This window comes from Treponema sp. Marseille-Q4132 (genome assembly GCF_014334835.1).
Taxonomy (GTDB): Bacteria; Spirochaetota; Spirochaetia; order Treponematales; family Treponemataceae; genus Treponema_D; species Treponema_D paredis.
Window position 1 is genome coordinate 749,727 of sequence record NZ_CP060591.1, and the last position, 57,671, is coordinate 807,397.

Consider the following 57,671-nt stretch of genomic DNA (forward strand, 5'->3'; position numbering starts at 1 on the left):
ATCGAAAAGCCGCTCTCGTTTTTTTGCAACAACTTCTTCGATCGTCGGAACGGATTCTTCTTTGAGTTCGCCCTTCGTGCTTTTTCGGATCGCATTTTGCATATAGCTGAGTTTGCGCTTCCGCTCTTCGGGACGGACAAAGGTGATCGCCGTTCCCGCAGCTCCCGCCCTGCCCGTACGGCCGATACGGTGCACGTACGTCGCACCGTCGAACGGAAGTGAATAATTGACGACATGGCTTAAGCCCGTGATATCGATGCCGCGGGCGGCGACGTCGGTCGCGACGAGGATGCGCGTTTTTTTTCGGCGGAATCTCGCAAGGATTTTTTCACGCTGGCTCTGTGCAACGTCTCCGTGAAGAGCTGCAACTTCGTAGCCGCGTTCGTCGAGCTGGCGCGCAACGGTGTCGGCGTCCATTTTCGTCTGTGTAAAGACGAGTCCGTAAAAATCGTCGGAAATATCGATGAGGCGCACGAGGGCGTCTATCTTTTCGCTTTCGCGGAGCACCCAAAATTTCTGTTCGATGAGCAGCGGCTCGTCGACGACGCCTTCTTCTTCGACGATTTCGTATTCGCCCATAAACTGAGAAGCGATTTTGAGAATCGGAGCAGGCATCGTCGCGCTGAAAAGCAGGATGCGGCTCGCGGGATTGGCTTTTTCGAAAATCGCTTCGATGTCTTCGATGAAACCCATATCGAGCATTTCATCGCCTTCGTCGAGAATAAAATAATCGATTTTGCCGATGTCGAGCGTACCGCGTTCGATGTGATCCTGAATGCGGCCGGGAGTGCCGACGACGATTTCAACGCCGCGTTTCAAATCGCGTATCTGCGACAGCATCGACGCGCCGCCGTAAACGACGCAAGTGCGCGGAAACGTTCCGTCGGCGAACGACTGCATTTCGGTGCACGTCTGAACGGCAAGTTCCCGCGTCGGCTCAAGGATGAGCGCTTTGACGTGATCGCTTCCTCCTCTCAAGCGCTGCACGAGAGGCAAACCGAATGCGGCCGTTTTTCCCGTTCCCGTACGCGCGCGCGCGATGACGTTTGCGTCTCCGCCCAAAAGGCGCGGAATTGCGAGAACTTGAATCGGAGAAGGAGTGACAAAGCCTTTACGGGCTACTGCGGCCAAGGTCTGTTCGTCCAGACCGAGGTCTTCGAAAGAGATGTCTTCTGAATCCATGTGTATACCTGTACCCTGCGGACAAACGCCCGCCCCTGATTTGTGTGACGGGACTGACAGGAAGCACTCAAGATCCGGAAAATCGATAGATGCGGCTTTACACGCCGCGCATGCGTCCATCAGACACAGCACACATAGCTTTACTCTAACGTAAATAACAAACAATTACAAGTGAAAATCGTGATATAATTTTAATTATTTCGCATATATTACCGTTTTTTAGAAACGCTTTACGGCATCCGGTTTGATTTTTTTGCCGTTCTGTGGTATACTGTGCCGATATGGCAAAAACTACGAGTCCGAAAAAATCGGCAAAACCTGAGGCGAAAGCAAAGACATCGGTAAAAGCGAAAAAAGCTCCCGAAAAGTCTGCAAAAGCAGCATCCAAAACCGGTGCAAAAACAAGCGGAAAATCCGCAGCAAAGCCGGCGGCGAAAAGCGCTGCAAAAACGGGCACCAAAACTGCGGTAAAAAAATCGGCAAAACCTGAAGCAAAAGCAAAGACATCGGTAAAAGCGAAACAACCCGCGAAGGCGGCATCCTCAAAGGCGGCGGCAAAGAGCGTTTCGAAAATTTCAACGGCGAAAAAAGCCGTCTCAAAAAGCACGCCTCCGAAAACGGGAACAAAAACGAGTGCAAAAGCAGCTCCTTCGAAATCCGCTGCAGGAAAAGAGGCTGCAAAAAAATCAAAGATTTCGAGATTCCGCGTAAATCAAAAAATCGTCTACCCCAGTCAGGGCGTCGGAAAAATAACTGCCATCAATGCCCAGCTTTTTAACGGCGAAATGGTACCGTATTACAATATCTATATCGAAGCGTCGGATATGACCGTCATGGCGCGCGTCGAATATGCCGAAGAACTCGGTATCCGCGCCATCGTTTCCGCTTCCGAAGCGGAAAAAGCGCTCAACCTGCTTTCCGACGATTTCGAACCGATCACGTCGGATTGGAAGCTCCGCTACCAGATGAACCTCGACCTGCTCAAAAAAGGAAGCATCAACGACATCGCAACGATCGTGCGCTGTCTGTACAACCGCAGCAAAGTAAAAGAACTTCCGATCCTCGAACGCAAGCTCTACGATTCCGCGCGCAAACTGCTCGAAGATGAAATTTCGTTTGCGACGGGAAAATCGCTCAAAGAAGTCGAAACGCTTATCCATATCAAACTTGAGCCGCCGGGATCCGCGCCCAAAGTCAAGCACGTCATCAATATCGACGATGACGAAGACGACAACCTCATGGACGACATGAACACCGGCTCGAACGAATCTGACGACGGAGATTCTTCAGGCGATGACGATTCGTCCTACGACGACGATTCGTTTTAACGTGTGAATGTCAAGTTTTGAAAGTATGATCTGATAAAGTGTGCTTTCGGCAAGAACCCGTCCGCTTAGCCGCGGTCGAGCTTTTAGGGCAGGCTTTCGTAAGCCTAACGCTCGAAGCGGCACGCAGCCGGAACCTTGCCTTTCGCACAATTTTACTTATTTTCAAAACTTGCCATTCGGATGGAGAGCGAAACGGATGGAAAATTTCGAGTTTTATTAAACTCGAAATTAAACCTAATAGCATGAATGTCAAGTTTTGAAAGTAAAGCATCATAAAAATGAATAAAAGACATAAACTCCCCGCCGCCGTCATCATCGTCGCGGCGGGCGCTTCTTCGCGCATGGGCGAAGGCGTGCGGAAGCAGTACCGGCCGCTCGGATACGGCACCGTTCTTTCCGAATCGGTTAAGCCGTTTTTAAAAGCGCTCGACTGCGCCTCTCTCGTTATCGCAATCCCTTCCGATGAAGATGATGTTCTTGCACGCGATGCGCTTTATGCGGATACGGAAATGGAAACACTTTTGCAAAAAACAAAACCCGTTTTCGTGCGCGGAGGGGCGACGCGGCAAAGTTCGGTAAAAATCGCGCTTGAAAAAGCCGCAGAAAAAATTACGGACGGTATCGTTTTGATTCATGACGCCGCCCGCCCCTTCGTCACCGAACAAATCATCGTTCGTACCGCACAAGCGGCGATCGAATACGGAGCTGCCGTCCCTGCCGTTTTGCCGACGGACACGCAAAAAATCATCAACGCCGAAGGTTTTATTCTCGAACACCTGAAGCGGGAACGTATGGCTGCGGTTCAAACGCCGCAAGCTTTCGATTTTATGCGCTTGCTCGCTTCTCACCGCAAAGCGGAAAGCGACGGAGAAGCATATACGGATGACACTGAAATTTGGGGAAAATACGAAGGAGACGTTATGACGGTGCAAGGTTCGCCGGAAAATAAAAAGATCACCTATGCGGAGGATATACGGATGACCTCCTTTCGAACCGGCTTGGGCTACGATATGCACCGCCTTATTCCGGGAAGAAAATTGATTATCGGCGGAGTCGTCATTCCGTTCGACAAAGGTGAAGACGCGCACTCCGACGGCGACGTTCTCCTCCACGCCGTAACCGACGCGCTCCTCGGAGCGGCCGCGCTGGGCGATATCGGAAGTTTTTTTCCGCCTGAAGATGCCGCATGGAAAGACGCCGATTCCGTTTTTTTATTAAAATCCGTTTGGAAAGAAATACGAAAGCTCGGCTGGCACCTTATTAATATGGACTGCGTGATAAAACTCGAGCGTCCGAAATTTCTTCCGTACCGCCGGCAAGTAATCGATTCGATTGCACAGGCTCTCGGAGTCGAAAGCGCTTCGATCTTCGTAAAAGCGAAAACGGGTGAAGCGCTCGGAGATGTCGGCAAAGGAGAGGCCGTAGAAGCATGGTGCACTTGCCTTCTCGGCAAAAACTGAATACGCGCCGACGGCAAAAAACCGTAAAAGATATTCGGTTCGAAAAACTTGCCGCTCTCGTTTTACCTGCGCCGCACTTTACCGATGCGGCGCGTTTTTTATTCGGGCATCTCCAGCACCATTTCGATTTCCGTCTGCGTGCGCTTCATTGACCTCGCGATTTCTTTTACCGTCCATCCCTGCTGTTTAAGCTGTTTGATATTGTCCCTGTCCTGCGGAGACAAGCGTTTATCCTCTTTTGCAGGATGCTTTTCCAAATCTTTTTTCGTCAGCTGATTGAGCAGTTTGAACTTCGATTCGATATCGGTTTTAAGCTCTTCAAGGCGCGCTTCGCTTCTGCCGATACCCTGGCGCGCCGACGTAAGCGCATCCATGCGTTTATCGGCTTCGTCGAGAATCGCATCGAGAGATTCGAGTTTCGCCACCGCCTGCGCAAGCTTCGGACCGCTCTTCAAAAGTTTGTCGACGTCTTTTTGCACGTCTTTGATTTCCTTGGGAAGCGATTCGGTTTGACGTGTGCACTGCTTCAATTTGTCTTCAAGCGTTTTCAAAGAATCGAAGGATCTGTTGACGTCTTCGTTCACCCGTTCGATTATCGTCTGTTTTTGTTCGAGCCTGTCGTAAGAGCCGCTAAGCGAATGCAGTTTTTCCTGAAAATCGCGCACCGCAACTTCAAAGTTTTGAAGCTCGTCGTACGACGTCTGTAAACCGCTTATCTTTTCGTCTATAGACCCTGAAAGATTTACCATCTTTTCGTATTTTTGTCCGATCGAATCGACACGCGCTCTTTGCACATCGAATTCTTTCAAGCGTCCGTTTATATCGTCGTACATTTTATGCAGCGCTTTGAAATTGTCGGCAAGAGAAAGAGCGGTTTCATTGTACGATGCGAGCCGGCTGAAATCTTCATCGAGAGCCGAAATACGTTCGTCCAGCGATTTTTTCATCGCTTCCGCTCTTTCATAGAGCTGCATTTGCGAACGCACGTTTTGGATTTCACGGTTCAGCTCTCCCAAACGGCTTTGCATTTCATCCTGATCGCTTTGCATTTTAAGCACGAACTTAGCCTGATTTTCGCTCGCTTGAGATTCAAACGAATTGATTTTTCCGCGAAGGTCGCTCAGCGTTTTCGCAGAATCGGCGCTCTGCCTGCTCACACGAGACTCGGTATCTTTGAGCATTTCTTCGTACATGGATTGCAGACGCGCAAGCATTTCTTCGGAACGCGACTCATACATATCGAGCGATTCATCGGTTTTCGCCTGCAGTTTGCTGACCGAAGAAGAAAGAGCGGCTTGTTGCTCTTTCATATCCGCGGAATAATTTTGGAAATCCGCGAGAAGCGATTCGCGCGCTTCATCGATTTTATTTTGTGAAGACGATTTCAGCGTATCGAGCTGATCTTTAAAAACGGCGCGAGATTCGTCGAGCTGCTGTTTAAGCTGCTGTTTCCACGTATTCAGTTCGGAACGTGCGGCATCGATCGTGGACGCGCTCGTCTCCTGCTGATCGCTTACGGCTTCTTCGATTTTTTTCAACCCGTCGCTCAATTCCGATTTTACCCGCTCAAGCTCGTCGTTCATCTTCGCTTCGTATTGACCGGCGACCGTTTTTAAATACTCGTCCGAAATCGTCTGCGTTTTATTTACACGCTCCCTCGTTTCTTCTTCAAAACCGTCAATTGTCTTTGCAAGGCCGTCTATCCTCTCGCGAAGCGAGCCGTTTGCCTCATTGAGACCGGAAGCGATACGGGCAAGCTGTTCGTCGTTTTTTTCCTGAAGAGAATCGAGCTTGGCTTTTAAATCTTCGCCGTACTTCATTTCAAGCGCACGGCGGTCGTTTTCATAATCGCCCGTAAAGAGCGCAAGCTTTCCGTCAAACGAATTTTTCCACACCGCCAAATCTTCGGTGATTTTATCGCTGCGCGTTTTCAAATCGTCGTCGATGCCTTCTTCAAAATCTTTCAGCTTTGCACTTACGTTTCCGAGCGCCGATTCTTTGAGCGCGTCTACCGTCTGTTCCAGAGCTTGCAGCTGCGATTGAAGCGCTTCGGAATCCGCCTGTACGGAATCGGAAAATTCCTTTTGCGCTTTTTGCTGACCTGCGGTAAACGAATCGAAATCGGAGAGCACTCGTTTTCGTATTTCGTCCATCGCTTTGCGCAAATTCGCTTCAAGCGAATCGATATCTTTACCTGACGTTTCGAGCCTCGAAAACTGATACGCCAAATCTTTTTTATACGAACCGAACTGAGAATCGATCGCATTGAGCGCATCGGACTGCTGCTGTTCGCACTGTTTCGCGATTTTGTAAATCGATTCGGAAAGCGTTTTGTCGAAGTCCGCAAGTTTCGCCTCCGACTGCGCACGGAATTTTTCGATCCGTTCATCGATGAGCCGAATCTTTTCCGCAAGTTTGGGTTCCGCGTCATCGGCTTTTTTTTGCGCTTCGTCGCAGGCAGCGCGAAGCTCTTTGATCGCGTCTTCGGCATCGCGTACCGAATCGTCCGTGCGGCGGGAAATTTCGACAAGCGTTTCGGAAAGCGAAGTTTTAAACGCATCGATTTTATTTTGCACTTGCCCCTGATATTTTTCGAGACGCTCGCCCGAAACGGCCGAGAATTTTTCAAAGGCGGCCTTTTCCTTTTCGTCGGCGGCGGAAACGGCGTTCGCAAAGAGGTTGTTGTACCGCGACTCGATATTCTTCACTTCCGATTCGAGCATCGCACGCAGTCCTTCAAGGCTCTTTGCGTTTCCGGAAACGTTTTGCGAAATGAAATCGGACGTCGCCTTCGCTTCCGAAAGCGATGCCGCAAGCTCTCTTTTGATTTTTTCGATCTGAGAAGCGTATTCGGAACCGAGTGAATCGATTCGCGCATTGATGTCGGCTGCAACCGATCCTTCTTTTTCGTCGTATGCCGCCGCGATCGACGCCGCCTGTTTTTCAAGCAACGAAGCTTTTTCTTCATACGAAGCGTTCAACTTTGAAAAGAGCGCGTCGAATTTCGCATCGAGCGAAGCGATACGTCCGTCGTTTTTTCCGTCTATCGATTCGAGCTGTTTGGCATATTTTCCCTGCGCCGAATCGATTTTTTCGTCGTAACGCTTTGCAAATTCGTCGATATGCTGTTTGTATTTTTCGTCGAGAGAAGAAAGCTGCTTTTTAATATTCGAAACGATATTGCCCGTCGAATCTTTAAACGCCGCAACGGTTTCGGAAGTTTTTTGCGTAAAGGCGTTATCGATTTCGGCAATTTTCGCTTTATAAGTTTCGGACAAAGCGGAGTACCGCTCGCCGAGTGCCGCATCCGTTTTCGCCGCAAGCTCTTTATATTTTTCCGAAAGCGCCCCATACTGCGCGGTAAGAGCCGCATCCGTTTCGCCGGATTTTTTCGTATGCTTTTCGGAAAGGAGCGCATACTGCTGATTGAGTTTTGTACCGTAATCTTCGAGCTTCTTTTTATATGCATCGGTAAACTGCACATACTGCGCGTCGTATTTTTTTATCATTTCGGCGGTACGGCTTCCGATCGCGGCATCGATTGAAAGCGCTTTGCCGGAAATCTCTTCGAGCGCAGCGGCAATACCCGAATCGACTTTGGACGAAAGGGCGTTCATTTCATTTTCGTATTTGTCGGAAAGCTCTCGGTAACGCTCGCGGTATTTTTCATCGACATCGGATTCGACTCCCGCAGCCGCTTCGATCGCTTCATCGACTCGCGAGTTCACCCGGCTTTCAGCTTCGGCGATACGTTCATCGACGAGGGCTTCGATTTCGGCGATCTTATCTTCGATCGCTCGTACGTAAGTGTCGCTCCTCGCCTGCGCCTGTTCGCTCAAATGACGGAATGCGGTATCTTCAAGCGCATCCGCTTTTTTCGCCGCCGAATCGTATACGCCTTCTATCTCCGATCGGAAGCGGCCAAGCGCATCGTCGGCCTGCTTTCCGAGAGAAGCGATATGTTCGGCAAGTTCCTTCGAGCGCGCATCGTATTCCTGCAGCAGTTTCGTTCCGAGCAGTTTCAGCTGTTCGCCGTTTTTTTGCGAAAACTCTCCTGCAATATTCGGAATCTTTTTTTCGATTTCGTCGATCGTCTTTTTTTGCGCATCGATGCGCGCGTCGAGCTTTTCAACGATGAGCGCTTCTTTTTTCAGCCTTGTCAGATTTTCTTCGACGTTCGCCGTCATCTCCGCGAGAGATGCAAGCGATTTGTCATAGCCGTTGATCTTCGCTTCCGCAGCCGCGATCGCATTTTTATATTTTTGCAGTTCATCGGCGCCCGCCAAAAAATCGTCGCGCTCTTTTTGGAGGCGTTTGATTCCCGCAGTCGCCTGAAGATATTTCGTTTCGAGCTCCGCGCCCGCGCCCGCTATATTCGCATCCTGTTTTTTAAAATACTCGTCAAAACCTTCGAGCCGCTTATCGGCATAACGCTTGACCTTTTCCATTGTGTTGTTATCGCCGTCCAGTTTTCTGAATACGACGGCGATTACCGCGGCGACAGCAGCCGCTATCAAAATTGTGACGATATCCACTTTTCCCACCCGTGCGGACTAAACCGCTTTATCGATTATATCACATTTTCTATTGTAACACAATTTTTCTCAATTGACGATAGTCGCAAAAAGAAATATCGGCTTTTCGACAAGACATACCGAAAAGATTCCGCCAGCGCGGTTCGAAATGCGCAGCTTTCATACCCGCATCCTTTGCGCCGACGACATCGTATTTGACGCTGTTTCCGACATATAAAATATGTTCCGGCGAAACGCCCAGTTTTTCGGCAAGCACGCGGAAAGGATGAGGCGACGGCTTCAGCGCACCTGTGGTTTCCGTCCCCAGCAAAACGTCGCAGTATTTCCGAAGCCCCCAGAGACCGCCTTTTTGTTCGGGAGGAAAATCCGACATAAGCGCAATTTTCAAACCCGCATCATGCAGCGCATGAAACGTTTCTTCGACATGATTGCACAGGGGGATCGATTCGAAAAACGGAGAAAGCCCTTTATATACGATCCGCTCGAGCCGCTCTTTAGCCGCATCGATGCCGCATCCGATCCGCTTCGCAAGCATTTCAGCCTGCGTCGCGTAAAAATCGTCAAGCACGCCCATATCGTGAATCTTCGAACGCACGATCCCGTACTGCAAAAAGAATTGATTGAATCTGAAAAAATGAAACATCATGCGCGCATGAAGATCGAGCGGCTTATACAATGTGCCGTCGATATCAAATGCAACCGCCTGTATGTCTCCGATGTTCGCTGTGAGCACTCCGCACCTCTTCTTTCAAGCTTACCGTAAAATTCGACGATTAACAATAGCGGATGAAAGTGCAGACGGCTGCATTCGAATACTCGACATTCAAAACTTTTATTCTGCGGTATATTTATATAGAACTCTTTTATGATTTCGAAACGCATACACAATTCCGTTATCGGTATCGATTTTTATCTTTTTGATTTTTATCGCGCTTCGTTTTTTTGAATGTAAATTTTCATACAGACATAAAAAACCGCTTTCGTCTATGAGCCAATATTCGACAGGTGCACTTGCATAGATACCCTTCTTTCCGTATGTACACAGCACATAATTGCTTCCGTCGGAATCTTTTTTAAACACGAACTGTTCCGTATCTTTTTTCGAGACGAGTTCAAATCTGTGGTTGACGATTTCATCTTCATTCCACGCGGGTATCGCATGGGAACTTTTATACAGTTGAATAAAATCCCGTATTTTCAAAACGATTACGCTTCTGTTTTCCAAAGACAAATCTTCACAAGATTTGTCTTTACAGGAAACCGAAATAGGTAAAACCAAAAACAATACCAATAGTAATTTTGCCGTCATATCGGTTGCATCACGCAGTCTTTATCTTCCGCCGACAAGGTCTTTGCGCCTCGTAAACAAGCGTCCGCCCCTGTTTGAAAATTATCGGGTAACGAAGCACCCTTACAAATCTTTTGCATCTTGAAAATATTCCGCGTAGACTTGCAGATGAACGTCTTTATTTTCTTCGGTCGTCACAAAAATATCGTAAACCTGCACATTCCTCAGCCGAGAAAACATTGCAGGATCCGGAGCTTCCTGCGTTCCGTGCATTTCAGCATCAAGATCTTTTTCGTCGATCACGTCGAGCATTTTTGAAAACCGTATACGGTTCTTTTTTATCGCATTGTTCAATTTTTTCAGGGCCGATTTTTTTACATTATACAAAGTGACCGTATATGCAATTTCATCGCCGCTCGCGTCAAGCGCCTGCACCATCGAAGTGCATTTTAATCCCGTAATGTGAAATTTTTTATCATTTGCCGAAGCGATTGTTAAATCCGCATTTTCATTCGGGATGATGTTTGTTTGAACGGCAGTAATGCCCAGATCTTTTATGATCATGTCTTTAAAAAACAGGGCGACATCATTGTTTACTTCCGTAAGTATTTTTTCGGGTTCATACTCATTGGCAAAGATGCCGTTGTATCCGATTGCCAGTAAAATCAACAACAAAAGCTTTTTCATTTTTCCTCCTAATCGTTTTCCGCCGCAAATAGGGTTATTTTATTACAAGCATCTTTTTTATCATTCGGGTAAGATTCAAGCCCGATCAGGGTAAAAAAAACTGTCCGAAAACCGAAGCTTTCGGACAGTATCCAAACGGTTTTTTCCGCGAGCATTTCAAAACTTCCGCTTGAAGCGGTACTGATGCCCTACTCTTCGGCAAATCCGGCTGCGGCTTTTTCGGCGCGTGCAGCAACTTCTTTGCTTTGAATGTCTGAAGGCGCCTGTTCGTAGCGCGCGAATTCGTAACTGTAGTCTCCGCGCCCTCCGGTCATCGAACGGAGTCCCGTACAGTAATCGAAGAGTTCCATCTGCGGAACGTCGGCTTCGATGATCTGTCTGCCGCCGGGTGCGGGATTCATGCCGAGTACGCGGCCCCGCCGCTTCGTCAAATCTCCCATGACGTCTCCGGTGTACGCATCGGGTACGACGACTTTTAAATTAACGATAGGCTCAAGCAGTACGGGACTTGCTTCCATAAAGCCTTTTTTAAACGCGAACTTCGCCGCGGTTTTAAATGCGATTTCGGACGAATCGACCGGATGATACGAACCGTCATAGAGCGTCGCCTGCACGCCTACAACGGGGTAAGCAGCAAGCGGGCCGCGGGCAGTCGATTCGGCAATGCCTTTTTCAACGGCGGGAAAATAATTTTTCGGTACGGAACCGCCGACGACTTTTTGGTCGAACGCGTACGGCTTTGTAAAATCACCGGTCGGAGCAAAGCGCATTTTGACGTGTCCGTACTGCCCGTGCCCGCCGGTTTGTTTTTTGTATTTGTGTTCGACGTCGGAATTCTTTTTTATCGTTTCGCGGAACGCAACTTTCGGTTTTTCGATCCGCAAATCGATCTTATATTCGTCTTTCAAAATACTTTGAATGACGTCGAGGTGCAAATCTCCCATACCGTACATGAGCATCTGTCCGTTGACGGAATCGTTGACCGTTTTAAACGTCGGATCCTCCGCGGAAATTTTTGCCATCGCCTGCGCGATTTTATCGACATCGGCTTTATTGACCGCGTGATAGCGGAGATAGGTATAGGGAACGGGAAGATCCTGTTTCGGATATTGAATCGGCGTCGCCTTCGTCGAAAGCGTGTCTCCCGTTTTTACGCCGCTGAGTTTTGCGACGGCGCCCAAATCGCCGGCATGGAGTTCGGATATTTCCGTCGCTTTATTGCCCTGCATGATGTAAAGCTTTCCGATTTTGAATTCGGATGCCGTCGATGCGTCGTAGACGAGATCGTCGGTTTTGAAGATGCCCGAACGGATTTTAATAAGACTGTATCTGCCGAGGAAGGGATCGACGATCGTCTTAAATACGAATGCGGTTTTCGGCTTGAGTACGTCGAAGTTCGCTTTGAAGATTTCATTCGTGCTCGTATTGATGCCGGACACTTTGCGGCTTTCGGCTGCAGGCATGTACTTTTCGATATCGTCCATGAGGTTGTACACGCCGTGCACTGCCGTACCCGAACCCATGCATACCGGCACGATGGAACCGTCCTGTATGGAAAGACGCACGGCTTCCCGTATTTCCGTTTCGGAAAATTCTTCGCCCGCAAAAAAGCGTTCCATAAAATCTTCCGACGTTTCGGCAACCGCTTCCATTAGGATAGTATGATAAGCTGCCAAATGCTCTTTCGAATAATCGGGTATGTCGGTCGGTTCGACGACGCCGATCGCTTTATAGCGGAACGCTTTTTGCTGAATGACGTTGACGTAGCCGGTAAACTTGCCCTCGTCGCGGATCGGCATATTGAACGGAGCTATTTTTTTGCCGTAGACGGCAGTCAAATCTTCGATCGCTTTTCTGTAGGAAACGTCGTCGATATCCATATCGGTTACGAAAAACATGCGCGGCAGATGATATTTTTCGCACAGCTCCCACGCTTTTTCGGTACCCGCTTCGATGCCCGATTTACCCGACACGACGATGATCGCGCCGTCGGCGACGCTCATCGCTTCATCGACTTCGCCGGCAAAATCGAAATAGCCGGGAGTGTCGAGGATATTGAATTTATAATCGTTCCACTCGACGGGAACGAGAGAAGTTCTGATCGATATGCCGCGCTTTTGCTCTTCTTTGGTAAAATCGCTGACGGTGTTTTTGTCTTCAACGCGGCCGAGCCTCGTCGTCAGTTTGCTTAAATAGCACATAGCTTCGACGAGCGTCGTTTTTCCCGCCCCTCCGTGTCCGAGAACGGCAACATTTCTGATTTTATCGGTTGTGTAGACCTTCATGATGCACTTTCCTCCAAAATTTTATAAATATATAGTATTGTACTACGGTATCGGCGAAAACGCAAATAATTTTTTTTCGGAGATTGCAAAAGATGGTAGGAAATTGCGGAAGATCGAAGGTTTACTGTGAAGCGGCGCGGAAATCCGAAAAGGTCTTACTGCGGGTTGAACGTTGCGGTCGTACGCATGCGCGTAAGATGAATAAAATCGTTTCGGAACGTGCGCGAGAATTCGGCGAGCGTCGATTCGGCGTCGTTTCGGAATACGGCGCACTGAAATTTTCCCGCATCGTCAAAATACGGAAAGAAAATTGCGCATTGGTTGAACGCGTGCACTTCTGGAATTCTTTTGCGGTCGGTTTCACGAATCGCCGCGAGGTAGCATTCGCCGGGATATTCGGCTGCAAAAACGTACAAAAGAGAAGCCAGAGAAGATGCGGGATAGCCCGAATCTTTGACATAGCCGACGGTATTTTTTATGCCGTCCGCCGTCATCTCCGCCGCAAAGGGATCGAGCGTCATATCGACACCCGATTCCGGATATCGGTAGGTTTTGCCCGTCGCGACGGAAAACACGGCCGCAGCCAAATTGCGCGTCCAGTCGAGCGCAAAGGATATATTATATTTTTCAGAAACTACGCCTTGATAGCCAACGGGATCGTAACTCACCGTCGGTTCGAGGAGCGGCCGCCGCTTGAGTCCGCCCCGTGTCATCGGATAGACGATGCCGTCGGCGATCCACTTGACGAATCCCGCGGAAGAGAGCGACATTTTGCCCGCGTCTTCGGCGTGCATGCGGCGGGGCGCGCCGGTTAAAATCGACACGGGATTTCCGCTTTCGTCATACATCGCATCGTCGGCATAGACGAGGTTTGCAAGGCGGGAACGGATGACACGTATCATGGAAAGGGTCGTATCGTATGCGCCTTCCCGCCTGACGGTATAGCGCCACGGAAGCGTATGCTTTGTGAGATTTACGACATCGGTAAACGGCATCGCATAAAAGCGCTCGAAGGGAAGACCCGTCGGAACTTGACGCGCGCAATAATTTCCGAAAATGACAAAATCTCCGTATGCGCTTTTTCCGAGCGGAGAAAATTGGACGTACACGCCGCTGTCGGGCGCAAAATAATAACGCACGCGAAGAGGATTTCCCGAACGCTTGTCGCGGACGAGGATCCAGCTCCCCGGCGCCGACGACGAATAGACGTCCTGTACCGCCGTTACTTTGCCGCTTTCGGAATATACGTCGACCGGCATTTCGGTACGGGGAGCGACCGCGACGGAAAAAGTCGTATCGGTTTCTTCAAGGCGGATCTGAAAGCGGTGTCCGTCTTTTGCCGTACGCACTTCGGTGCGGTTTTCTCTGACGGCCGAAAGCGGGGACTCAAACCACGTTTCGCGCAGCTCTTTCCGGATGTCGGACGAATCGGGGAGGAGGTTCTGAGCGAAAAGCACATTCGCCGCTCCGCATACGAAAGAAAGTAAAATTAATAATTTTCCGACAGCACGCCGCATCGGCATCCTCCCCTGCACTCTCATGTATTCACCGGCGCTAGCACCGGAGGACGGTTTCCCGCCGCGACGGGTTCGAAATCGGTAAAGCTTACCGCTCCTTCTGCCAAACGTATTTCGGGCTTTACGAGGGAGCCGTCGCTCATCACGATCATGCCATCTTCGTTTTCGTCGGGATGCTTTCCGATCGGCGCGTTCGACAATAAAAGCTTCAAACGGTTGAGCTGATTGACTTCGCTCGAACCCGGATCGTAATCGATCGCGCTGATATTCGCACCGGGAAAGCGCCGGCGGAGCTCTTTTATCATGCCCTTTCCGGTAACGTGATTCGGAAGGCAGGCAAAGGGCTGCACGCACGCGATGCTCGGCACTCCCGTTTTGATAAGCTCGACCATCTCCGCCGTGAGGAACCAGCCTTCGCCCGTGATGTTTCCGAGCTGTACGATGTCGTCGACGCTTTTCATCTGCTCGTAGATCGTTTCGGGCGCGTCGAAGCGCCTGCTTTTGCGCAGGTACTTTTCGATCGGCTTTCTGAACGATTCCGTAAACCACACGAGAAGGCGCGCAATCGTTTCGGTCTTTTTGGGGAACGCGAGTTTTTCGTGGCGGAAAATGCCGGTCGAAAACGTATACAGGAAAAAGTTCACCATGTCGGGCATAACCGCTTCCGCGCCTTCGCGCTCGATCGTATCGACTATCTGATTGTTCGCCGTCGGATGGAATTTGACGAGGATTTCTCCGACTATGCCGATGCGCGGTTTTTTGATCGGCAAAAGCGGCAGCGCATCGAAATCGTCGATGATGTTTTTTACGAGTTTGTGAAAACCGCGTACCGAAAGAGAGCGCAGCTGAATCTCAGCTCTGCCGTTCCATTTTTCGTAAAGCGCGTTCGCCGAACCCTGCACTTTTTCGTAAGGGCGCGTCCGATACAAAACGCGCATGAGCACATCTCCTATCATCGAACTCATGATGAGCCGTTCGAGGAGAGGAAGCGTCACTTTAAATCCCGGATTTTGTTCGAGACCGTTCGCGTTCAGCGACAGTACGGGGATGTGTCCCCAGCCCGCGTCGTTCAGAGCGCGCCGGATAAAGCCTATGTAATTCGTCGCGCGGCAGCCGCCTCCCGTCTGCGAAATGATGAGGGACGTATGATTCAAATCGTATTTACCCGATTCGAGAGCGGCGATCATTTGCCCCGTGACGAGGATCGACGGATAACACGCGTCATTGTTGACGAATCTCAAACCGATATCGACGGCGCGAGGATCGACCGCATCGAGTACGACGAATTTATAGCCGGAATATTCGAAGGCTTTTTGAAAGAGGCGGAAGTGGATCGGCGACATCTGAGGAGCGATGATCGTATGCGTATACTTCATCTCTTTCGTAAACACCTGCTTTTGGTACGAAGCGCTCTTTACGACGGGTTTTTGATGCCGCCTCTCGCGCTCCTTTACCGCGGCGATGAGCGAGCGTATGCGTATGCGCACCGCGCCCAAGTTCGAGCCTTCATCGATTTTAATAAGCGTATACATGCGTCCCTTTGCGCGCATGATTTCATCGACCTGATCGGCCGTAACCGCGTCCAGCCCGCAGCCGAAACTCGTCAGCTGCACGAGTTCGATGTTCGGCATGCCGGCGACAAAGGAAGCCGCGCGGTATAATCGATTGTGATACGTCCACTGATCGATGATGCGCAGCGGCCGCTCAATGCTGCCCAAATGCGCAACGCTGTCTTCGGTAAAAACCGCAAGCCCCAAATCGTTTATGAGTTCGGGGATGCCGTGGTTGATTTCGGGATCGAGGTGATACGGACGTCCTGCGAGCACGATGCCGTTTGCGCCGCGTCTGATCGTCTCTTCGATCGCTTCGATACCCTTTTCTTCCGTATCGCGCCGGAACTTTTCCTGTTCCGCCCACGCTTCGTCCACCGCGCGCGCGATGCGCTCTTTTGTCAATTTCGGAAAGTGCGGGATAAGCTCTTCGGCCAAACGCACGGCAAGACGGTCTTTATCGTAAATCGGCAAAAACGGATCCATATACAGAATGGAAGAGTCCTGTCTGAGCGAATCGATATTGTTGCGCAGCACTTCGGGATAGCTTGTGACAATGGGACAATTATAGTGATTGCCCGCAGTCGAATCTTCCTGCAATTCGTAGGGCGCACAGGGATAGAAAATAAATTTTATACCCTGCTGCAAAAGGCTTTCGACGTGTCCGTGAGAAATTTTTCCCGGATAGCACACCGACTCCGACGGAATCGTTTCAAGCCCTTTTTCGTAAACCGTGCGCGACGATCGGGAGGAAAGGCGCACGCGGAAACCGAGCGCAGTGAAAAACGTAAACCACAGCGGATAATTTTCGTACATATTGAGTACGCGCGGGATGCCGACTTCTCCCATCGGCGCATCTTCGGCGCGGAGCGGAACGTAGTCGTTAAAAAGCCGCGCGTATTTCCATGCGAACATATTCGGAAGCTTCGCTTCTTTTCCGGCCGCGGCATTCGTCGCTTTTTTATTGCTCGCGTCGAGGACATTGCCGTCGAGTTCGGCTCCCCTCTCGCAGCGATTGCCCGTGACGAACTTCCGCTCGAAGCCGCCGGTACTGAACGTGTTGATCGTCAAAAGACAGTTATTTTGGCATTTGCCGCAGCGACGGAGATCGAGTTTAACGCTGAACGAATCGAGATCGGAAAGCGTGGCGATGCCCGAACGGATTTCATGTCGAGGAGCGCCGGGTCCCTCTTCGGGCTTCGGAGCCGAAAGGTCGAGCCACTGATCGTAGGCGATGAGCGCCGAACCGTAGGCGCCCATGAGACCTGCGACGTCGGGACGAAACACGTGTACGCCCGAAATATTTTCGAACGCGCGCAGCACGGCGTCGTTGTTGAACGTACCGCCCTGCACGACGACTTTCGTGCCGATGTCGCTCGCCTTGCGCAATTTAATAACTTTGAAAAGCGCATTTTTAATAACCGAATACGAAAGACCCGCGGATATGTCGGCGACGGACGCACCTTCTTTTTGCGCCTGTTTGACGCGGCTGTTCATAAATACGGTACACCGGCTTCCCAAGTCGACGGGCTTTTCGGCGAGCAGCGCTCTTTTGCTGAACTCGCGCACATCCATACCCATCGTACGCGCAAAATTGTCGAGAAAGCTGCCGCAGCCGGAAGAACAGGCTTCGTTCAATTGAATGGAAACGATGGCGCCGTCTTTCATGCGAAGGCATTTCATATCCTGCCCGCCGATATCGAGCAAAAATTCGACGCCCGGTACAAAAAAATCGGCGGCACGGAAATGCGTTATCGTTTCGACTTCGCCCGCATCGACGTTGAGCGCCGCCTGAAAGAGCGCTTCTCCGTAGCCGGTCGAAACCGCACGCGCGATGTACACGTCTTTCGGAAGACGCGCATACAAGCCTTTTAAAACTTTGACGGCAAGGTCGACGGGATTACCCGCGTTCGCCGCGTAAAAATCCCACAGGATCCTGCCTTCCTGATCGATGAGCACCGCTTTCGTCGTCGTGGAACCCGCATCGAGGCCGAGAAAGACGGGACCCTTGACACTATCCAAATCGCCGCGCTTCGCTTTTTCTTTTGCATGCCGACTGACAAATTCGTCGAGATCGCTTTGACTTTTAAACAGCGGCTCCAAGCGCTGCACTTCGCTGAGTTCCGCGCCGACGAGGTTCGAAAGACTGCTTCTGAAATCGGCGACCGTCGGAAAAGCAAAATCCGGCATACCCGAATAGCGGCGGTCTGCCGAATACGCGCAGCCCTGTGCGACGAAAAGCTGGGAATTTTCCGGAACGATGATTTCGTCGTCTTTTAATTTCAGCGTAACGATAAAGCGTTCACGCAGCTGATCCATAAAGTGGAGCGGGCCGCCCAAAAACGCGACGTGACCGCGTATCGGCTTTCCGCATGCAAGACCGGAAATCGTTTGATTGACGACGGCTTGAAAAATGGACGCGGCGATATCTTCGCGGCGGGCGCCTTCGTTGATGAGCGGCTGTACGTCGGTTTTCGCAAAAACGCCGCAACGCGCGGCAATCGGGTAGATCGTGTGCGCGTCTTTTGCAAGAGTATTGAGACCGTCGGCATCCGTTTCAAGGAGAGCGGCCATCTGATCGATAAAGGCTCCGGTACCGCCCGCGCACGTACCGTTCATGCGCTGTTCGACCCCGCCTTTAAAATACGTAATCTTCGCATCTTCGCCGCCGAGTTCGATGACGACATCGGTGAGCGGGATGATCGTTTTGACGGCAGTCGTCGCCGCGATGACTTCCTGAATAAACGGAACGGAAAGCCACTGCGACACGGACAATCCTCCCGAACCGGTCACTTTGACGGTAACCGCGCGTTCCGCTCCGCCTGCGATATTTTTTTCGAGAAAGTCGAGCGCTTGATTTACGACGGATATGATCGTGCTGCGGATATCAGCGCGGTGACGTTCGTAGTCGCTGTATATGAGCGTATCGTCGTCGTCGAGTACGGCGATCTTTACGGTCGTCGAGCCGACATCGATGCCGATACGGATCGGAAGCAATTCATTATGGAAAGCGGTCTGTGTTACTGCCATAAATTCCTTGTTAATTCTTTCCCGTTTTAACTCTCTCTATTATAATAGTAGTAAAGTCTAAAATAGGCAAGTTGAACGATTTTGCAAATTGACGGCAGGTGCGATCCTATGTGCACATACGGTACCGTAAAAGATCCGCGCGATCCGCCGCGCGCATAAGGCGCAAGCGAACCGTACGGTATATCGTTTATTCGCCTAAAAACAATTTCAAATCGTCGTCGACGGTGCCGATCGTTGCAAGACCGAAATTCTTTACGAGCACGTTCAAAACGTTCGGCGACAAAAACGCCGGGAGCGTCGGCCCCACGTGAATGTTTTTTACGCCGAGGTACAAAAGCGCAAGGAGCACGATGACGGCCTTTTGTTCGTACCACGCGATATTGAACGCAAGCGGCAGTTTATTGATATCGTCCAAACCGAAAATCTCTTTGAGTTTGAGCGCGATGAGCGCAAGCGAATACGAATCGTTGCACTGCCCCGCATCCAAAACGCGAGGAATGCCGCCGATATCGCCGAGATTCAATTTGTTGTATTTGTACTTTGCGCAGCCCGCCGTCAAAATGACGACGTCTTTCGGAAGCCGCTTTGCGAATTCAGTGTAGTATTCGCGCGACTTCATCCTTCCGTCGCAGCCGCCCATCGCAATGAATTTTCTGATCGCTCCGGACTTTACCGCATCGACGACTTTATCGGCAAGCGCAAAAACCTGCTCGTGCGCGAATCCTCCGACGATCGTTCCGCTTTCTATTTCTTCTGGAGCTTCGCAGCTTTTCGCCTGTTCGATGATCGCCGAAAAATCTTTTTTTTCTCCGTATGCGCCCGGAATGTGACGGCAGCCGGGAACGCCCGTCGCGCCCGTCGTCCACAAGCGGTCTTTGTAGCTGTCGGGAGGAATCACGACACAGTTCGTCGTCATTAAAATGGGGCCGTGAAATTTTTCGAATTCTTCTTTTTGTTTCCACCACGCGTTTCCGTAGTTTCCGACAAAGTGCGGATATTTTTTAAACGCGGGATAATAATTTGCCGGAAGCATTTCGGAATGCGTATACACGTCGACGCCCGTCCCCTGCGTCTGCTCCAAAAGCATTTCCATATCTTTCATATCGTGTCCCGAAATCAAAATGCCGGGATTTTTCCGCACACCGATATTGACCGTCGTCGCTTCGGGATTTCCGTAGGCGCCCGTATTCGCTTTATCCAAAAGCGCCATACCCTGAACGCCGTATTTTCCCGTTTCAAGCGTAAGGGCGACCAAATCGTCGACCGAAAGACTTTCATCGAGCGTTTTCGAAAGCGCCTTTTGAATAAAGGCGTCGACTTCTTCATCATCCTGCAAGAGCGCGTTCGCATGCTTCGAATACGCAGCCAACCCTTTCAAACCGTATATGATAAGTTCGCGCAGAGAGCGCACATCTTCATCGCTCGTCGCAAGAACGCCGACCGTCGAAGCTTTCGCATCGAAACTCAAAACATCGCCTTTCCATGTCGCAGCTTCCGGAAGACCCTCCCCGCCCGATACTGAAGGCAAAAGACGCTCGGTCACAGAGAGCGTCTCTTCGATCCGCTTAATAATCGACTCTCTGTCGAAGTTCGCATTCGTAATCGTCGTAAATAAATTGAGCGTTACGAGATGATTGACGTCTTTGCTTACAGGAAGCCCCGCTTGGCGCATCTTCGTCGTTACGCACGAAAGCCCCTTCGTCACATAGATAAGCAAATCCTGCATCGCCGCCACATCGGGCTTTTTACCGCAGACACCCGAAACGGTGCAGCCTTTGCCGCCCGCAGTTTCCTGACATTGGAAACAAAACATCTTAGCATCCATACAAGACACTCCTTGTTCTTCTGTATAATTTCGCGCCATACGCTTTCAAACGCTTGCGTTTACAGTTCGAGTATACTAAAATGACGCATGCGATGATGTGGTAAAAACCACGTCGATTTTATATCGATTTTATCGGGCAGTGCGGCGCAAGGAGGCGCAAGTGGATACGGCGATGCTTCGTTCGCTGAAAATCTTCAACGGCATGGATGAAAAAGAAACCGTACGTGCCGCGGCCGCGCTAGGTGTGTGCGAGCGCGCATATAAAAAAGGCGAAATTATCTTCCATACGGGAAACACGATCGATACGATGGGCATGGTGCTTTCGGGCAGCGTCATCATCGAAAACAACGATCTGTGGGGCAACCGGACGATACTCGGCTACATCGGCAAAGGACAGTTTTTCGGAGAAACCTACGCGCTTTTGGAAAACACCGTACTCCTCGTCGATGCGTGCGCGAACGAAGACAGCCGTATCGTATTTTTTAAAATCGGTACCGTCCGGCGATTAGCGGCAAGCGGAGAGCCGTGGCTCGTAAAACTTTTGTCAAATCTTCTTACGATTTCCGTCCGTAAAAATATCGCGCTGTCGGAGCGGAGTTTTCACACCGCCCGCAAAACGAGCCGCGCAAAACTTCTGTCGTATCTGAATTTCATTTCACTGAAAAAGAAAAGCACCGAATTCGACATTCCCTTCGACCGACAGCAGCTCGCCGACTACCTCAACCTCGAACGGACGGCGCTTTCGAAAGAACTCGGAAAAATGCAAAACGACGGTCTCATCACTTTTCGAAAAAATCACTTCGTGCTGAATAAAACGAAGTCACAGAAAAAATAGAGGCGATCCCAACACTCGCATCTTTTATCAATGTATGATTCTATTTCGCCGTTTGCCCTTGTTTTCATTGCGCGCATAAAAAACGCCGACCGCTTCCAAAGGAATCGATCGGCGTCGAATTTGAAAATCCTTAATCACACGGCGTTTAAATTCGAAATTGCAGCACCGCGCGATTTTGTAAAATATGTTTTCAACCGCGCTCAGTCGGCTGCTTCTTTGAATTTGTCTGCAGTCGTCCCCATAGTCCCTGCTGCAGCGGTATAATCGCTCAGCTTTCCTTTCGGCACGGTAATGCTGTCCGCACCCAGAGCAGGACAATTGTCAAAAGTCAGAAGGAACTCTCCCGGAACGTAATTACATTTAAGCGTAACGGATGGGAGCTTCGAACAACCGTTAAAACACTGAGACATCTTATTGACTGCGGCCGAAACGACAGGCGCATTTTTTAATTCCTTACATTCGTTAAAACAAAAACTGAGAGTCGTAACGCTTTCCGGCACGGCGGGTGCCGTCGTCAAACTGGTACACTTCTTAAAACACCCCTGCATCGTTGTAACACCGCTCGGAATGCTCGGCGCTCCCGTCAACTCTGTACAACCTTCAAAGCTTCCCATCAAATTAACAACACCGGAGGGAATATTTTCAACGGAAACCAGATTCGTGCACCCCCCAAAACAGTATTCCATGGATGTCCCCGCCGCAATATTTGCCGGCAATTTAAGAGCGATCTTTTTACCGGAATCCTTCAATCGTTTACCTAATTCACCGTGTACGGCAACCTCTTCAACTGTATCGAAAGTACCGATTAAATTCGCCGCCGGTATGTTTCCCGTTATTTCGATATAGTTGACTTCGGTCGAAGAAGCGCTTGCAAGGTAGCCGGCCAAATTGCCGTAAGCAACCGCTGTGTACTGCGAAGAAGTTCCGCCGCCCCCGCTGTTGGAAGGATCTTTACAACCGGTCAACGCGCTTAAAACCAACAGGATACTGCCGAGCAATACCCAACTCTTGTATACTTTTGTATACAGTCTTGAATTTTTCGTATTCATAAACACCTCCTGGTATTGTGTTGAATATAAATAACACACCCGCGTTACGGGTATCGTATTCATAATATAACACATTTTTAATTTTTTTCCAAATGCTTTGCGCGCGCATCAAAAACGCGGATTCCGTTTTCATGTATAAAAAAACGCCGACCGGTCCGCAAAGGAATCGATCGGCGCCTTACGGACGATCATGCAGGCGGAGCAGACTCACCTTGATGTGCGCACGGTTCCCAGCCAGCCCAGCATAGTGTCCAGCACGAGGCGGCTGTTTCCGCATTGACAGTGGTTCGACGCCGCTTCTTTGTCGGTGAACAGCCTGAACGTTACCGATTTTGCACCGGTGAGCGCATCGATTTCTTCTCGGTATAAATGCCGATCGATAAAGTGATCTTTTGCGCCGTGCAAAATGTTTGTGCGCTTGCGGATCGTCGTAGCGCGCCCGAAAGACAATGCGAGCGTCTTTATATATCATACCGTTTTTTATGTCCGCTCGCATTTTGAAAGCCTGCCGCGCCCGCTTTAGCGGCCGGTATCAAAACTTCGCCGCCCACGCCGAAAGAAAAGCCGGATCCTGTTCGCCGTTCAGTACTTTGCCCCCGACGATTTTCGCTTTCGGTGCGCTCGGCTGTAAATGAGAAACGGCTTTATCGAAACCGAAACCGCTTCCGCCCGCCGTCGCGAACAGCACGATTTTTTTGCCGCTGAAATCATATCGCTCGACGAAGGTATTGATAATCGACGGCGCAATCGACCACCAAACGGGAAAACCGATAAAGATCACATCATAATCGGAAATACGCGCATCTCCACCCGCAATCTCGGGCCGAAACGACGGATCGGACATTTCTCTGCTCGTGCGCGATTGTTTATTCATCCAATTCAAATCCGCACCGGTATACGGCTTGGCGGGTTTGATTTCATACAGATCCGCGCCCGAAGCATCCGCAAGCATGCGCGCCGCATAAGAAGTTTTACCCGTTACGCTGAAAAATGCAACCAATTTTTTCGCCATAGCCGTATCTTCCTCTTAACAATTAATAAATTTCATATCAGATTTATTAAATATCTTCATGGCGGCTTTTTGCGCCTGCGCCGCAAAAACCGGGCTTTTCGGGATTCCGCCGTCCGGCTTCATTCCTCCGCTCGCAGCGCTCGCTTCGGAACGGCTTCGCCGTCCCTTCAATCCCTGCCGCACCGTAAGCGCAAATCACAGCGTCGCCGTACCGCACGGCAGGAATTTCGTCAGCAATCGAATGAGGTCCGTCAATCAAACGAAACGCCGATTTCGCGGTAATAGCGTTTTGCGCCTTCGTGCAGCGGCAAGCCTGCAATATCCTTTACCGCATCCTGCGCCTTCAATCCTTTTAAATTGCGCTGCGCGTTTCCGAGTTCGTCGACGTTTTCCCAAAAGGTTTTCGTGAGCATATATACCGTTTCATCGTCGAGCGTCGAATTGCAAAACATCAACATTTTAATAGCCGTCGTGCCGACATCCGCGTTTTGTCCGGGATAGGTTCCCGCGGGAATCGTATAGCGCGCATACCACGGATAGGATGAACGAAGCTTTTCGAGAATATCGTCTCCGATCGAAACGAGCGTACATCCTGACGAGCAGGCTTGAGAAACGGCGGCTGCGGGAATGCCGCTCATAATCCATGCGCCGTCGAGCGTACCGTTTTGGAGCATATCGGCAGCATCTCCGAAAGCGATGTATTCGGTTTGAATGTCGGACGGATAGCTCAAGCCCGCCGCGGTAAAGTGGTTTTTGCATTCGCCTTCAACGCTCGATCCCGCAGCGGCGACGGCAAAGTGTTTGCCCTTGATGCCGGAAAGAGATGCGATGCCGGACTTTTTTGTAACGACGACCTGATTCGGATTAAAGTACAAACCCGCAATGATGCGGAGGTTTTTATTCGCGGCGCCTTCAAAGCTGTCGGTACCCTTATAGCTTTGAAAGCAGTTCGAACTTACGGCGATCGACACTTGCGACTCTCCGTCGGCGATCTGATTGAGGTTGTCGATGCCGCCGTTCGACGCTTGACTCGACGCGCTTACAAAATCGATTTTCGTATCCCACACATTCGTGATCGCGGCTCCTACCGCATAGAGCGCCCCCGAAGCGGATGCCGTCGGAAATTTAATCGTCACTTTTTCGTGTCCGCCCGCCGCAGTTTTTTTTCCGCTGCAGCCTGCAAGTACCGCGGCCGCAAAAACCGAGGCAAACCCGATCTTCATTTTCATAGATACGTTTTTCATATTTCTCCCATAAAAACTTTTGCAGAAAGTTTCAACTTTCGAAAAAGTTTTTAGCCGTGCGCAAACGCGCACACGTTCAATAGTCGAGTTTGCAAATACAGTGTATCGTACTTATGCGATTTTTATCGGAACGATACGTATACACGGCTACTGCAAACATCCAAGCAAACTCGAGATAAAAAGCGGCGGCGATATTTCAGACGGCGCTTTTTATCGTACCTCCTTAAAAAACCGAAAAGTTTTCAAAAAATCAACCGTGCGTTTTCACAGAACAAATACAAGCATCGCACCGGTATTAATAATTATTGACGGATATTTTATCGCGTAATCGTATTTTTAAGCAACTCCGCTTATGAGCGCTTTTCCGAATCGGAAATCTTTTTCGCCGGCACTCGATTTTTTACGTATTGATAAATGCTCACCGCAGCGAGGAGCGCAAAGCCGATCACATCGGAGGCGACACCCGCATAGAGTAAAAGAGGAGCGATCGCGATAAGAGCTGCGCGTTCGAAAAGGGATGCGCGGCGCAAAAGCCATCCTTCAAGACCCGCTACGAGCGTGACCGTTCCGACCGATGCCGTAAACACAGACCAGAGGCTCATCGCAAGAGGTGCGCTTCCGCTTCCGATGAGCAGCACCGGATTTGCCAAAAAGAAAAACGGGATCAAAAATCCGACCAGCCCTATCCGCACGGCAAGCAGTCCGGTTTTAAGCTGATCCGAATCCGCGATGCCGGCTGCGACGTAGCAGCTGATTGCGACCGGCGGCGTGATATTCGAAAGACATGCGTAGATGAGGCAAAACAAGTGCGCCGCTATCGGAAGCACGCCTGTCTTTATTAAAACGGGAACGGCGACAGCCTGCACGATAACGTAGGCCGCCACGCCCGGAACCCCCATCCCCAATATCGTCGACATAACCATGACGAGGAGTCCCGTCAAATAGATGCTGTTGTTAGGCACGACGTTTAAAATCACGTAACCCATATTGAGGCCGAGGCTTGTCAGCGTCACGGTTCCGATGATGACGCCGATGATAACGCAGGACACGCCGACGCCGACGGCACCTTTCGCACCTTCGACGCAGGCGGCGATTATTTTATCGCCCGTCATACGCGTATCTTTTCGGATCCAGCTCGCGCCGACGGCCGCAAAAATTGCGGCGACTGCCGAAAGAAGCGGTGTAAATCCCTTTGCCATCATCGCGATAAGAAGCACGAGCGGGAGCACAAGATGCCCCTGCTCTTTCAGCACTTTTACGGCATCGGGGATGTGCTCTTTCGAAAGGCCGGGAAGTCCCATACGCTTCGCTTCAAAATGAACGGCGAGCAGAATTCCCAAGTAATACAAAAACGCGGGCACGATCGCTGCGAGCATGACGGTCGTATAACTTATGTTTAAAAATTCCGCCATGACAAAACCGACGGCGCCCATGATCGGGGGACAGAATTGACCGCCGGTACTCGCCGTCGCTTCTACAGCTGCGGCGAATTCTTTTTTATAGCCTGTCCGCTTCATAAGCGGGATCGTAATCGTACCGGTCGTTGCGACGTTTGCGACGGCCGATCCGTTTATCATGCCCATGAGGGCGGAGGCTAAGACGGCGACTTTTGCAGGTCCGCCCGGTGTGCGCCCGACGAGCGTCAAAGAAAAATCGTTGATGAATTTTGAAAAACCGCTGTACTTTAAAAAAGAGCCGAACACGACGAATAAAAAAATATACGTCGCAGACACTCCGACGCCGACGCCCAAAATTCCCTGAGTGCCCCAAAACTGGGTGACGAGTACGCGCTTTATCGTAAAGCCGTTGTGGCCGAGCTGCCCCGGAATATATTTTCCGAAAAAATTATAGGCAAGGAAGAGCGCCGCAAGAAAAGCAAGGTTTCCCGAAGTACGGCGGGCAGCTTCAAAAACCACTGCGAGCGCAAGAGCGGCAACGGCGATTTGAAAAGGCGTGACGCGGCCGCCGCCCCGAGCGAGTGCCGTATAGTGAAGTATAAAATAGCCGAACGTAAAAAAAGCAAACGCGATGAGAAAAAAATCGACGACGGGAGGAAAGCGGCGTTTTCGATTTTCTTTTTTTGTCGCAGGATATAACAGGAACGCAAACAAAAGCAAAAAGATGCTGTGAAACGCGCGCAGGTTTACGGCGCTCATCACTCCGACGGTATTGAAATACAGCTGAAAGACGACCCAAACGCAGAGCAAAACCGAAATGACCTTTTCCGTCGGCCCGGTATACACTCTGGTACGGGAATCGGTATCCGTGTCTTCAAGCAATTTTTGCGCAAGAGCAGCTTCGGTCGATTTCGGCATACGGCTTCCTAAAAGTTTATATGCGCAAGATTGTATAAACATACATCGGAAAAGTCAATGATTTTGAAATTCGGCTCACGTTAAGGATTTGACAAAACGAGGACGACATCTTTTAATTCATAAAAATTTATGTACAATATTAGAGGGTAGTTTTATTTCTTATAATGCTGGAGGTCATATGAAAAGATTCCGTATCATTGCCTGTATTTCAGGCATTGTATTTTTAGCGGCGGCCTTATCCTGCGGAGGGAAAAAAGGCATGGCAAAGGACGGTACTTATACCGGTACCGCAATCGCCCATAACGGCCCGCTCACCGTCGAAGTAGGCTTTGCAAAAGGCGTCATCACGTCGGTAACCGTAACGCAGCACACTGAAACTAAGGGTGTAAGTGAAAACGCTATCGCGAAGGTTTCCGAAGCGATCGTAAAAAACAATTCTACAAACGTCGATTCGGTAAGCGGCGCTACAATCACTTCTTATGCTATTAAAACGGCCGTACAGAACGCGATCGAACAGGCAGGCGGACAGCCGAGCAATTACGCTAAAGAGGTTTCCAAAGCAAACGAGGGAGACAAAACGCTCGAATGCGATGTTGTCGTCATCGGCGCCGGAGGCGGCGGTATAACGGCAGCTGCGCGGGCGCAAGAACAGGGAGCGAAGGTTATCCTCATCGAAAAGAACGGACAAGTAGGCGGCGACACCGCTCTTAACGCAGGCACCCTCATAGCGACCGGTTCGAAGTTTCAAAGAGAACAGTTAAAAGAAACCAAAGACTCTCCGGAACTGGCATACAGCGATATCATGCGCATCGGAAAAAATGTAAACGATCCCGTCTTGGTTTCCATGATCACCAAAACCATCGGCAAAACGGTAGACTGGCTCATCGACGACATGAAAGTGCCGTACAATGTTGCCGCAACACAATACCCCGATCATTCGGCTAACAGGCAGATCGGCGTTGTAGGACGCTCTCCGGCATTCTTCGCCGCTATGCAAAAGAATTTTGAAAACCTCGGGGGGACATTGCTTTTGGAAACAAAAGGTGAATCCCTAATCTTCGAAGACGGAGAAGTAAAAGGCGTTACGGCAAGCGACAAATCGGGCGCAAAAATTACGATCAACGCGGCTTCCACCGTTATCGCCTCGGGCGGTTACGGAGCGAACACGAAGCTTCTTCCGAATACCCTCACGGGATATATGTTTTACGGACGCAGCACGGACACGGGAGACGGCTTTACGATGGCAAAAGCAATCGGTACGGATACCATTAACCTCGACTGCGTAAAAGTCTACGCACAGGGCGTAGAAACAACTCCCGGAAGAGCTCTTGCGGCGACGGCATCTTCTACCGCAGCTTCCAACGGACACGGAACGATATACGTAAATACAAAGGGTGTTCGCGTCGTAAATGAAACGGGAACACTTGCAGCACAGACGGAAGCGACCGTAGCGCAGAGCGACAAAATTCTGTATCTCTTAATGGACGAAGATGCGTACCGCGCATACGTAGCAAAGAGCCTTGAAGACAAACTCATCGCATCCGAAAGCGATATCGACAAATGGTACAATATTTCAAACGACGGCAAACCCGTAATCGCAAAAAGCGCAAATCTTGACGAACTGGCAAAAACTATGGGCATAGACGCAAGAGCATTGCAGACAACCGTCGCAAAATACAACGACAACTGTGCAAAAGGAGTCGATCCGGAATTCGGCAAGAAAAACCCCGTCGCTCTTGCATCGGGCGGCACGTACTACATCGTAGAACAGCGTCCGCGCTTTTCCACAACCTTGGGCGGTTTAAAAGCCGATGCTTCCATGCAGCTGCTCTCAGGCGGAAAGCCCGTTAAAAACTTATACGGAGCCGGAAGTGTTGTAGGCGGTGCAAACGGACGAGACTCGATGACTGCAATGATGAATTCATGGGCGATCGGTTCGGGACGCATCGCGGGTGAAAGCGCTGCAAAAAACGCAGGTAAATAAATAATCCGAAAATACACTTTGTAGAAAACGATACCGAAGCGGCAATTCCGTTTGACGTTTTCGTCCGAAATGTACCGTCTCCTCGCGGCATTGCATCGCGAGGAGATTTCGTACCGGCATCGTTCTCATGTATTTCATTTTCATGCAGTATCGAAGATTCGATTTTTGAAATACAAAACATAATAATAAAAAGAAAACGATCGATATGACGGTGATGCTTGGAAAAGAAACGCGCTTCAAAAAACCGAAGCGCGCAAAAATGAGCTATTGCAGATTCGAACTGCAGACCCACGCCTTAAAAGGGCGTTGCTCTACCTACTGAGCTAATAGCCCGCGCATAACATAGGGGTTACTATATTATTTTTTTTCTTCCGTGTCAATAACCGGCAAAAAAATTGTAATGGAATTTCATTCGATATTCGGGCTTGTATACATCGTCAAATGTTATCTATTGCTAACATTTATAAAATTCGCTATACCATAGTCGAAGCTTGATACACAAGTTTTACGGAGGTTATATGAAAAAAACGGCGATTACCGGCATATTGTCGGCAGTGCTTTTAACGACGGCGCTTTCGTTTGCCGCAGCCGATCCTGCGACGGATGTAAAGATCGATTACAAAATGGATCTTTCCTTAAAGAATCACGATGCCGATTATTTTACGTGGACGGTCGGAAACCAAACCGTGCAGGACAAATTCGATGCCGCATCGGGTGCAAGTCTCAACGGCTCTACGAGGGCATTCAACGCAGTCCGCTTCGCCGAACCGACGAAGGACAGAAAAGCTTCCATGCCCGCAGGGCTTCGCAGCGTATTTTTATTTGCAATTGCAAATCCGTCGTTTGTAAAAAGTCACGGACTGCAAGTGACGAATAACGCAGGCACCATTACCGTACGTTTTGTCCGCAAAACGAACGCGTTCGAATTGAAAACCGATAAAAAGGGAAATTTCAATCTGCTGACCGGATCGAAGATCGCAAAAAACGTCACCGACAAAAAAGACGACGGTTTTGTCGTCAAACCCGAATACTTAAAACAAGGCGGAGACGCAAGCAATATGGCCGACATCGATTGGAGCAAGATCCCGCTTGAAAAGGATGCGTTCAATCCTGACGCCGCCTATCACTACGACGGCAACGTAAAGTTTACGTTGAAAAATAATGTGCTTCGCATCACAGGCACGCTTACCCGTGTAAAATAAATCGCTGTAGCGCAACGGCGAGTTTAAAAGCGTTTCTAAATAAAGATATGCTTTCGAAACTCGCCATTCAGTTGATACATAAACGGGTGAAAAAAGCCCGTACGATTTTACAAACAGCCGATGTCCGCCCTGCCCGGCTGCCCAAGACAAGCGGCCTACGGGTTCAGCTCCCACTCTCCGTATTTATCGACGATTTTCGTTTTCATGCTTTCCATCGGGCGCCACACGACAGAAACGGTCACGTAGGGATTGAAATCATAACGTTTGCTTCCTCCTTCCGTTACAAGGCGAGGTGCAACTTTAAATGTCGTATTGAAATCCCAATCGTGCAGATCGTGCGTAAACGTAAAGTTCAAGCTCTGCAGTTTGAATCCGGAAGATTTGCGCTTGCTTTCGTCGTCGAACCTGAACGAATCGAGCAAGTCGGCAAAGATATTCGATTCTCCGGGAATGCGTCCCTCCGCTCCGAACATCTTTTGAAAATAGCGGTACAGCACGGAATTGCGCGACGTCGACGAAAACGTAAATTTGACGAATTTATTAATTTCGAAATTGATCGACGGCGTAAAAAGAAAATAGCTGTTCGTCGGACGCAGGAGATCCGCAACTATGCTCGTCGAAAGACCCGGCGCGATTTTGATGCGGTTTTTCCAAAAGTAAAACGTATCCTGGGGTAAAGTGTATGCAAGCGAAAGCGAATACGGCAAAAACTCTTCTTCGGAACGGGCCTGCCATCCGAGCGTTCCATCGAAATTGTAGCCTTTCGTATACGACATCGCATACGAAGCCTGCAAGCCCTGCCACGAGAGAGAAAGGCGCAGCGCATCATGCCGGTATTTATCCCAGTTATAATTATATGACTGCGTAAATTTCAGCGTATTCTTAAAAAGTGAAAGCGTACATGTCTGTTGTACAAGCTTTCGCTCCCACTCGTCACCCGCAGCGCTCTTTTTCTTAAATCCCGTCGTAAGCGAAAACGTCGTATACGGAAAGGCGAGAGAAAGAGTACCGGTGTATTCGTCGACTTGCGGGGGGAGCGTCATTGAAAGCGAAAGCGACTGCGAAAAGGCATCCCCCTCGTTCATCGCATAAGTGAACGCAAGCTGATGAGCGGTTACCGAATCTTTATCGGTAAAATCGGGACCGTGATATTCCCATGCGGGATTGTCGACATCGCCTGTAAATTCGCTTCTGAGCAGTTTAATCGTCGAGTTGTACGTAAAGCTCGTATTTTTAAACATGCCGATATAATAAAACGGTTTGACGCTCAGCGTATTCGTATTGACGATTTCCTGCGTCGATGCTTTCAAATCCGCGACTTTCAGAGAATCCGCCGCTTGAGACGTATAACCGCCCTTTGCGGTATCGGTCGAAATATAAGGATGGCGCTGTATAACGGGATTATACGATACTCCGTTCGTAAGATTGAAAAAGCCGCCGCCGTAGCTTGCAGCCGAATCGATCGAAAGCGGGGTTTTAAATGTATACATCGAAGATCGGACGGCATCCCATTTGAAATCTTCGGGCTTATCCAAACCCGTCGCCGAATAGGCAAGCTGAGACGTAAAAGAAGGTTTCAGCGAATACGTAAGTTTGTAGTCGAAGCCGGGAATCGCCGTAACTGAAAGGGACGGAACCGTAAGAGACGGAAGCGCTTTTTCGAAAAACTTCGCATCATCTTTCGCGTCGGTACCGGAAGGGTTTTCGGCATGCGCCGTATCCGAAGCTGCGAGCGCGGTATCCGCCGTATCGGGATCCGTGCCGCCCGTATTTACTGCAGCACTTGCCGCTTGTTCGGCTTTCGCTTTTTCTTCGGCGATCTCTTTTGCCGTTTTCAATTCGTCGGGAGCAATGAGCGGCACTTCAAGCGTATTCTTTTTTGCCGCATTCGTTTCCCGCGCCGGATACGAAAAAATCGTTCCCGAAAGCGAAAGAGAAGCCGTTGCAGGCGTAATCTGCGACGGATAATAAAATTTCCGCTGGGGAGAATATGTTTTCAAATCATCCGTACTTGAAAGCGAATTATTAACAATGGAACCGTATACGACCGAAGAGTTGAGCGAAACCGAAAGAGAAGAAATATACGGAGCGACGGGAAGCGATGACGGCAGCGAATAGGAACTTGCGAGCGTCCATGAAAAAGACGATATTTCGTTGACGGTTTTCGTTTCTCCCGAATCGGTACCCATCGACGTGAGATAGCCGATCCAATCCATCGTTTCGCCGCGTTCGGAAAAATCATCGGTGATAAACGGATCGGAATATAAGGGCATGGACAGCGAAAGCGAAAAAGGTTTACTCAGCGTAAATTTGAAGTTCGCACCGTAACGGAACGGCAGCGCAAGTCCTAAAAAATTCGATCCGTCGGAATATTTTTTCCCGGAAGCCGCATAGGGAATATGATTTCCCCGGGAATCGCGAAACACGGTATTGCTGAACGCAAGGCGCGCCGAAGAAGCGACTTCCGTGATATAATCGTTCGGCTTAAAAGCGCCTTCGAAACCGGCCGCAAATCCCAGATTCGAATACCAGTCGCCCATGATTTTAAAATAATTCGCCGTACTGCCGGTATAGTCTTCGTCGAGATTGTGCAGCACGATACCTTCGAGCTTTTGTTTTTTCAGCGTCGAGGGCCTCATAAAATTGAACAGCGCTTTAAGACTATCGCTGTCATCGCCGTCTTCTTTTTTTTTCGACGTATCTTTCGGAACGTACAGCGGCTTTCGCCCGTAAAGATAGGCGGTCGTCTGAATAAAATATCCGCGCCGTACATCGTAACCGAATACGGGATTGTAGACGAGTTCGTCTTTCGGATAATAAAATGCCGGAAGATAAAGCACGGGTACGACACCCACGTATAAGAGCGCATTGAAAAACGCAAACTCGCCGCCGGGAAGCAGCCAAATGCGCGTCGCGTCTATATGCCAATGAGGATTTTCGTCGTCGCAAAACGTGAGACTTCCGTTTTTAAAAGCGACCGTATTCGATTCGCTCCTGCCGAACATATCGGATGCGACGATGAGCGTCGAACCCGACGGCAAATTGATCGAATCCGTCTGCGTCTGCACGATGCGCCCGTCGTCGAACACGCCTTCGAGCGTCGACGTGTTGAACATGAGTGACGATGCGCTCGCCGTACTGTTGCCGGCCGCGCCTCCCGTCTGTTCCATCGACACGCCGCCTGAAGCGTACATCATCTGCGTCTTTCTGTCGTAAGTGATTCTCTCGGCGCGGATCGTCGTCTTCGTGCTTCCCTTCGCAACGGAAATGCGGACGGCTCCCGAGAGCACTATCGTATCGTTTCCCGTCTCTTTATTTTTTTCATACGACGTCGATTGCGAATGTTCTATCGTGATGACGGTTTTTTCTTCCTGCACCGTACGCGGCACCGATGCATCGTCCGCCGCTCTTGCACGCTGCATACCGGCAGAAAAAAAGACGAACGAAAAAATTAATAATTTTACGATACGGCGTTTCGATCCAATCATTTTTCAATCATTTTTTTCGTGCCGATTTTTTTGCGGCAGGACGGAGCTTTTCGCGCTCGAGCATCTCTTTGATATAAGAGCCCGTATACGACTGCTTGACTTCGGCGACTTCTTCGGGCGTTCCTTTCGCGATGATATTTCCGCCGCGGAAACCGCCTTCCGGCCCCAAATCGATTATCCAATCGGCTTGGCAGATAACGTCGAGGTTGTGCTCGATCATGATCACCGTATTGCCCGCGTCGACGAGGCGCTGAATCACTTCCATGAGCAGCATGACGTCGGCAAAGTGCAAACCGGTCGTCGGTTCGTCGAGTATGTACATCGTTTTGCCCGTCGAAGTGCGCGCGAGTTCGGTCGCAAGCTTTACGCGCTGCGCTTCTCCGCCGGAAAGTGTGAGCGCCGACTGCCCGAGCTGGATATAGCCGAGACCGACCGACTTCAGCGTTTCGAGTTTGCGAGCGACGTGCGGGATGCCCGCAAAAAAATCGCACGCTTCTTCGATCGTCATATTGAGTACGTCGTTGATGTTTTTGCCCTTGTACGTTACGTCGAGCGTTTCTTTGTTAAAGCGCTTTCCGCCGCAGACATCGCACTGGATGTACACGTCGGGCAAAAAATTCATTTCGATAACGATAGTCCCCGCGCCTTGACAGTTTTCACACCTGCCGCCTTTTACGTTAAAGCTGAACCTGCCCGGACCGTAGCCCCTCGCTTTCGCTTCGGGAAGAGAGGCAAAGAGATCGCGTATGCCGCTGAAAAGCCCGACGTATGTCGCGGGGTTCGACCGAGGCGTGCGCCCGATGGGGCTTTGATCGATATTGATAACTTTGTCGATATTTGAAACGCCTTCGATCTTTTCGAATTTGCCGACAGAGTATTTTGTACGCATAAGCTTATTGCTGAGCGCGGGATAGAGCACGTCGGAAAGCAGCGTCGATTTGCCGGATCCCGAAACGCCCGTTATACATGTAAAAGTGCCGAGGGGAATCTTTACGGAAACGTTTTTCAGATTGTGCTCGGTCGCTCCCGTAAGTTCGATACAGCTTCCGTTGCCGCCCCTCCGCTTTGCCGGAATCGCCATGCGCAATTTTCCCGCGAGGTATTGCCCCGTAACGCTTTCGGCAACGCGCGAAACCTGTTCGGGCGTTCCCGCCGCAACGACGCGGCCTCCGTGTACGCCCGCCGCAGGTCCCAAGTCGACGAGATAGTCCGCGGTTCGAAGCGTCTGTTCGTCGTGTTCGACGACGATGACCGTATTGCCCGCGTCGCGGAGATAGGTCAGCGTGTCGATCAGTTTTTGATTATCCCGCTGGTGCAGCCCGATCGACGGCTCGTCGAGGATATACATAACGCCGACGAGGGCGCTTCCGATTTGCGTGGCAAGCCTGATCCGCTGCGCTTCGCCTCCCGACAGCGTTTCCGCCGCACGCTCAAGCGTGAGGTAATCGAGTCCGACGTTTTTCAAAAAGCGCAGTCGCGATCGTATCTCTTTTAAAACTTGAGACGCGATTTCGCTTTCGGAATTCGTCAATCGTATTTTGTCAAAAAAATCGATCGAATCGAGAACGGAAAGTTCGGTGATTTCCCAAATATTTTTTCCGCCGACCGTGACACCGAGCGCTTCGGGACGCAGTCTCTTTCCGCGGCACGCGGCGCATTCGCGGTGCGCCATGTATTTTTCGAGGTTCGTTTTCATCTGGTCGCCCCACGCTTCCGTGTAGCGCCGCTTCATATCATCGAAAAGACCCGGCCACGCCTGATCGTACACCGAATACCCTTCCCCGCTTTGCTTTTCATATTCCCAGTGGATAGCGTCTTTCGTACCGTACAAAAGCGCATCTCTCTGCTTTTTTGTCAATTTTTCGATCGGCGTCGACAGCGTAAATTTATACGCGTCCGCAAGCCCCTGTATGCGCGCCGTATTCCACGCGGACGAAGGATTGTACGGAAGGATCGCCCACTCGTCGAAGGATTTGGATTCGTCGGGAATCATAAGATTCAAATCGAATTCCATCTTTTCGCCCAAACCGGTACATTCGGGGCAGGCGCCGAAAGGATTGTTAAATGAAAAAAGGCGCGGCTGCAGTTCGGGGATCGAAATGCCGCAGGAGGGGCACGCGTTCTTTTGCGAAAAAAACACTTCGGATTCCGAAGATGCTTCCCCGCCTGCAGCATCGTTTTTTTTCGTGACGATGATGGTACCGTTCGAACTTTTGAGCGCGGTTTCTACCGAGTCCGCCAAACGCTTGCGCACGGAAGGCGAAATGATAATCCTGTCGACGACGATTTCAATCGTGTGTTTTTTTTGCTTGTCGAGTTTGACCGTATCTTCCAAATCGGCCATAACGCCGTCCACCCGCGCGCGCGCAAAACCCGCTTTCCGCGCGTCTTCGAACACTTTTTGATGTTCGCCTTTTTTTCCGCGTACCACCGGCGAAAGTATCTGCACCTTCGTACCCTCCGGCCAGCTCATCATCGTGTCGATGATTTGGTCTATCGACTGTTCGGCGATTTCGCGTCCGCAGTTCGGACAGTGCGCGTGCCCGATGCGTGCAAAGAGAAGACGGTAATAATCGTAGATTTCGGTGATCGTGCCGACCGTCGAACGGGGGTTTTTGTTCGTCGATTTTTGTTCGATCGAAATCGCAGGAGAGAGCCCTTCGATCAAATCGACGTCGGGTTTGTCCATCGTACCCAAAAACTGGCGCGCGTACGACGAGAGGCTTTCCATATAGCGCCGCTGCCCTTCGGCAAAAAGCGTGTCGAACGCGAGCGAAGATTTTCCCGAGCCGGAAAGACCGGAAAGCACGACGAGTTTATTGCGCGGCAAATCGATGTCGACGTTTTGCAGATTGTGCTCGCGCGCGCCTCTGATACTTATTTTTTCGCCCGTGACGGGCGCGATATTTTTCGCATATTTTTTCAATTGATAGGATGCGGATGATGCCATAGTACACATAAGTATAGCGCATAAGAGCTTCGCGCTCAAGGCGATTTTTCAATATAGGATTTGCCGCTGCCTCGCGTTCCGCCTTTTTTATTATGCTTTCTTTTCCGCGTATACATTTCCGATGCAGTTGCCCTGTCTATATGACTGCTGCCGCCCCGCAGCGGAAGTTCCGCAAAGTACGCTTTACGGCAGGTATTCGCTTCGGATGTTTTTCAGCGATAAAAAGAGGCGCATCTTTTTCGCATCGTTCCCGCCGGTAAGCCCTTCGAGCAAAAGACGCGCTTTTTTTCTTCCCGAATTATCCTGATAATCGCAGGTACAGACGGAAGACGCAAAACCTTTCAGCCGGGCGTAGTCTACGAGCGTTTTTTCGCCGACATAACACAGCGGACGCAAAATCGTAACGGGATAATTTTCATAGGAAAGTTTCGGCGGCATCGTCGAAAGTTCGCCCCGCTCGAGCATATTCATAAGGAGCGTTTCGAGTATATCGTCGAGGTGATGTCCGAGTGCGATTTTATTGAATTTATGTTCGATCGCATAATGCAAAAGTTCCGTCCGCCGCTGCGTCGAACACCACCAGCAGTTCATCTTTTGTCCCTTTTTGAGTCGCGCGATCACGTCGGCGCCGATGATTTCAAAGGGCACGCCCAGCTCGCAAAATAAGCGCGCGATGCCTTCGGGAAAAGCGGGCGCAAAATCGCTTTGTACGGCGACGGCTTTATACGAAAACTTGCAATCGGGGCGCAGGGAGCGGAGCGCAAAATACTCGACGAGGGCGGTCGAATCCTTTCCGCCCGACGCGCCCACGAGGATGCGATCGCCGTCTTCGATCATCGCGTAATCGAAAACGGCTTTATCGATAAGACTTTGAAGTTTCGGATGAGAGGCCATCGCGCGTCAGCGCTTTTTCAAATGGACGGCAAAACCGTTGATCTCTTTATCGAGATAGATGAATTTCAGCGGCGACTTTTCCGCATCCCCCGTCCACTGCGCGCTGTCGGCGACGGGTTTAAAACCGCGATCGGCAAGGTAGGCGAGGGCGCGTTCGATATTGTAAGTCAAAATTCCGATGTGTCCGTTTTTGCCCTTTACGCCGTTTTTCATCAATTCGAATTCGGTTCCGCAAAACCACGACGATTTTCCTTCGACGCCTTTAAAGCCGAACGCTTCGAATTCTTTTACGCCTTCCGCGCATTCGCCGTCTCCGTGGAAATTGATGCCGACATGGGCAAAACCGAATCCGAGAGAAGCTTCGACCGCTTCTTTCGACAAGCGCGTAATTTCATCCCATTGTTTCGCTTTGATAAGGCTGCCCTTCACCATCCAACTGCCGGAAACGGCCGCGACGTTCGACAACGCAAAATAATTTCCCATATTGTCGAGATTCAATCCGCCGCTCGGAAGAAATTTTATACGCGGAAAGGGACCGGCAAAAGCTTTGAGCGCAGCGCAGCCGCCTGAAATTTCCGCAGGGAAAAATTTGAGCACGGAAAGACCTTTTGCAGCGGCCGCCGTAATTTCGCTCGCCGTAGAAACTCCGGGATACGTGACGACACCGTGCGCGATGGAATAATCGACGACGTCTTCTTTAAATCCCGGAGAGACGATAAACGCCGCTCCCGAGTCGATCGCAGCTTTTGCAAGCTCGACGCTCGTCACGGTACCGGCTCCGACAGTCATTGCGGAAACTTTTTCGTGTACGTCGCGTATCGCGCGTGCGGTCCCTTCATAATCGGACGGATTGCGGAAGGTGATCTCCATTGAAGTGATGCCGCCTTTGAGAAGCGCCGTCGCAAGCGGAACCGCATCATCCGGCGAATCGAGCGCTACGACGGGAACGATACCCGTTTTATGCAAAAGATCGTACTCTTTTTCAAACATATCCATACCCCTTGTTAAAATAATATGAGAGCGCCGCACTACACTTGACTGTACAGGCCGCTCAGTTCGCTTCGCCACGGGAGATCGGCATCGCGCCCTTCCCACTCTATCGTCTTAATAATTTTAAATGATTTTACGTCGCGCGGATCTTCGTAGCGCAAAAGCGCAAACCTTCCCTGCCCGATGTATGCGATTTTTTCGTTTTCACCGAGCGTTTCCGTTTTTTGCAGCTGTTCCAAAATACAATCGAAGTGCGCGGGTTTTCCGGAGGCTTTATCGACGACGGCGCTTGCCATCTCTTCGATATCCTTTCCGCAAATGGGACAGACGACGCGGCGCTGCTTGAGCTCGCGGATTGCTTCGTCTTTTTCTTTTTGCGCTGCGATATTTTCATAGAGATGACGCTGAACGGCGGCATCGCGGAGTTTTGTATTTTTATCGTCCGTCCGTTTGAGAGAGGGAGAGCGGGGATTTTGAGCGTTTTGATTTTTCCAATCCCTTTTTACGCGTCCGCGCTTCGTATTTTTTCCCATATCCGCTCCGTTATTCCGTAAACAGCGGATCGTCTTCAGGGTTTTCAATCAATTTTTTGCTGATAACCTGAGCGATCCTCTGTACGGCCGTATCGATATACTCCGAGTCCCGAATCATTTCCCGCAGTGCGAGCAGGCGGGGCGGCAAATCCGCTTTTTGTTTTTCGAGGACGAGGGTAGTTGTTTTCAGACCGGAAATCATACAAGCTCCGAAAAAGCATTTTCAATGTGATATACGGCCGGCAAAGACGGCATATCCACAACAATCACATCGTATCTGATATAGTGCTTACTATATTGTCGATTGTTTGAGAGAAAACGTTTAGACGTTTCTATAATTTTTTTTTGTTTCCGGCCGTCGAGTACGCGCGACAGCATATCGGCGTTTCCGTTCGGAAGCGTCTTCACTTCCGCAAAAACGAGTACATCCTTCGACGAAGCTATTATATCGATTTCACCGATTTTTGTCTGCCAGTTTCGCGCAACGATCGAATAGCCTTTTTCGGCCAAATAACGCGCAGCTTTTTCTTCCCCCGCTTTTCCGATCGATTTTTTTGAAGCGCTCACGGACGAACGCGGCGCTTCAAGCTCTGCGCGCTCGGTCAAATATTTACCGGCATATCGTCGTCGACGGGTTCGAGTTCGTCCACGTCTTCGAGATTCGCATTCGCCTGTGCATCGATTTCAGCCTGAGAAAGCACGTGACCTACGGTGAGCAAAAAAGGAACATTCCAATTTTTGAGCGCGGCAAGGTGGTACGGCTTTGCCGGTTTTCCCGCTGCGAGAAACATGTTTTTTCCGTCGTCAAAAAATACCGGTGCGGAAAAACGCATACCTTCTTTAATATCGTTTTGCGTAAGCTTCAAAAAACCTGCCATACAATCCCCTCGCATTCCTTTAATAATTTTACGCATCTCTGAAAATCCGATCGATTTTTGAAGATGCCTTTTATCGTTTTTTATCCTGCATTTTCAGTACAAAGGCGAATATACCCGCGAGTACGCCCCACGTTTCTTCCGGCACGTACGAGCCGATTTCTCCAAGCGTCAAAACGTCGGCAAGGTTCGCATTTTCGACGACGGCGATACCCTGCTCGTTTGCTATTTCGACAAGCCTTTCCGCAGCTTCACCCCGAGCCGATGCCGTTATAAAAGGCGAAGGCGCACCTTCCGGATACTTCAGCGCGACCGCTTTTTTCATACGCTGCCTCTGACAACGGAAATACCGCTTTCTTCGAAAAAGCCCGAAAGCACACCGCTTTCCGTCCGTTCGACGCTGAACGATTTTCCGCCGAACGCCGCTTCGAGCGCTTTTTTGAGCAAAGCGCTTTCACCCTCACGCTCTTCGCCCGATGCGGCATAGAGCACGCGGTTTCGTTCTTTATGTAAGTATATCACAAAATAATAAAATTGCCCACCGAAATCGAGCGTTGCCGTATATTTTTCCGCCTTTTTTTGCCGCGCATCCGCAAAAAAACGGAGTACACCGTTTCCTGTTTTATCCCCGCCGTCGAGGGAAATCTCGAAGGGGAGCTGAATCCAGCTTGCGCCTGAAGAAAAGCCGCGTTGATTGAAAAGGGTGAGAACGCCGCCTTCGCTTTGTTCAAGCGCCCGCCCCGAGAGTATGCCGCAAAAAAACCGCCGCACTTCCGCTTCGATTTCGGAAACGAGTTCTTTCAGCGGCCGCCCCTCGTCGGAGCCGCTTCGTATGTGTGTACCTCCGTCTTGCAGCGAAGCCTCGCGTCCAAAAAAATCGCTTTCTCCCGCGTTTTTATCTTTTCCGCCGTTTTGCCGACCGCCGCTCTTTTCATCCGCTCCTCCTCTCTCCGCCCTGCCGCCGCTTTCAGAGGCGGCATCGCTTCCGGAGCCTTTATCGCTTTTTTCGTTTTCACCGACGATAGCGGCGACGGCATCTTTTTCCATGGGGATGCCTTTTTGCGCCAAAAGCAGAGCGGCTTGCGCCGCTTCTTTTTCACGACCGGGAAACGACTGCGCGATGCGGCGCGCATCGGTAAAAATCTTCTCATCGAATTTCATGCCGAGCTGCTGCATCGCGGTAAAAAGAGAAAGGGTAATATAATCGGGAAAAAGATTGAGAGAAGTAAAATAGCGAACCAGCTCCGCATCGGAGAGCGTTCCGTCGGGATTGAGCGCCGTCGAAAACGTCGTTACAAGATGTTCGTTTGAAAAAGGGGTATCCGCGATAAGCGGTGAAAGGACGAGCGTTCCGTCTTTGATTGAAACGGAAGCGGAAAAAAGAGCACCCGGCACAAGAGGTCTTTCCGACGTAACGGAAAACCTGCCGCCCGCAAAAGAAGCGATATACGAGTTTTGCCCCGTCTGTGAAAGGATGCGCACGGAAACGACATCCCCTTCGCGAATCTCGTGCCGGTTCGGCATAGCGGAAAGGGAAGCCGTCTGAACGTATACGCGGGAAATCGTATCCATGCGCTAAAAAAATTATCGAGGGTCTGTCTAAAAAGCAAGCGACTTTTGAGACAGACCCATCCGCTTCTAAAAACCGCTTGAGTTTTCAAAAGCGGCACATTATTTCTTTTTCGCTTTTTCAGCCGCTTCCGCTGCGTGTTCTTCTTTTTGCTCTTCTTTGATTGCAGCTTCCTGAGCTGCAGCCGCGGCATCGACTCGGGCATTACGTTCGGCAAGAGCCGCGGCGATGTTTCCGCCGACGCGCGTTTTAATGCGCTTCGCTTTACCGACCGCATCGCGGAGGTAATAGAGTTTCGCACGGCGGACTTTACCCGGACGTACGATTTCCACCTTTATGATACGCGGCGAGTGCATCGGAAAGACGCGCTCGACTCCGACGCCGTACGATTCTTTGCGGACCGTAAAGGTTTCGCGCGTACCGCCGCCGTTTTTCGCGATGACGACGCCTTCGTACACTTGAATACGTTCCGTTTTTCCTTCGACGATTTTAAAGAAAACTTTTACCGTATCGCCGACATTAAATCCCATAGCGCTCGCACGCTTTTGTTTTTCTTCAATACCCTTAATGATATCCATCTCAGTCTCCAGCTTCCCGAGTCCGTTTCGCCCGCTTCTTTTTTCCGGCGGTTTTAAGCGAAACCTGCTCCGTAATTTCCTTAATAATTTTTTCGGCTTCCGATGAAAGCGTACCCGCGCTGCGCGCAGACGCTATCAAGTCCGGCCGATTGGCAAGCGTTTTCGCAACGCTCTTCCGCAGCCGCCACGCGCGTATCGCTTCGTGGTTTCCCGACCGCAGCACTTCGGGCACTTCTTCACCCCGATAATTTTGCGGCCGCGTATACTGCGGATATTCAAGCAGTCCGCCCGAATAGCTTTCTTCGTCGAGCGATTCCGCCGAAATGACGCCGTCGATCAGGCGGTACACCGTGTCGATGACGACTTCCGCCGCAACCTCTCCGCTCGACATAACGTAATCCCCGATCGAAATCTCTTCGTCGACATATCGATCGATTATCCGCTGGTCGATCCCTTCGTACCGTCCGCAGATAATGACGATTTCGCTTTCGCGGCTCAACTCAAGCGCTTTCGCCTGCGTAAAAGGTTTTCCTCCGGGCGTCACATAGATGACGCGCTTTTTGTACGCCTCTACGCTGTCGAGCGCTTCCCCGAGCGGCTCGGCGAGCATAAGCTGCCCCGCTCCGCCGCCGTACGGACCGTCGTCACAGGAACGGTGTTTATCACGGGCAAAATCCCTGATATCCGTCAAGACGCAGGAAATAATTCCCTTTTCAACCGCTTTCGCCATAATCGAATTTTCGAAGTACGCGCGCAGAATATCGGGGAATAAGGTCAGCACGGTAAATTGCATGGAATCACTCCAGAATCCAGAGGTGCATCAGCTCCACCGTTTTGCCTTCGATATCGACCGCTCCGATATGCTCCTCCGTAAAAGGAACATAGACCGTTTTCGGTTTTCCCGAAACGGTGCGTTTGACATCGTCCGCAAGAACGCTGCAAGCCTCGGAGATGCGCACTTCCAAGAGCTGCGCCGCTCCGCCTTCCAATACGTCCGTAATCTTGCCTATCGTTTCGACAGGCGCGGCCGAAACCGCCGATCCGTTTTTGTCCTCATATATGAGAGAACAATCTTTTAAATCATCGATGTACCATTCTCCCTTTTTCAAGGGATATGCACACTCGCGCGGTACGACCACTTCCCATCCGTTGTACTTTCGTACCGCTTCGGGAGAATCGATCCCCGCCAATTTCATAAACACGCAAGTACCGCCCCAGTCCGCAGATTCGACTCTGCGCCGCTCGGTTTCCTCGCCGTGCCGTAAAGTGACATCCTTGAGCGAAACGATGTGATCGTACGCGCCGGAAGCACTCTCTACTTTACATTCACCCGTAATCCCGTGAGGACCGCGGATAAAGCCGACTGCAAGCTGATCTTTCATCTGCCTTTCAGTCTAATATGTCGAGACTGTAATGATTTCCGTCCCTTGCCGCCGATGCGCTCAACACCGTGCGCATCGCTTTTGCGATACGGCCGTATTTGCCGATCACTTTACCGATATCGCTTTCAGCCACTTTCAGCTGCAAAACGGGTCCGCGTTCGCCCTCCGCTTCGGTTACCGAAACCGCAGAAGGATCATCGACAAGCGACTTTGCAATATATTCAATTAAATCCTTTTCCATTCAGCCGCCTCGATACAATCACTTCGCGGAACGGATTTGTTTGTTGAGCAGCTTACCGACGATATCCGTCGGCTGTGCACCGACTCCGAGCCAATACTTTGCGCGTTCGACGTCGATTTTGATCTGCTTTTCCGCAGCTTCGATCGGCATATATGTACCGATTTCTTCGATCGCCCGGCCGTCGCGCGGAGAACGCTCATCCATGACAACGACGCGATAATACGGACGTTTTTGCGTACCGAACTTTTTCAGTCTGATTTTGACCACTGTAATCCTCCGTAGAACTCGAACCGAACGGGGTCAAGTCCTAAAATAGCACACCCATCGGTGCGAATATTTATTATAGCGGAAGCGGGGGGGGAGAGTCAATTGGAGGGGAAAAGGCTTCACGGAAATCAATTTTTGCTCGAGTATTGTTTAAAAAGTTGATAAAGTGCTAAAGTAAGTGTATGAGGTGGGAAACATTAGAAGAAGCACTTGCAGTGCTTGAGACGGAACGGGAATACGACGGGTATTTTTGCAGCGTACAAGACGCGGTTATCATCGTGATTTTGGGAAGCTTGTGCGATTTGCAAAGCGTAAAGAAAATCCACGAGTGGGCAACGACCGAACATGTCAGAACATTTTTGGCAGAAACGTTCGGAATCAAACGAATACCGTGCTATTGGTGGCTGTTAAGCCTGCTTGGAATCATACGGCCGGAATCATTGAATGAGTGTATGAAACAATGGGTAGCTTCGGTTGTACCGGCTCTTGCAGCAAAACTTGAGACGGAAGAGAAAGAACAAAGCGCGAAGAAAAAGAAGCAGCCGTTGACGATAGCCATAGACGGAAAAGCTATCCGCTCAACGGGAAAGATGAAAAAATACGACAGTCCCTTGCATATCATCAGTGCACAGATAGGGGAATTGGGGTTGACGCTTGCCCAAAGAACGGTCGAATCAAAGAGTAATGAGATTCCTGCCGTACCGGAATTGATAAAAGAGCTTGAAATTCAGGGCTGTATGGTGGTCGCGGACGCAATGAACTGTCAAATAGAGACTGCCGAGGCGATAATTGAGGCAAAAGCGGATTATTTGTTAAGTGCGAAGGGCAATCAGGAAGCACTTATGAACGATATCGCGGAGTATGTTCAGGATACAAAGCTGAGAGTGACGATGGACAGCATCACACGAACGGAAAAGGGACATGGGCGGAAGGAAAGGCGCAGTGCGTATACGAGTGCAGATGTTTCATGGCAGCCGGGAGGACGAGTATGGCCGGAACTCAAATGTATTGGAGCAGTGCATACACGATTTGAGACGAGTAAAGGGGTGACGGAAGAATGGCATTATTATATTTCAAGTAAAGCGTTACGAGCGGAAGAGCTGCTCCATCATGCAAGAGAGGAATGGTCGGTGGAATCGATGCATTGGCTGTTGGATGTACATTTTGACGAGGACAGATGCAGGGTGCAGAGTAAGAACGTACAACAGAATCTCAATATGCTGCACAAGTTTGCGCTTAACATAATCCGCATACACAAACGTGAATCACAATCGAAGCTGCCTTTAAACGGGATTATGTTCCGTGCACTTATGAATCCTCAAGCATTATTACCGCTTTTGGGCAAAACTTGATTTCCGTGAAAAGGCTTGTATAAATTCCGGCCATTTTTTTTACTGCAATATCGAGATCGTATTTTTTTACCGCTCGGAAAGCATTTGTTGCTATTTTCTCGCCGAAAACCGGCTCATTATATACCTGCAGTATCTTATTTATCATTTCAGATGGCTTCTTCAGATCAAACAACAAGCCGTTAAAGTTATCCGTAATCAAAGAGTTATGTCCTCTGTTTTTAGAGCAGACACATACTTTACCGCATGCCATAGCTTCAATTATGTTTACAGGAAGCCCCTCTCTGATGCTTGAACTAAAGCAAATATTACTCATCTTTTCAAAAAGCTCGACATCGTTACGATAGCCCAAAAAGCGGCAAACTCTTTGTAATGTCATTTTATCAACCAATTTTCGTGCAAAAGGTAAAGTTTCCTTTCCTATAATCAACACTTTTAAATACGGAATCTTTTGTACCAACTCCGGAATTCTCTTTATCAAAAATAACTGATTTTTATTTCGATTACATTCTGCCACAATGGTTACGATAAAATCTTTGGGAGAATAACCTAATTGCCTACGTATAGTATTTAGTTCTATGGCAGATACCGATGTAAATTTTGTAAGATCGACACCTACTCCATCCATGTATTCGACACGCGTAATTTTACTAAATTTATCAACTGCCCTATCATAATCTTCTTTATTGATCGTCACCAAAACATCCGTATACTTCGCAAGATGTTTTTCTACAGGATAATAAAAAAGCCAATTTAAAAGCGGCGCACCCCTATAAAAATGAAAACCGTGCGCCGTATATATGATTTTAATTTTATGCTCTTGCCGAAGCTTTTTTGCCGCGAGACGCCCAAGCACGCCACCCATAGGGGTATGACAATGCAAAATATCATATCGATTTTCTGCAAGAAGTTTTTTCAGCTGTCTTAGCGCTTTTACATTTTTCAATGAAAACGGAGAACGCGCAATATCGATCGTATATTGATTATCGCAATCTTTTATAAATTCTTCTCCTGCCGAACAGTAATCTACCCGCCACCCCTGTTCATGAAACCAGCGCATATACGGCAAGTTAAATTTGGAAAAATTGGCGGTATTTGAAAGAAAAAGGATTTTTTTCATTGTTATCTAACCTCTATTGAAAAAAATAAATACGTTATAGTGCTAGAAGAATTTACCATTATATATAAATTTCCGCGACAGCAAACATTAAAGCATGAAGAAGAGGATATCCAAGCATACGAAATGTGTCCGGCATACCAGCGGCATTTAAGAACTTATGTTGATGCAAAAGATTTTCTGCTATAGACAAGTATGAACCGGTAGCCGCTGTAACTATAAGATTCGAACTGTTAATAATCGGCAATATGACAACAACCATACTCCCCCATAAGCAGTAGTATTAAAAGAAGATTTTTTGGAAAGCATATTTACTACTGAAAGAAAAATAAATACGGAACAATACCGGAAGAATCAACGATCAATGATTTTACGAACCATAAAAAAGAAAGAGGCAAAAGAAGAGAAACAAGCAAAAATCTTTCACTTTTCTTTAAAGAAAGTAATATATAAGGAGCAAGAATAACAGCAAATATCCAGTAATAAGCAGTAAGACGATTCAGTAAAGAAAAGCCAAATGATAAGACTTGTACCACAAGTCCGAATATACAAGCGTTATATGCAATTGTTCTTCTATTATGAATTGAATATGATTGTTTTCTAAACAAATATCCTATTAATACAAGTATTGTAAATACAAAAAGAAAGAGATTTCTACCCTCTCCGGCAACAACACGGCTTGAGTAATCGTTTGTTTTATAAAAAGTAACTACAATTGGAATTAAAAGTGATGTTATTGCAAGAAAACAGAAAAAAGAAAAAACAATTTTTACCATGAATTCAAATTTATGTTTCGTAAAAACAATCGGTTTATATAGAAATCCTATAGCTGCGGTCGCATGAAAAGTTCCTGCAAGACCAGTAAACAGAACCCATTTTTTCCATCGCTTTTCTAAAAGATATGAAACTCCATAAAAAACCAATAAAGTTGCAAACACTTGCCTGATTTCACTGCATAGTCTTGGAAACCCCTGTTGCATAATAAAAACGAGGAATGATGTTGATACATCGATTGATAAACGCTTCAAACAAACATACAATAAAATAACACCAAGTGCCCCGTACAGTTGCATGAATACATAAAATTTCTCTGTAAAATGCCCTATAATCCAATTTAACAGTGCATATCCGGGATCAGGAAATAGAATAAGTTGTTTTAATGTAAGTACTCTGATAGTTAAAAACTGAGGTTCGTAGTTCGTCAAATCTCCGCCAACTGTTTTTTTCCGCAGAACAACTACAAAGAAAATAATCAAAAAAGACAAAAAACCATAGATTGTCTTTTTTTGTTTATTTTGTGAAAACAAAGATGCGAACGCAAGAAAAGATAGTATTACATAAACAAATATATAAAAAGTCATCAAGTCAAACCGTAAGTTCGTTATTTCGCGTTAAAACTTCGCCTGAATTCAATAATTCTTCGTAACAACTTTGCCTTTGTTGTTCTATAAATAGTTCCTTCATACACATTAGTTTCTGTTCCGCCAAACTTTTTCTTAAAAATTGAAATATTACGAACATCATCATTTTGTATATTATAACCGCCCCAATCATATCGTAAATAACCAAAGAGTTTTAGTTTTTTCATATCAAACCAATGTAATTGCCGGTTTGCCCATCCGTATATTTTCTTATCAATTACATCTGCAGAACGAAAAAGAGAAAAACTTTTTGATAAAATTGCAACCTTATCTTTTTCATCTCCCAAATATATATGATACACTAATTCTTTTCCCCTATATTTATTAATAGAAAGATTCAATATCCCAAAAGAAGACATTTCTTTGTAATCCGCCATCAACTGCTGAAATGTTGGACAACTCAAATTTTTTTCTTTTCTGAATTCTATATATACTTCCGCAATATGCCGCAACATATCTTCAGAAAGCATATCACTTGAGAAAAAAAACGGTTCACAACCTTCTTTTTTAGCTTTATTTATCTCTCTTCTGGTTGAAGAATCAATTTTATTAAATCATTCATCTTCTGATAAAGTTAAATCGGTTATAAGCGTCCCCCCCCCCCCGTCACTTGTATACTATTAACCAATTGACCATTAATATTATTGTAAGCATACACATATCTGACAATATCTCCTTCATGTAAAGGTTCTGAATTACATTCAGCTATAATTCTAGTAAAACCCAGTTTTCTTTTCTTATTAATAATCATTTTCTATACCTTCTATCGCTAATTTTATTCATAAATCGTCTAATTCCAGAATAAAAACCCGAAATATATTCCCTACATTCGGTACGCCAGCTATTAAAAAGAACCATAACGATGAAAAGCAATATCGCAGTGATAAAGCTCTTGTAAAAGAATCCTAAGAAATTTCCGACTTTCATATGGCGAATTATAACGTATACTATAGCAACAACACAGCTTAGTAAAGAAACATATAAAAGGATATCACCTACTAAGGACACTATATTGACTTTGAACAAATATTTTGAAAGAACAAACGATGAGGAAACAATAGTTATTGCTGAGGCGATTACAGTAGCAAGAAGAATACCATTTATACCAAATTTACTTCCGAAAAGCACCGAAAGGAATATATTCGCCAAGGCACTTCCCAAATAACAATATTTGTCCTTAACATATAATCCTGCTCCCCATTTAAATGCACTCAGTAATGCATCAAAACCATAGGATCCAAAAACACATGATAATGAGAATAAAAGTACAAAAGTCTGTCTAAGCAGAAATTGCTCACCCAGCCAGACTGTAATAAATGAATTAATTAGTATAAAAAAGCAACCGAAACAAAAAAACACCATAATCATATATGCGAACAATAATCTTTTGAATAGTTTGAATACTGTTGATGAATCTTTTTCCGCTATATAATTTCCTATACTCGCAACAAATGAAGTCTTTACGATCTGTAAAAAAGCATACAAACAATATGCAACAGTGATATAATTAGCATATAATCCTGCGGTGTATAATCCCAGCAACTTGGTAATTATTATTGTGTCTGTTCCTGTAAAAAGCACATAGGAAAAGTGTATCCAAAAACCGGAATAAATTTTCCGCTTAATCACAGTTTTATCTGAAGCTGTAAGAATTTCCGGTTCTTCTGAAAAAACAAAGCCATAATCATGTTTGCATTTATATTTAAGTAAAAAAATAGGAATTATAGCACAAATTGTTTGAAAGGTAATAAATAATTCAAAAGAATGAAATATAATAAGAGCAAAAATTTGCAAACCATACTGAATAAAAGAAAAGACTCGTGTAAATAAAACATAAAGATAGTTTTTCTGTGCTGCATTCAACAGAGAAATATAATGACTATATAAATAAGTAATTACTGTCTTAATAAGAAAAAGGCTGTAAACATATTTTATATTAGGTATTGAAGAGTTCCCGATTACCCACCCGAAACAGGGGATGCACGCAAGCCCAAAAACTATGACAAAAAAAGTACAGACCAAGAAGAATTTGCGCATTGTAATTAATAGTGCATATACTTTTTTCCAATTCTTTTGGAAAATCGGAACATAAAGGCAACTTTCAAAAACGCCACCTGCACCGCTTTCTGCAATAGAAATCACCGTAAGCACATTTGAAAACAAATTATTTACACCAAGATACTCAGTCGCTAAATATTGCAAGAATATTCTACGGACGAACAATCCCAAAACAACAGAAACAATTTGGGTCCCGACTCCTATACTTAAATTAGTAAATACATTTTTTCTTCTTGTTTCCATAAATTAAATTTTTTCGGCTATAAGGAGAATTTCAAAGGAGCCATATGAACTCCTGTACTTGCAGGTGCAGTAATTATGAGCCCCGCCACTATTATAATACGAGCAAACTCTTTTACTGCTAATTCCGGAGAAACAATATGCTCAAATACTTCCGTACAAACAACAGCATCAAAAGACTCTGCCTTCACCGGGATATTTACTATGTCGCTCACAATATCAATACGCGATGTACCCCATATTCTTGTATCACGTATATCTGATGGCGTGAACAATGCATTTTTTTTTCTGAAACAGCAATCCCCTCATACTGACAAAAATCTTGCGCCACATACAGCACATACTTCAAGAATTGTTTGTTCTTGCATTGCCCAGCACCTGCATCCAAAACTTTTATTCCTTCAGGTAACGCCTCCAAACGCGATTTTATCCATATCATACGCTTATGATAAAGAAATCTACTCTAAAAATTAGTATACAATTTTTCTTTTAGATTATGTCCTATCATTTTTGTGCTCCTATTCTCAATCTGTATTATCCGGTTCTATATACCCTTTCCAGCCGAGTGTCGGTTCGAAGTTTAGAATATCTTCCTTTTCAATCTCTTTTATGTGTTTACCTGAATATTGTTTTACATTTGATTTCAAAATAATTTCTGAAGTATCCTTTGATGCCAAAGATAAATCTTTTGATTTTCTTACACACTGTAAGGTTGGAATTTTCTCTATATCAAATCCCATTAAAGTTGCAATTGTCTCATCGAAATACACAGGATTCATTCCTGCAGCTACAATTCCGACCGGCTTAGGCGAAGGAGAAACAGGCCCTTCTTTTTCTCCTGAAATAACCACATCAGCAACAATAAAACATTTTCGCTGTATAGTCTCTTGAAGTTTCCCCTTTTTATCTGCGTACAGTAATATTTTATTCAGATCTGTTATAGTTCTGCTTATAGTATGATTGCCGTACCAACTGCCTTCCGAATAAACATCTCTTTTACCCAAATGTCTAATAATATGCGCTCGGTAGACCCATTTAATAAAAAAATTAGCTATTTTATATCCACTAACATTTTTTTTAACCATACAAATATTTTGATAGTCATACAAATTGCTGATAATCCGTTTTGCCAATGATCTATCTTTATACTCATCACCGGCACCTGATTCTGCATCCCCCTTAATATGATGCGGCAGATACTCTTTTCTTACATTTATACCTACTAAGTTTTTTAATGCTCCTGTAATTCCGGCTTTTCTATGCGTTTTAGGTTTTGGCATATTGATGACTACATCAGCGTCAAGAACATAATTCGAAACATAATACTCCTGTGTATTTCCATGATGATGTTGAGGTAATATTCTGGGGTCATATGTCGTAACACGGTATTTAGGGCTCTCTGTGCTAGGAGCATTGTAAAATTCACTGGCTTCTCCAATATTTATTACAGTTCCGCTTGAGCTTGAATTTATAATTTGGATTGGCATACCATCCTTTGTTACTGTTGATAGTTCCCTAAAATCAACCATTTCAATATTTATACCTTTCTGAATATAAAATTCAATTACTGACTTGTATCCGCCTTGATTCATTATATTATTAAATACACAGGCGTGCATTGGAGCATCGCCTACTACGATTTTCCCGGTTCCTTTAAGAGCAATAACTACATAATCAATGACAGCTGCAACAACCGAAGGTTGTGTATAAAGACATTCTGTCCCCCCATCATTATTTTGATTAAAATCCATAACAAGGTTTGGTTTTAACAAAACTGTATTTCCAGGTTTAATTATATCTCCAAGAGGGTTCCAAAATTCAGAACCATAATTAAAAGGATCCAGAGCCATCAAATGGAAACATTCTCGGACTGCTTCATATACTTCATTTTTCTTTTCTGAAATTTCGTCAAATAGGTATTCCGGATATGATTCTTTTGGTCTACCCGTCGGATTTTCAGACGGATAAGCCATCCCCTTCATTTTATATACGGCTACGATTGAATCATTCATTATGACAATAATATCCTTTGCTTTATTTTATTTTTATCAGTTTTCCAAGTTTCATATCATATTCAAAAGGAGAGAATTCTTCAAATCCATTACCTGGATAAAAAGTTAATTCGCCAAAATAGACATTCCCATTACATTCATAAAAATCAACTCTAAGAAAAGGAACCCCCTTTGCAAGTTTTTCTGCAAGATTTACCATACTTTCAAAATTTTTCGGTTTTGGAATATTGTCCTCACTTTTTTGATAGTGTCTTTCAAATGGTTGCAACAACCAATTCCTATCAAAAAAAGTTACTTTCAGTCCTGTAGAAGAATATCGTTCAGAACAAGTAAAAACATATTCGACTTTTCCATTAAAACACATGAACTTATAATCAATTAAATCACACCCCCCATTAAAACAGAATGCTTTATAATCTTTTAATTCAAAACCGCTTTCATCAGTCATATAAGTTTCTGCAAGTATACGCGGTGTTATGTCTTTATAAACCCATTCACGGCCAGCCCAATAATTATTCTTCTTCATCCAATAGTTTATTTGTTTCTTTGCTTTTCTTCTGTCAAATGAAGATTTATCTTTGCAGATAATAACACCCATATGAGTACATTTTAAAACAAATTGATTTGGTAAGGAATCAAAATTTATATCGTCAAATTTATTCCATACACCCAATGTTGGAATTATATGCTCTTCCCCAATCTTTTCTGCAACAAGTTTTTTTACCTCATACTTGTCTACCATCGCGGTATATTCCGCCTTTCTGTTATAGAGTTTTAGCCATTGTAGTTTCTCATTGAATGTCTGAGGATCCTCCAGATTCAACTCATATCCCATTTTTGCCTTGAATAAACGTTTAAGATACAAATCATCCGGCAGCCAATTGTAAAATCCGCGTGCCGCAAGTCGGCAAAAACGCCAATCCGAATCAAACAGCGCGCGTATATAATTCTTTATATTCATACTATTTCCTTTTTTTTATTAAACATTGTTTTATAGCACGCAATATCGGATGTATATGGAACTCATAAAGGCAAATAAACTTTTCTTGAATAATAGATATTATAATATTTGACTCTCTCAAAGTTTTTATTTCCAAAAAATCACAAAACATACCTAGGTTTTTTTTTATATATGCTTCAAATGATATAAAATCATGCTCCGACATTGTGTTTGTATGAAAACATAATGTTGTAATTCCTTTACAAGGTTTGATATCTGTCCCAAAACATCGGACAGGAATAAACAAAATCCCATTTCTCACATAGGAAGATAAAGATCGTCCATCCGAAACAATCCGGATTCCTACATTTTTCAATGCTTTTATAGTTGTTCTATCATATGAATGTCCGGGTGCAAAAAAAATGTCTGTTGAAAACCCTTTTTGTTGCAGTACATCCATTCCGTATTTCAATAATTCAAACTGCGTTATATAGGATTTACCGGAAAACTCACTTTTAGGTCTATTTGTTACTAAACCTTTTGATGTACTGTCATAAACATGATAAACACCATGCATCGCAATTGAATAACCTTTTGAAATACATTCATCTATAATTTCTTTATAGCCATAATTAACAACCTCTACACATAATTTTTTATCCTTATTATCCGGAACAATTCCAAGTAAAGGTTTTATATTGTATTTATCTAACAAATTCGTCATTCGTTTGAAATTTGTAAAATTCATTGTTTCACAAATATCATCGAGACGAACTAAAAGTATTTTTGTTTTATTCATTTGGTAATTGTATATAAGAACCCCATTCCAACTGCATTTCTTCAGGCTCAATTTTGTTACAGCCACCGGCATGATGAAATGTTATTTCTCCAAAATAAATTTTTCCTCCGACGTTATATAAATCTATACGGCAATGGATAAACGGCTTCGAAAGTTTTTCAGCAATTTCGAGCATACGATCCCAATTAATCGGTTTCTGTAACAAACATGGATCAAAAGTCGGCCTTGTAACTTTTATTGGAAGCAAATTAAACTCTCTGTCATACACATTTCGCTTGGCATTTGTAGAGTGCCCTCCCTCTACATCCATAGTGTTAATGTCGACCAATAAAAATTTTACTTTACCATTGAAGCACATAAAACGATAATCGATTAAGCCAGCCTTTTCGGGAGCTTCAATAAAGTATTCATAAAAAATTTTGGGTTCAATACCTTTGTAATATATTCTCTAGACTCCCAAAAATAATCTCTATGCAACCAATATGCAAATTTCCTCCTGAATTTTTTATAGTCGAAAACTTTACTTCGATCAAATAAGGTATTACAACCCGATGTATGATTGCATTTTATCACACATTTATCAGGTAATTCTGAAAAATCTATAACCTTATAACTTTTATATGTTTTTTCACCAATTCTTTTAAGAATATCCTCAAACCCGCAGGAACGCACATATTCTCTGGCAGTTAGTTTATCCGTACATGTTTTATACAACGGATTTTTATCATAAAGCTTAAGCCCTAAAACTTTCTCATCAAAAGTTTTAGGATTCTTTAAGTCTACAGTTTTTCCACATTTTCTCTTATATGTATTTTGTTATGTATTTTGTGTGAACTCTTCATCTGTAAACTTATGTGTCTTATTATTTTTTTTATTGCGAAGATATATATACAACGGTAAAGTTAGGGCATTATTTCCAAGCCAATCTTTATAACTCATAATTTATCCTTTTTTATTTAATTTCATAATATTTTAATGGCAGTTCAAACCAATTAGGTTTTTCATTAAACGTTTTCGGATGATTCCAATCTATCTTATAACCGAAAGCAGCCTTGAAATACTTTTCCAGATATTTTTTATCTGAAAAATGAAAAATTTTGTCCGACATTTTTACAGTATATTACCCTGAGCGGTTTTGTTATCAGGAATAAAACCTATTACCTCTCCAACCACATTTATTTTGAATCGCTTATCTCTCTTGCATAATCAAGATATAAAGTTACGATTTTTTCTTCAGAATATGTTTCCTGAATTTTTATTGCTTCTCGACTGAACTTTTTTCGCAAAGAAGAATTCCTTAAAAGGTATAACAATTTATCCGCCAACGTTTTTGAATCCGCTACAGGAACTAAAAACCCATTTTCTCCATCTTTTATCAGTTCCCTCGGACCAAAATCACAGTCGCTAGAAACGCAAGCACAACCGCATGCCATAGCTTCAATTAATGCATTCGGCATACCTTCAGCCTTACTTGAAAACACAAATATTTCATATTTTTGTAATTCCACATCTATCGTCTTTGAAAAACCTTCAAAAACAATACTTTTAAACACTCCAAGTTCTTGAGCTTGTTTTTCCAAATTTTGCTTTGAAATACCTTGTCCATATATATGTAATGTCGCATCAGGTTCATACTGTAAAACGATGGAAAACGCTTTTATCAGTGTTTCATAATCTTTATGCGGATGAAGTCTTCCTACCGAGCAAATAGCATTTTTTATTACATTAGAATCTGTTCTTTGCACCTCTATCCTTGGGGCAATGTTTCCTATTACGATACCTCTTTTCTGTGTATACTTTGGGTAGCAACTTTGCGCACCAGCCGTTTGAAAAACAAAACCATCGCAAAATCTTAAGAAACGATTCACCGCAAATCTTCGATTTTTTGCCAATGCATGAGGATTTGCTCTTTCCGCTCCGATTATTTTGCAATGCGTTTTAGAACCAATTCGACCCAAAACGGCAAATGGAATCATTGTAACAATAAAGCAGAACATTACATCAGGCCGATACGCTCGCATATACGATCTAATCGCTTTTATATTTCCCAACGTTCTTTTGATTGCGAATTTTGATTTTTTACCAATATCAATAATTTGAACGGACGGGTTAACGGTATACGAGGGATTTTCAGTGTTAAAAAGGAGCAAATCAACTTGTATACCATGACGCACAAACGCATTTGCTAAACGAGAAACCATTCGTTCAGCACCTCCGCCTTGTAAAGAAAACGTTAAAAAAGCTATTCGCATATTACCTCAAAACATTTATTACAATTCTATATGCCCTTTCCAACCGAGAGTAGGTTCAAAATTAAACAAATCAGTTCTTTTAATCTCAGATATTCGTTTACCTGCATATTCCGATACATTGGAATTGAGGATAATTGAAGAAACATCTTCTGAGGATAAAATCAATTGTTTTGTATTTCTTAAACAATTTAAGGTAGGGATTTTATTTATATCAAATCCCATAAGAGTTGTTATTACTTCATCAAAATAAAGCGGATTACTACCGGCAGCAATGATACCGATCTTTTTGGGAGATGGAGCCACAGGGCCTTCTTGCTCTCCTGAGATAACCATATCGGCCACAATAAAACTCTTACGCTGTATCGTATCTTGTATTTTACCTTTTTTATCAGCATAGAAAAGAATTTTATTTAAATCGGCTATAGTCCTACTTATAGTATGATTCCCATACCAGCTTCCTTCTACAAATACATCCTCCTTTTTTCCCCATATCGATTTAATAACATATAAAATACACTTCTCAAAGATCTTTGCTATATAAAAGCAAGCATAATTCTTTTTCGCTATACACAAATTCTCAAAATCACAAAGATTACTTAAAACTGACATCAAAATGGACTTATCTTTATATTCATCTCCACTTCCTGTTTCCGAATCACCTTTTGTGTGATGCGGTAAAAATTCTTTTCTAACATTTATTCCTACAAGGTTTTTTAATGCTCCAGTGATCCCTGCTTTTCGATGAGTCTTCGGTTTCGGCATATTAATAACCACGTCAGCACTCAGAAGATAGTTTGAAATATAATATTCTTGGGTTGGACCGCTATGATGAATTGGCAAAATTCTCGGATCATAGCTTGTAATCCGGTACCGTGAACTATCTTCTTTTGCACCGTAAAATTCCGATTTCTCTCCGAGATTAACAACAGTTCCTTTTGAATTTTGATTAATCGTCGGAATTAAAATTCCATATTCTTTTTTAGAAGTAAGTTCTCTGAAATCTACAATTTCAATCTGTAAGCCTTTCTTTTTATAAAAGTCCAATAATTCTTTATACCCACTTTCTTTTAACAAATTGTTAAAAGAACACGATTGCATGGGCGCATCACCAATAAAAATTTTACCAGTACCATTTAAAGCAATAGAAACAAAATCAACAACAGCAGCAACGACAGAAGGCTGGGTATACAAACATTCTGTTCCACCTTTTTTATTTTGATTATAATCCATAACCAAATTCGGTTTTAATAAAACAATGTTTCCCGGCTTTATAAGTTCATAAAAAGGATTCCAATTCTTGGTATTATAATGCTCGGCATCAAGCCCCATAAGAAATAAGGATTCACGAACTGCCCTATATACTTCGTTATCATTTTTTGAAATTTCT

General features: G+C 46.7%; 47 protein-coding genes, 1 tRNA gene and 2 pseudogenes (2 of these 50 cut by a window edge). 6 read left to right on the forward strand and 44 right to left on the reverse strand.

From position 1 onward, the window contains the following. Nucleotides 1-1,182 carry the 5' portion of a DEAD/DEAH box helicase gene (locus tag H9I35_RS03485; RefSeq protein WP_252722709.1) on the reverse strand. The gene continues 810 nt to the left of window position 1, outside the view, so only the first 1,182 of its 1,992 coding nucleotides appear in the window; it begins with the start codon at nt 1,180-1,182; the stop codon falls past the left edge of the window. A 281-nt stretch (nt 1,183-1,463) separates the two neighbouring features. Between H9I35_RS03485 and H9I35_RS12520 the strand changes: the two genes are divergently transcribed. Beyond that, nucleotides 1,464-2,510, forward strand: a complete 1,047-nt coding sequence (locus tag H9I35_RS12520) for a CarD family transcriptional regulator (protein ID WP_187420238.1) — start codon at nt 1,464-1,466, stop codon at nt 2,508-2,510. A 278-nt stretch (nt 2,511-2,788) separates the two neighbouring features. Next, nucleotides 2,789-3,970, forward strand: coding sequence for a 2-C-methyl-D-erythritol 2,4-cyclodiphosphate synthase (gene ispF, locus H9I35_RS03495; RefSeq protein WP_187420239.1), 1,182 nt, complete (start codon nt 2,789-2,791; stop codon nt 3,968-3,970). A gap of 98 nt (nt 3,971-4,068) precedes the next feature. On the opposite strand, the gene H9I35_RS03500 is transcribed toward ispF, so the two are convergent. The 8 genes from H9I35_RS03500 to hcp all read right to left on the reverse strand — a co-directional run bounded on the left by H9I35_RS03500 (nt 4,069) and on the right by hcp (nt 20,687). After that, nucleotides 4,069-8,505, reverse strand: coding sequence for a SpiroCoCo family coiled-coil protein (locus H9I35_RS03500; RefSeq protein WP_187420240.1), 4,437 nt, complete (start codon nt 8,503-8,505; stop codon nt 4,069-4,071). Nucleotides 8,506-8,554: 49 nt separating this feature from the next. Then, on the reverse strand, nt 8,555-9,238 hold the full coding sequence (locus H9I35_RS03505) for an HAD family hydrolase (protein WP_187420241.1): 684 nt from the start codon (nt 9,236-9,238) through the stop codon (nt 8,555-8,557). A gap of 99 nt (nt 9,239-9,337) precedes the next feature. Beyond that, entirely contained in the window at nt 9,338-9,814 is a 477-nt protein-coding gene (locus H9I35_RS03510) for a hypothetical protein (RefSeq protein ID WP_187420242.1), read from the reverse strand. Nucleotides 9,815-9,916: 102 nt separating this feature from the next. Continuing rightward, nucleotides 9,917-10,480, reverse strand: a complete 564-nt coding sequence (locus H9I35_RS03515; protein WP_187420243.1) for a hypothetical protein — start codon at nt 10,478-10,480, stop codon at nt 9,917-9,919. 188 nt (nt 10,481-10,668) lie between these two features. Next, nucleotides 10,669-12,765, reverse strand: a complete 2,097-nt coding sequence (locus H9I35_RS03520; RefSeq protein WP_187420244.1) for an elongation factor G — start codon at nt 12,763-12,765, stop codon at nt 10,669-10,671. Between the two features lie 155 nt (nt 12,766-12,920). After that, nucleotides 12,921-14,282 carry a hypothetical protein gene (locus tag H9I35_RS03525; RefSeq protein WP_187420245.1) on the reverse strand — a complete coding sequence of 454 codons (1,362 nt, stop codon included), beginning with the start codon at nt 14,280-14,282 and terminating at the stop codon, nt 12,921-12,923. A gap of 20 nt (nt 14,283-14,302) precedes the next feature. Next, complete coding sequence (locus H9I35_RS03530; RefSeq protein ID WP_187420246.1) at nt 14,303-18,862, reverse strand: 2-hydroxyacyl-CoA dehydratase; 4,560 nt, start codon at nt 18,860-18,862, stop codon at nt 14,303-14,305. Nucleotides 18,863-19,049: 187 nt separating this feature from the next. Continuing rightward, complete coding sequence (hcp, locus tag H9I35_RS03535; protein ID WP_187420247.1) at nt 19,050-20,687, reverse strand: hydroxylamine reductase; 1,638 nt, start codon at nt 20,685-20,687, stop codon at nt 19,050-19,052. Between the two features lie 160 nt (nt 20,688-20,847). Between hcp and H9I35_RS03540 the strand changes: the two genes are divergently transcribed. Continuing rightward, complete coding sequence (locus tag H9I35_RS03540) at nt 20,848-21,522, forward strand: Crp/Fnr family transcriptional regulator (RefSeq protein WP_016521584.1); 675 nt, start codon at nt 20,848-20,850, stop codon at nt 21,520-21,522. A 200-nt stretch (nt 21,523-21,722) separates the two neighbouring features. Here H9I35_RS03540 and H9I35_RS03545 read toward each other — a convergent pair whose 3' ends face one another. From H9I35_RS03545 to H9I35_RS03570, 6 genes are all read right to left on the reverse strand, one after another. Continuing rightward, nucleotides 21,723-22,571: a leucine-rich repeat protein gene (locus H9I35_RS03545; RefSeq protein WP_187420248.1), complete on the reverse strand. Its 849-nt coding sequence runs from the start codon at nt 22,569-22,571 to the stop codon at nt 21,723-21,725. Between the two features lie 207 nt (nt 22,572-22,778). Beyond that, nucleotides 22,779-23,021 carry a hypothetical protein gene (locus H9I35_RS03550; RefSeq protein ID WP_187420249.1) on the reverse strand — a complete coding sequence of 81 codons (243 nt, stop codon included), beginning with the start codon at nt 23,019-23,021 and terminating at the stop codon, nt 22,779-22,781. 82 nt (nt 23,022-23,103) lie between these two features. Then, nucleotides 23,104-23,583: a flavodoxin gene (locus tag H9I35_RS03555; RefSeq protein WP_187420250.1), complete on the reverse strand. Its 480-nt coding sequence runs from the start codon at nt 23,581-23,583 to the stop codon at nt 23,104-23,106. A 46-nt stretch (nt 23,584-23,629) separates the two neighbouring features. Continuing rightward, nucleotides 23,630-23,842, reverse strand: coding sequence for a hypothetical protein (locus H9I35_RS03560; RefSeq protein ID WP_187420251.1), 213 nt, complete (start codon nt 23,840-23,842; stop codon nt 23,630-23,632). Further along, nucleotides 23,835-24,827, reverse strand: coding sequence for a TAXI family TRAP transporter solute-binding subunit (locus H9I35_RS03565; RefSeq protein WP_187420252.1), 993 nt, complete (start codon nt 24,825-24,827; stop codon nt 23,835-23,837). The genes H9I35_RS03560 and H9I35_RS03565 overlap by 8 nt, the downstream gene beginning before the upstream one ends. Nucleotides 24,828-25,177: 350 nt before the next feature. Beyond that, nucleotides 25,178-27,142 (reverse strand): TRAP transporter permease, encoded by a 1,965-nt coding sequence (locus H9I35_RS03570; RefSeq protein WP_187420253.1) that lies wholly within the window; start codon nt 27,140-27,142, stop codon nt 25,178-25,180. A 178-nt stretch (nt 27,143-27,320) separates the two neighbouring features. Here H9I35_RS03570 and H9I35_RS03575 point away from each other — a divergent pair, with 178 nt between their 5' ends. Beyond that, a complete protein-coding gene (locus H9I35_RS03575) occupies nt 27,321-29,126 on the forward strand; it encodes an FAD-dependent oxidoreductase (protein WP_187420254.1) in 1,806 nt (601 codons plus the stop codon). Between the two features lie 260 nt (nt 29,127-29,386). Here the strand turns inward: H9I35_RS03575 and H9I35_RS03580 are convergent. After that, nucleotides 29,387-29,459 (reverse strand) — tRNA-Lys (locus tag H9I35_RS03580). A 185-nt stretch (nt 29,460-29,644) separates the two neighbouring features. Here H9I35_RS03580 and H9I35_RS03585 point away from each other — a divergent pair. Beyond that, a complete protein-coding gene (locus tag H9I35_RS03585) occupies nt 29,645-30,328 on the forward strand; it encodes a hypothetical protein (protein ID WP_187420255.1) in 684 nt (227 codons plus the stop codon). A 155-nt stretch (nt 30,329-30,483) separates the two neighbouring features. On the opposite strand, the gene H9I35_RS03590 is transcribed toward H9I35_RS03585, so the two are convergent. The 15 genes and pseudogenes from H9I35_RS03590 to rpsP form a co-directional block, all read right to left on the reverse strand. Beyond that, nucleotides 30,484-33,816, reverse strand: a complete 3,333-nt coding sequence (locus H9I35_RS03590) for an LPS-assembly protein LptD (RefSeq protein WP_187420256.1) — start codon at nt 33,814-33,816, stop codon at nt 30,484-30,486. Between the two features lie 7 nt (nt 33,817-33,823). Beyond that, nucleotides 33,824-36,766 (reverse strand): excinuclease ABC subunit UvrA, encoded by a 2,943-nt coding sequence (uvrA, locus tag H9I35_RS03595; RefSeq protein ID WP_252722710.1) that lies wholly within the window; start codon nt 36,764-36,766, stop codon nt 33,824-33,826. Nucleotides 36,767-36,949: 183 nt separating this feature from the next. Next, nucleotides 36,950-37,660, reverse strand: coding sequence for a tRNA 2-thiocytidine biosynthesis TtcA family protein (locus H9I35_RS03600; RefSeq protein WP_187420257.1), 711 nt, complete (start codon nt 37,658-37,660; stop codon nt 36,950-36,952). 6 nt (nt 37,661-37,666) lie between these two features. Further along, complete coding sequence (gene eda / locus H9I35_RS03605) at nt 37,667-38,656, reverse strand: bifunctional 4-hydroxy-2-oxoglutarate aldolase/2-dehydro-3-deoxy-phosphogluconate aldolase (RefSeq protein WP_252722711.1); 990 nt, start codon at nt 38,654-38,656, stop codon at nt 37,667-37,669. 32 nt (nt 38,657-38,688) lie between these two features. Beyond that, a complete protein-coding gene (locus H9I35_RS03610; protein WP_187420258.1) occupies nt 38,689-39,183 on the reverse strand; it encodes a hypothetical protein in 495 nt (164 codons plus the stop codon). Between the two features lie 10 nt (nt 39,184-39,193). After that, nucleotides 39,194-39,385, reverse strand: a complete 192-nt coding sequence (locus H9I35_RS03615) for a hypothetical protein (RefSeq protein WP_016521596.1) — start codon at nt 39,383-39,385, stop codon at nt 39,194-39,196. Then, complete coding sequence (locus H9I35_RS03620) at nt 39,382-39,789, reverse strand: YraN family protein (RefSeq protein WP_187420259.1); 408 nt, start codon at nt 39,787-39,789, stop codon at nt 39,382-39,384. The genes H9I35_RS03615 and H9I35_RS03620 overlap by 4 nt, the downstream gene beginning before the upstream one ends. After that, nucleotides 39,786-40,061, reverse strand: coding sequence for a hypothetical protein (locus tag H9I35_RS03625; RefSeq protein ID WP_016521598.1), 276 nt, complete (start codon nt 40,059-40,061; stop codon nt 39,786-39,788). Before H9I35_RS03625 ends, H9I35_RS03620 begins: the two co-directional genes overlap by 4 nt. Before the next feature lie 70 nt (nt 40,062-40,131). Next, the gene (locus tag H9I35_RS03630) at nt 40,132-40,383 is read right to left on the reverse strand and encodes an EscU/YscU/HrcU family type III secretion system export apparatus switch protein (RefSeq protein ID WP_187420260.1); all 252 of its coding nucleotides are present in this window, start codon (nt 40,381-40,383) and stop codon (nt 40,132-40,134) included. Continuing rightward, nucleotides 40,380-41,630: a hypothetical protein gene (locus H9I35_RS03635; protein WP_187420261.1), complete on the reverse strand. Its 1,251-nt coding sequence runs from the start codon at nt 41,628-41,630 to the stop codon at nt 40,380-40,382. The genes H9I35_RS03630 and H9I35_RS03635 overlap by 4 nt, the downstream gene beginning before the upstream one ends. A gap of 237 nt (nt 41,631-41,867) precedes the next feature. Next, nucleotides 41,868-42,206, reverse strand: a pseudogene (rplS, locus tag H9I35_RS03640) (50S ribosomal protein L19); the annotation flags it as partial. Between the two features lies 1 nt (nt 42,207). Then, on the reverse strand, nt 42,208-42,999 hold the full coding sequence (gene trmD, locus H9I35_RS03645) for a tRNA (guanosine(37)-N1)-methyltransferase TrmD (protein ID WP_016521602.1): 792 nt from the start codon (nt 42,997-42,999) through the stop codon (nt 42,208-42,210). Nucleotides 43,000-43,003: 4 nt separating this feature from the next. After that, complete coding sequence (rimM, locus tag H9I35_RS03650) at nt 43,004-43,588, reverse strand: ribosome maturation factor RimM (protein WP_187420262.1); 585 nt, start codon at nt 43,586-43,588, stop codon at nt 43,004-43,006. Between the two features lie 7 nt (nt 43,589-43,595). Then, nucleotides 43,596-43,829: a KH domain-containing protein gene (locus H9I35_RS03655; protein WP_016521604.1), complete on the reverse strand. Its 234-nt coding sequence runs from the start codon at nt 43,827-43,829 to the stop codon at nt 43,596-43,598. A gap of 18 nt (nt 43,830-43,847) precedes the next feature. Further along, nucleotides 43,848-44,096 (reverse strand): 30S ribosomal protein S16, encoded by a 249-nt coding sequence (gene rpsP, locus H9I35_RS03660; protein ID WP_016521605.1) that lies wholly within the window; start codon nt 44,094-44,096, stop codon nt 43,848-43,850. 182 nt (nt 44,097-44,278) lie between these two features. Between rpsP and H9I35_RS03665 the strand changes: the two genes are divergently transcribed. Next, nucleotides 44,279-45,448, forward strand: a complete 1,170-nt coding sequence (locus H9I35_RS03665; protein WP_187418599.1) for an ISAs1 family transposase — start codon at nt 44,279-44,281, stop codon at nt 45,446-45,448. On the opposite strand, the gene H9I35_RS03670 is transcribed toward H9I35_RS03665, so the two are convergent. The 13 genes and pseudogenes from H9I35_RS03670 to H9I35_RS03735 form a co-directional block, all read right to left on the reverse strand. Beyond that, nucleotides 45,405-46,565 carry a glycosyltransferase family 4 protein gene (locus tag H9I35_RS03670; protein WP_187420263.1) on the reverse strand — a complete coding sequence of 387 codons (1,161 nt, stop codon included), beginning with the start codon at nt 46,563-46,565 and terminating at the stop codon, nt 45,405-45,407. The two genes, H9I35_RS03665 and H9I35_RS03670, sit on opposite strands and share 44 nt — an antisense overlap. Nucleotides 46,566-46,876: 311 nt before the next feature. Beyond that, nucleotides 46,877-47,827: an EpsG family protein gene (locus tag H9I35_RS03675; protein ID WP_187420264.1), complete on the reverse strand. Its 951-nt coding sequence runs from the start codon at nt 47,825-47,827 to the stop codon at nt 46,877-46,879. Nucleotides 47,828-47,943: 116 nt separating this feature from the next. After that, a complete protein-coding gene (locus H9I35_RS03680; protein WP_187420265.1) occupies nt 47,944-48,453 on the reverse strand; it encodes a hypothetical protein in 510 nt (169 codons plus the stop codon). A 277-nt stretch (nt 48,454-48,730) separates the two neighbouring features. Beyond that, a complete protein-coding gene (locus H9I35_RS03685; protein WP_187420266.1) occupies nt 48,731-50,284 on the reverse strand; it encodes a lipopolysaccharide biosynthesis protein in 1,554 nt (517 codons plus the stop codon). A gap of 17 nt (nt 50,285-50,301) precedes the next feature. Continuing rightward, entirely contained in the window at nt 50,302-50,496 is a 195-nt protein-coding gene (locus H9I35_RS12525; protein WP_187420267.1) for a methyltransferase domain-containing protein, read from the reverse strand. Beyond that, nucleotides 50,493-50,720 (reverse strand): hypothetical protein, encoded by a 228-nt coding sequence (locus tag H9I35_RS03695; protein WP_187420268.1) that lies wholly within the window; start codon nt 50,718-50,720, stop codon nt 50,493-50,495. The genes H9I35_RS12525 and H9I35_RS03695 overlap by 4 nt, the downstream gene beginning before the upstream one ends. An 85-nt stretch (nt 50,721-50,805) precedes the next feature. Further along, complete coding sequence (locus H9I35_RS03700; RefSeq protein ID WP_187420269.1) at nt 50,806-52,293, reverse strand: DUF362 domain-containing protein; 1,488 nt, start codon at nt 52,291-52,293, stop codon at nt 50,806-50,808. Nucleotides 52,294-52,315: 22 nt separating this feature from the next. Further along, nucleotides 52,316-53,254, reverse strand: coding sequence for an ATP-grasp fold amidoligase family protein (locus tag H9I35_RS03705; protein ID WP_187420270.1), 939 nt, complete (start codon nt 53,252-53,254; stop codon nt 52,316-52,318). A gap of 1 nt (nt 53,255) precedes the next feature. Further along, nucleotides 53,256-54,032, reverse strand: coding sequence for a DUF2334 domain-containing protein (locus H9I35_RS03710; protein WP_187420271.1), 777 nt, complete (start codon nt 54,030-54,032; stop codon nt 53,256-53,258). Beyond that, nucleotides 54,025-54,746 (reverse strand): annotated as a pseudogene (locus H9I35_RS12530) (ATP-grasp fold amidoligase family protein). The gene H9I35_RS03710 and the pseudogene H9I35_RS12530 overlap by 8 nt, the downstream one beginning before the upstream one ends. A gap of 238 nt (nt 54,747-54,984) precedes the next feature. Continuing rightward, nucleotides 54,985-55,140, reverse strand: coding sequence for a hypothetical protein (locus H9I35_RS03725; RefSeq protein ID WP_187420273.1), 156 nt, complete (start codon nt 55,138-55,140; stop codon nt 54,985-54,987). Nucleotides 55,141-55,207: 67 nt separating this feature from the next. Next, nucleotides 55,208-56,284 carry a glycosyltransferase gene (locus tag H9I35_RS03730; protein WP_256397943.1) on the reverse strand — a complete coding sequence of 359 codons (1,077 nt, stop codon included), beginning with the start codon at nt 56,282-56,284 and terminating at the stop codon, nt 55,208-55,210. Between the two features lie 18 nt (nt 56,285-56,302). After that, nucleotides 56,303-57,671, reverse strand: partial view of a DUF362 domain-containing protein gene (locus H9I35_RS03735; RefSeq protein ID WP_187420275.1) — the 3' portion only. The gene runs 107 nt beyond the window's last position; 1,369 of the gene's 1,476 nt are visible here — the last part of the coding sequence; its start codon lies off the right edge, out of view — the gene reads right to left on this strand; its stop codon occupies nt 56,303-56,305.

What these genes read in the sequence shown, in the direction of transcription:
- H9I35_RS03555 (WP_187420250.1), bottom strand. Translation starts at nt 23,583, where the DNA reads ATGGCGAAAAAATTGGTTGCATTTTTCAGCGTAACGGGTAAAACTTCT.
- H9I35_RS03700 (WP_187420269.1), bottom strand. Translation starts at nt 52,293, where the DNA reads ATGAATGATTCAATCGTAGCCGTATATAAAATGAAGGGGATGGCTTAT.
- H9I35_RS03680 (WP_187420265.1), bottom strand. Translation starts at nt 48,453, where the DNA reads ATGCTTTCTGAAGATATGTTGCGGCATATTGCGGAAGTATATATAGAA.
- H9I35_RS12520 (WP_187420238.1), top strand. Translation starts at nt 1,464, where the DNA reads ATGGCAAAAACTACGAGTCCGAAAAAATCGGCAAAACCTGAGGCGAAA.
- hcp (WP_187420247.1), bottom strand. Translation starts at nt 20,687, where the DNA reads ATGGATGCTAAGATGTTTTGTTTCCAATGTCAGGAAACTGCGGGCGGC.
- H9I35_RS03630 (WP_187420260.1), bottom strand. Translation starts at nt 40,383, where the DNA reads ATGAAAAAAGCGGTCGCGCTGAAGTATCCGGAAGGTGCGCCTTCGCCT.
- H9I35_RS03590 (WP_187420256.1), bottom strand. Translation starts at nt 33,816, where the DNA reads ATGATTGGATCGAAACGCCGTATCGTAAAATTATTAATTTTTTCGTTC.
- H9I35_RS03685 (WP_187420266.1), bottom strand. Translation starts at nt 50,284, where the DNA reads ATGGAAACAAGAAGAAAAAATGTATTTACTAATTTAAGTATAGGAGTC.
- H9I35_RS03725 (WP_187420273.1), bottom strand. Translation starts at nt 55,140, where the DNA reads ATGTCGGACAAAATTTTTCATTTTTCAGATAAAAAATATCTGGAAAAG.
- H9I35_RS03570 (WP_187420253.1), bottom strand. Translation starts at nt 27,142, where the DNA reads ATGCCGAAATCGACCGAAGCTGCTCTTGCGCAAAAATTGCTTGAAGAC.
- H9I35_RS03565 (WP_187420252.1), bottom strand. Translation starts at nt 24,827, where the DNA reads ATGAAAAACGTATCTATGAAAATGAAGATCGGGTTTGCCTCGGTTTTT.
- H9I35_RS03670 (WP_187420263.1), bottom strand. Translation starts at nt 46,565, where the DNA reads ATGAAAAAAATCCTTTTTCTTTCAAATACCGCCAATTTTTCCAAATTT.
- H9I35_RS03665 (WP_187418599.1), top strand. Translation starts at nt 44,279, where the DNA reads ATGAGGTGGGAAACATTAGAAGAAGCACTTGCAGTGCTTGAGACGGAA.
- rimM (WP_187420262.1), bottom strand. Translation starts at nt 43,588, where the DNA reads ATGAAAGATCAGCTTGCAGTCGGCTTTATCCGCGGTCCTCACGGGATT.
- H9I35_RS03530 (WP_187420246.1), bottom strand. Translation starts at nt 18,862, where the DNA reads ATGGCAGTAACACAGACCGCTTTCCATAATGAATTGCTTCCGATCCGT.
- H9I35_RS03520 (WP_187420244.1), bottom strand. Translation starts at nt 12,765, where the DNA reads ATGAAGGTCTACACAACCGATAAAATCAGAAATGTTGCCGTTCTCGGA.
- H9I35_RS03730 (WP_256397943.1), bottom strand. Translation starts at nt 56,284, where the DNA reads ATGCGAATAGCTTTTTTAACGTTTTCTTTACAAGGCGGAGGTGCTGAA.
- H9I35_RS03655 (WP_016521604.1), bottom strand. Translation starts at nt 43,829, where the DNA reads ATGGAAAAGGATTTAATTGAATATATTGCAAAGTCGCTTGTCGATGAT.
- H9I35_RS03510 (WP_187420242.1), bottom strand. Translation starts at nt 9,814, where the DNA reads ATGACGGCAAAATTACTATTGGTATTGTTTTTGGTTTTACCTATTTCG.
- uvrA (WP_252722710.1), bottom strand. Translation starts at nt 36,766, where the DNA reads ATGGCATCATCCGCATCCTATCAATTGAAAAAATATGCGAAAAATATC.
- H9I35_RS03705 (WP_187420270.1), bottom strand. Translation starts at nt 53,254, where the DNA reads ATGAATATAAAGAATTATATACGCGCGCTGTTTGATTCGGATTGGCGT.
- eda (WP_252722711.1), bottom strand. Translation starts at nt 38,656, where the DNA reads ATGGATATGTTTGAAAAAGAGTACGATCTTTTGCATAAAACGGGTATC.
- H9I35_RS03585 (WP_187420255.1), top strand. Translation starts at nt 29,645, where the DNA reads ATGAAAAAAACGGCGATTACCGGCATATTGTCGGCAGTGCTTTTAACG.
- H9I35_RS03615 (WP_016521596.1), bottom strand. Translation starts at nt 39,385, where the DNA reads ATGATTTCCGGTCTGAAAACAACTACCCTCGTCCTCGAAAAACAAAAA.
- H9I35_RS03695 (WP_187420268.1), bottom strand. Translation starts at nt 50,720, where the DNA reads ATGATATGGATAAAATCGCGTTTGGAGGCGTTACCTGAAGGAATAAAA.
- H9I35_RS03600 (WP_187420257.1), bottom strand. Translation starts at nt 37,660, where the DNA reads ATGGCCTCTCATCCGAAACTTCAAAGTCTTATCGATAAAGCCGTTTTC.
- H9I35_RS03575 (WP_187420254.1), top strand. Translation starts at nt 27,321, where the DNA reads ATGAAAAGATTCCGTATCATTGCCTGTATTTCAGGCATTGTATTTTTA.
- ispF (WP_187420239.1), top strand. Translation starts at nt 2,789, where the DNA reads ATGAATAAAAGACATAAACTCCCCGCCGCCGTCATCATCGTCGCGGCG.
- H9I35_RS03710 (WP_187420271.1), bottom strand. Translation starts at nt 54,032, where the DNA reads ATGAATAAAACAAAAATACTTTTAGTTCGTCTCGATGATATTTGTGAA.
- H9I35_RS03610 (WP_187420258.1), bottom strand. Translation starts at nt 39,183, where the DNA reads ATGGGAAAAAATACGAAGCGCGGACGCGTAAAAAGGGATTGGAAAAAT.
- trmD (WP_016521602.1), bottom strand. Translation starts at nt 42,999, where the DNA reads ATGCAATTTACCGTGCTGACCTTATTCCCCGATATTCTGCGCGCGTAC.
- H9I35_RS03545 (WP_187420248.1), bottom strand. Translation starts at nt 22,571, where the DNA reads ATGAATACGAAAAATTCAAGACTGTATACAAAAGTATACAAGAGTTGG.
- H9I35_RS03525 (WP_187420245.1), bottom strand. Translation starts at nt 14,282, where the DNA reads ATGCGGCGTGCTGTCGGAAAATTATTAATTTTACTTTCTTTCGTATGC.
- H9I35_RS03635 (WP_187420261.1), bottom strand. Translation starts at nt 41,630, where the DNA reads ATGGATACGATTTCCCGCGTATACGTTCAGACGGCTTCCCTTTCCGCT.
- H9I35_RS03515 (WP_187420243.1), bottom strand. Translation starts at nt 10,480, where the DNA reads ATGAAAAAGCTTTTGTTGTTGATTTTACTGGCAATCGGATACAACGGC.
- H9I35_RS03625 (WP_016521598.1), bottom strand. Translation starts at nt 40,061, where the DNA reads ATGGCAGGTTTTTTGAAGCTTACGCAAAACGATATTAAAGAAGGTATG.